General features: G+C 62.8%; 50 protein-coding genes, 1 other RNA gene and 1 pseudogene. 22 read left to right on the top strand and 30 right to left on the bottom strand.

The genetic code is table 11. The features are described 5' to 3' along the window. Positions 1-602 (top strand): cytochrome P450 (locus Q0Y42_RS05870; protein ID WP_297801166.1); only part of this gene is annotated, 602 nt, incomplete at its 5' end. Here Q0Y42_RS05870 and Q0Y42_RS05865 read toward each other — a convergent pair. The 7 genes from Q0Y42_RS05865 to Q0Y42_RS05835 form a co-directional block, all read right to left on the bottom strand. After that, positions 595-1431 carry a DUF5694 domain-containing protein gene (locus tag Q0Y42_RS05865; protein WP_297801164.1) on the bottom strand — a complete coding sequence of 279 codons (837 nt, stop codon included), beginning with the start codon at positions 1429-1431 and terminating at the stop codon, positions 595-597. The two genes, Q0Y42_RS05870 and Q0Y42_RS05865, sit on opposite strands and share 8 nt — an antisense overlap. Before the next feature lie 92 nt (positions 1432-1523). Next, positions 1524-2345 (bottom strand): TIGR00282 family metallophosphoesterase, encoded by an 822-nt coding sequence (locus tag Q0Y42_RS05860; RefSeq protein ID WP_297801162.1) that lies wholly within the window; start codon positions 2343-2345, stop codon positions 1524-1526. Continuing rightward, entirely contained in the window at positions 2342-2893 is a 552-nt protein-coding gene (locus tag Q0Y42_RS05855) for a 5-formyltetrahydrofolate cyclo-ligase (protein ID WP_297801160.1), read from the bottom strand. Before Q0Y42_RS05855 ends, Q0Y42_RS05860 begins: the two co-directional genes overlap by 4 nt. Positions 2894-2932: 39 nt before the next feature. After that, positions 2933-3088: non-coding RNA, 6S RNA (ssrS, locus tag Q0Y42_RS05850), on the bottom strand. Between the two features lie 51 nt (positions 3089-3139). Continuing rightward, positions 3140-3331 (bottom strand): hypothetical protein, encoded by a 192-nt coding sequence (locus tag Q0Y42_RS05845; protein WP_297801158.1) that lies wholly within the window; start codon positions 3329-3331, stop codon positions 3140-3142. Positions 3332-3382: 51 nt separating this feature from the next. After that, positions 3383-3703 carry a cell division protein ZapA gene (gene zapA / locus Q0Y42_RS05840; protein WP_297801156.1) on the bottom strand — a complete coding sequence of 107 codons (321 nt, stop codon included), beginning with the start codon at positions 3701-3703 and terminating at the stop codon, positions 3383-3385. After that, entirely contained in the window at positions 3703-3999 is a 297-nt protein-coding gene (locus Q0Y42_RS05835) for a hypothetical protein (RefSeq protein ID WP_297801155.1), read from the bottom strand. Before Q0Y42_RS05835 ends, zapA begins: the two co-directional genes overlap by 1 nt. 112 nt (positions 4000-4111) lie before the next feature. Here Q0Y42_RS05835 and tkt point away from each other — a divergent pair, with 112 nt between their 5' ends. The 12 genes from tkt (at position 4112) to rpoH (ending at position 23398) form a co-directional block, all read left to right on the top strand. Beyond that, entirely contained in the window at positions 4112-6088 is a 1977-nt protein-coding gene (gene tkt, locus Q0Y42_RS05830) for a transketolase (protein WP_297801171.1), read from the top strand. A gap of 145 nt (positions 6089-6233) precedes the next feature. Further along, the gene (locus Q0Y42_RS05825; protein WP_297801153.1) at positions 6234-7070 is read left to right on the top strand and encodes a hypothetical protein; all 837 of its coding nucleotides are present in this window, start codon (positions 6234-6236) and stop codon (positions 7068-7070) included. Positions 7071-7185: 115 nt separating this feature from the next. Then, a complete protein-coding gene (gene purT, locus Q0Y42_RS05820; RefSeq protein WP_297801151.1) occupies positions 7186-8397 on the top strand; it encodes a formate-dependent phosphoribosylglycinamide formyltransferase in 1212 nt (403 codons plus the stop codon). 118 nt (positions 8398-8515) lie between these two features. Further along, the gene (locus Q0Y42_RS05815; protein ID WP_297801149.1) at positions 8516-10591 is read left to right on the top strand and encodes a carbon starvation CstA family protein; all 2076 of its coding nucleotides are present in this window, start codon (positions 8516-8518) and stop codon (positions 10589-10591) included. Continuing rightward, positions 10584-10817, top strand: a complete 234-nt coding sequence (locus Q0Y42_RS05810) for a CstA-like transporter-associated (seleno)protein (protein ID WP_366108091.1) — start codon at positions 10584-10586, stop codon at positions 10815-10817. The genes Q0Y42_RS05815 and Q0Y42_RS05810 overlap by 8 nt, the downstream gene beginning before the upstream one ends. Before the next feature lie 179 nt (positions 10818-10996). Beyond that, positions 10997-12004: a type I glyceraldehyde-3-phosphate dehydrogenase gene (gene gap / locus Q0Y42_RS05805; protein ID WP_297801147.1), complete on the top strand. Its 1008-nt coding sequence runs from the start codon at positions 10997-10999 to the stop codon at positions 12002-12004. Between the two features lie 140 nt (positions 12005-12144). After that, positions 12145-13338, top strand: coding sequence for a phosphoglycerate kinase (locus tag Q0Y42_RS05800; protein ID WP_297801145.1), 1194 nt, complete (start codon positions 12145-12147; stop codon positions 13336-13338). Between the two features lie 122 nt (positions 13339-13460). Beyond that, positions 13461-14525 carry a class II fructose-bisphosphate aldolase gene (gene fba / locus Q0Y42_RS05795; protein WP_297801143.1) on the top strand — a complete coding sequence of 355 codons (1065 nt, stop codon included), beginning with the start codon at positions 13461-13463 and terminating at the stop codon, positions 14523-14525. A gap of 245 nt (positions 14526-14770) precedes the next feature. Then, entirely contained in the window at positions 14771-20602 is a 5832-nt protein-coding gene (locus tag Q0Y42_RS05790) for a YadA-like family protein (protein ID WP_366108089.1), read from the top strand. Positions 20603-20725: 123 nt separating this feature from the next. Further along, positions 20726-21184: a DUF4019 domain-containing protein gene (locus Q0Y42_RS05785; protein WP_297801139.1), complete on the top strand. Its 459-nt coding sequence runs from the start codon at positions 20726-20728 to the stop codon at positions 21182-21184. A 107-nt stretch (positions 21185-21291) separates the two neighbouring features. Continuing rightward, complete coding sequence (locus Q0Y42_RS05780; protein WP_297801137.1) at positions 21292-22305, top strand: RluA family pseudouridine synthase; 1014 nt, start codon at positions 21292-21294, stop codon at positions 22303-22305. 208 nt (positions 22306-22513) lie between these two features. Next, on the top strand, positions 22514-23398 hold the full coding sequence (gene rpoH / locus Q0Y42_RS05775) for an RNA polymerase sigma factor RpoH (RefSeq protein ID WP_297801135.1): 885 nt from the start codon (positions 22514-22516) through the stop codon (positions 23396-23398). Positions 23399-23460: 62 nt separating this feature from the next. On the opposite strand, the gene Q0Y42_RS05770 is transcribed toward rpoH, so the two are convergent. The 6 genes and pseudogenes from Q0Y42_RS05770 to Q0Y42_RS05745 all read right to left on the bottom strand — a co-directional run. After that, positions 23461-24264 (bottom strand): response regulator, encoded by an 804-nt coding sequence (locus tag Q0Y42_RS05770; RefSeq protein ID WP_297801133.1) that lies wholly within the window; start codon positions 24262-24264, stop codon positions 23461-23463. An 82-nt stretch (positions 24265-24346) separates the two neighbouring features. Then, positions 24347-25642, bottom strand: coding sequence for an adenylosuccinate synthase (locus tag Q0Y42_RS05765; protein WP_297801131.1), 1296 nt, complete (start codon positions 25640-25642; stop codon positions 24347-24349). 78 nt (positions 25643-25720) lie between these two features. Continuing rightward, positions 25721-26881, bottom strand: coding sequence for a phosphoserine transaminase (locus Q0Y42_RS05760; RefSeq protein WP_297801129.1), 1161 nt, complete (start codon positions 26879-26881; stop codon positions 25721-25723). A 72-nt stretch (positions 26882-26953) separates the two neighbouring features. Beyond that, positions 26954-27847 (bottom strand): DnaJ C-terminal domain-containing protein, encoded by an 894-nt coding sequence (locus Q0Y42_RS05755; protein WP_297801127.1) that lies wholly within the window; start codon positions 27845-27847, stop codon positions 26954-26956. Between the two features lie 79 nt (positions 27848-27926). Beyond that, entirely contained in the window at positions 27927-28406 is a 480-nt protein-coding gene (locus tag Q0Y42_RS05750; RefSeq protein ID WP_297801125.1) for a hypothetical protein, read from the bottom strand. A gap of 21 nt (positions 28407-28427) precedes the next feature. Then, positions 28428-28502, bottom strand: a pseudogene (locus tag Q0Y42_RS05745) (TIGR02217 family protein); the annotation flags it as partial. Positions 28503-28592: 90 nt separating this feature from the next. Here Q0Y42_RS05745 and Q0Y42_RS05740 point away from each other — a divergent pair. After that, positions 28593-29318, top strand: a complete 726-nt coding sequence (locus tag Q0Y42_RS05740; RefSeq protein WP_297801123.1) for a DUF805 domain-containing protein — start codon at positions 28593-28595, stop codon at positions 29316-29318. A gap of 54 nt (positions 29319-29372) precedes the next feature. Here the strand turns inward: Q0Y42_RS05740 and Q0Y42_RS05735 are convergent, their stop codons facing one another. From Q0Y42_RS05735 to Q0Y42_RS05700, 8 genes are all read right to left on the bottom strand, one after another. Next, a complete protein-coding gene (locus Q0Y42_RS05735; protein WP_297801121.1) occupies positions 29373-29888 on the bottom strand; it encodes a phage tail tape measure C-terminal domain-containing protein in 516 nt (171 codons plus the stop codon). After that, a complete protein-coding gene (locus tag Q0Y42_RS05730; RefSeq protein WP_297801119.1) occupies positions 29878-30060 on the bottom strand; it encodes a phage tail assembly chaperone in 183 nt (60 codons plus the stop codon). Before Q0Y42_RS05730 ends, Q0Y42_RS05735 begins: the two co-directional genes overlap by 11 nt. Continuing rightward, the gene (locus Q0Y42_RS05725) at positions 30057-30347 is read right to left on the bottom strand and encodes a GTA-gp10 family protein (protein WP_297801117.1); all 291 of its coding nucleotides are present in this window, start codon (positions 30345-30347) and stop codon (positions 30057-30059) included. The genes Q0Y42_RS05730 and Q0Y42_RS05725 overlap by 4 nt, the downstream gene beginning before the upstream one ends. Beyond that, a complete protein-coding gene (locus tag Q0Y42_RS05720; RefSeq protein ID WP_297801115.1) occupies positions 30344-30754 on the bottom strand; it encodes a phage major tail protein, TP901-1 family in 411 nt (136 codons plus the stop codon). The genes Q0Y42_RS05725 and Q0Y42_RS05720 overlap by 4 nt, the downstream gene beginning before the upstream one ends. Continuing rightward, positions 30755-31156: a DUF3168 domain-containing protein gene (locus Q0Y42_RS05715; protein WP_297801113.1), complete on the bottom strand. Its 402-nt coding sequence runs from the start codon at positions 31154-31156 to the stop codon at positions 30755-30757. Further along, positions 31153-31455: a phage head-tail adapter protein gene (locus tag Q0Y42_RS05710; protein WP_297801110.1), complete on the bottom strand. Its 303-nt coding sequence runs from the start codon at positions 31453-31455 to the stop codon at positions 31153-31155. Before Q0Y42_RS05710 ends, Q0Y42_RS05715 begins: the two co-directional genes overlap by 4 nt. Before the next feature lie 28 nt (positions 31456-31483). Further along, positions 31484-31750, bottom strand: coding sequence for a head-tail connector protein (locus Q0Y42_RS05705; protein ID WP_297801108.1), 267 nt, complete (start codon positions 31748-31750; stop codon positions 31484-31486). 196 nt (positions 31751-31946) lie between these two features. After that, positions 31947-33173 carry a phage major capsid protein gene (locus Q0Y42_RS05700; protein WP_297801106.1) on the bottom strand — a complete coding sequence of 409 codons (1227 nt, stop codon included), beginning with the start codon at positions 33171-33173 and terminating at the stop codon, positions 31947-31949. Positions 33174-33305: 132 nt separating this feature from the next. Between Q0Y42_RS05700 and Q0Y42_RS05695 the strand changes: the two genes are divergently transcribed. Both Q0Y42_RS05695 and Q0Y42_RS05690 read left to right on the top strand, forming a co-directional pair. Then, positions 33306-34694 (top strand): M20/M25/M40 family metallo-hydrolase, encoded by a 1389-nt coding sequence (locus tag Q0Y42_RS05695; RefSeq protein WP_297801104.1) that lies wholly within the window; start codon positions 33306-33308, stop codon positions 34692-34694. Positions 34695-34758: 64 nt separating this feature from the next. Further along, complete coding sequence (locus tag Q0Y42_RS05690) at positions 34759-35157, top strand: thioesterase family protein (RefSeq protein WP_297801102.1); 399 nt, start codon at positions 34759-34761, stop codon at positions 35155-35157. 12 nt (positions 35158-35169) lie between these two features. On the opposite strand, the gene Q0Y42_RS05685 is transcribed toward Q0Y42_RS05690, so the two are convergent. The 5 genes from Q0Y42_RS05685 to Q0Y42_RS05665 all read right to left on the bottom strand — a co-directional run bounded on the left by Q0Y42_RS05685 (position 35170) and on the right by Q0Y42_RS05665 (position 39333). Continuing rightward, on the bottom strand, positions 35170-35496 hold the full coding sequence (locus Q0Y42_RS05685; RefSeq protein WP_297801100.1) for an HK97 family phage prohead protease: 327 nt from the start codon (positions 35494-35496) through the stop codon (positions 35170-35172). 105 nt (positions 35497-35601) lie between these two features. Beyond that, complete coding sequence (locus Q0Y42_RS05680) at positions 35602-37899, bottom strand: hybrid sensor histidine kinase/response regulator (RefSeq protein WP_297801098.1); 2298 nt, start codon at positions 37897-37899, stop codon at positions 35602-35604. A gap of 60 nt (positions 37900-37959) precedes the next feature. Beyond that, on the bottom strand, positions 37960-38454 hold the full coding sequence (locus Q0Y42_RS05675) for a YcgN family cysteine cluster protein (RefSeq protein WP_297801096.1): 495 nt from the start codon (positions 38452-38454) through the stop codon (positions 37960-37962). A 55-nt stretch (positions 38455-38509) separates the two neighbouring features. Continuing rightward, positions 38510-38848, bottom strand: a complete 339-nt coding sequence (locus tag Q0Y42_RS05670; protein WP_297801094.1) for an SMR family transporter — start codon at positions 38846-38848, stop codon at positions 38510-38512. 26 nt (positions 38849-38874) lie between these two features. After that, positions 38875-39333 carry an Lrp/AsnC family transcriptional regulator gene (locus Q0Y42_RS05665; RefSeq protein WP_292052490.1) on the bottom strand — a complete coding sequence of 153 codons (459 nt, stop codon included), beginning with the start codon at positions 39331-39333 and terminating at the stop codon, positions 38875-38877. Positions 39334-39494: 161 nt separating this feature from the next. Here Q0Y42_RS05665 and Q0Y42_RS05660 point away from each other — a divergent pair, with 161 nt between their 5' ends. The 6 genes from Q0Y42_RS05660 to Q0Y42_RS05635 all read left to right on the top strand — a co-directional run bounded on the left by Q0Y42_RS05660 (position 39495) and on the right by Q0Y42_RS05635 (position 46106). Beyond that, entirely contained in the window at positions 39495-40100 is a 606-nt protein-coding gene (locus tag Q0Y42_RS05660) for a LysE family translocator (RefSeq protein ID WP_297801089.1), read from the top strand. Between the two features lie 44 nt (positions 40101-40144). Then, positions 40145-41947 carry an ABC-F family ATP-binding cassette domain-containing protein gene (locus Q0Y42_RS05655; protein WP_297801087.1) on the top strand — a complete coding sequence of 601 codons (1803 nt, stop codon included), beginning with the start codon at positions 40145-40147 and terminating at the stop codon, positions 41945-41947. 106 nt (positions 41948-42053) lie between these two features. Beyond that, a complete protein-coding gene (locus tag Q0Y42_RS05650) occupies positions 42054-43025 on the top strand; it encodes a hypothetical protein (RefSeq protein ID WP_297801085.1) in 972 nt (323 codons plus the stop codon). 470 nt (positions 43026-43495) lie between these two features. Next, on the top strand, positions 43496-44404 hold the full coding sequence (locus Q0Y42_RS05645; protein ID WP_297801083.1) for an ABC transporter substrate-binding protein: 909 nt from the start codon (positions 43496-43498) through the stop codon (positions 44402-44404). 164 nt (positions 44405-44568) lie between these two features. Next, on the top strand, positions 44569-44988 hold the full coding sequence (locus Q0Y42_RS05640) for a hypothetical protein (RefSeq protein ID WP_297801081.1): 420 nt from the start codon (positions 44569-44571) through the stop codon (positions 44986-44988). A gap of 2 nt (positions 44989-44990) precedes the next feature. After that, entirely contained in the window at positions 44991-46106 is a 1116-nt protein-coding gene (locus Q0Y42_RS05635) for a DUF2336 domain-containing protein (protein ID WP_297801079.1), read from the top strand. A 73-nt stretch (positions 46107-46179) separates the two neighbouring features. Here the strand turns inward: Q0Y42_RS05635 and Q0Y42_RS05630 are convergent, their stop codons facing one another. The 4 genes from Q0Y42_RS05630 to cysK form a co-directional block, all read right to left on the bottom strand. Continuing rightward, entirely contained in the window at positions 46180-46608 is a 429-nt protein-coding gene (locus Q0Y42_RS05630; RefSeq protein ID WP_297801077.1) for a MucR family transcriptional regulator, read from the bottom strand. Between the two features lie 371 nt (positions 46609-46979). Then, entirely contained in the window at positions 46980-47807 is an 828-nt protein-coding gene (locus Q0Y42_RS05625) for a DUF2336 domain-containing protein (RefSeq protein ID WP_366108080.1), read from the bottom strand. After that, entirely contained in the window at positions 47716-48201 is a 486-nt protein-coding gene (locus Q0Y42_RS14045) for a hypothetical protein (RefSeq protein ID WP_366108079.1), read from the bottom strand. Before Q0Y42_RS14045 ends, Q0Y42_RS05625 begins: the two co-directional genes overlap by 92 nt. Before the next feature lie 102 nt (positions 48202-48303). After that, a complete protein-coding gene (cysK, locus tag Q0Y42_RS05620; protein WP_297801075.1) occupies positions 48304-49284 on the bottom strand; it encodes a cysteine synthase A in 981 nt (326 codons plus the stop codon). Positions 49285-49451 lie beyond the last annotated feature (167 nt).

The raw sequence follows: 49451 nt of genomic DNA, 5'->3' as shown, positions 1-49451 counted from the left end.
AGGTCATGTCCAACATCCTGACCTTCATCCTTGCGGGACACGAGACGACGGCGCTGACGCTGGGGTGGACGTTGCACCTCATCACGCGCGATGCCGCCGTGGCCCAAAAGCTGAAGGAAGAGGCTGACGGCTGGGACCGCTCGTCGGAGGGTATCAAGGGGCTGATCTGGCACCGCGCCGTGATCGAGGAGGCGATGCGCTTGTTCCCCCCTGCCCCCGCCATGATCCGTCAGGCCGTGGCCGACGATGTGATCGAGGGCCATGAGGTGAAGGCGGGCGACAGCATCGTCATCGCCCCGTGGCTGATCCAGCGGCACGAAAAGCTGTGGGACGAGCCGGAGGTGTTCCGCCCCGAACGCTTCCTGCCGGAAAACCGCAAGAGCATTGACCGATACGCTTGGCTGCCGTTCAGCGGCGGGCCGCGCATCTGCATCGGTGCGGCCTTCGCCATGCAGGAGGCGGTCGTGGCACTGGCCGAGATCATGAAGGCCGCCGATGTCGAGGCCATCACGCCTATAGAGCCCGTGCCGGTCCACCAGATCACGCTGCGCAGCCGCGAGACGATGCGTCTGCGACTGCGCGCGCGAAAACGGATCAGCTGACCGGATCGGCCAGATAGGGCGAGGCTTCTTCAAGCTCGAACCCCGGCGTATTGGCGATCAGTTGCTGGAGCCAATAGTTGTGGCCTACGCCATAGACCACGACGATGCGGTCGCCCGGCTGGGCGACGCTCATCAGCTTGGCAACGATGCGGGCGTTGCGCTCGAACCATCCGGCAGCAAGGGCCGCGCCTGGTTGGGTCACTCCATCGCCGGCTGTCAGAACCGAGAAGTAAAAGCCCGCATTGGTTTGGGTGACCTGCGGCCTGTTTATATCGGCCAGAATGTCGCCGATGCTGTCGACGGATTGGCGGCGTTCGAGTTCCGCCATCCATGCTGCGATGGGCGCGTTGATCTTGGCAAAGGCATCGGTCTTGCCGTTGGCGTTCCACCATTCCATTACCGGCTCGAACGGGAAGTAGTCGCGCGTATCCGACAGCTCATCGATCGCATAGACGCGGCCATTGCCGATCTTTGCCGCCAAGCGATAACCGATCTGGAAACGCTCGTCCGAGTGGGTGTTCAGTTGTTCGATCTCGAACGAGGGATAGACGTGATCCAACAGGGTGGCTGGATCGCGCGCGATGCGCTCGACCGCGACCGCCGTCGGTGCAAAGGCCATCAGGCGGTTCGAGATCGCCTCAAGCTCGGCCTGTTTTTCCGGCGTGGTAACGGGCGCGCTACGCGCATTGTTCAAATCCATGCCCGGATTGTCGAAATGGTATGAACCAACGACCATGACCTTGATCGGTTCGGGCGACTGGGCTGTGGCGGCTGTGGATGTGAACAGCAGCGCGAGCGATGCCAAGGCGAAAGCGGTCAGTTTGTGCATGGGGTTACCCTTATGAATACTGAGGGCAAGATGCACAAAAGGGCGGCTACAGATGCAGCCGCCCTCATTAAATCTTGTTTAGATTTAAAGGCTTAGAGCGTCGGGATCGACTGTTTCAGGCGTCCGCCGACGCGGATGGGCTCGATGCGTTTGGCAAGGCCCGTGCGGTCGTCGGTTTCGACGAAGACGCCGCAGACGGTCGCCGGACCGTGGGCTGGGGCGTAGCGGCCACCCGACAGGCGGGTGGTGAAGCGGCGCAGCGGCTCTTCCTTGTCGTTGCCGATGACGGAGTCATAGTCGCAGCAGCCGCCCGCGTCGGTCTGATAGGCGGTGCCGCCCGGAAGGATCTGGGCGTCGGCGGTCGGGACGTGGGTGTGGGTACCCACCACCAGCGAGGCGCGGCCATCGCAGAAATGGCCCATGCCCATCTTCTCGGCGGTAACCTCGGCGTGCATGTCGACGATCACGGCATCGGCCACGACGCCGAGCGGTGCGGCCTCTAGCTCGCGCTCGACGGCGCTAAACGGGTCGTCCATCGGGTCCATGTGGACGCGGCCCAGAACATTGATGACCAGAACGCGCATGCCGTCCGGCGTGACGAACACGTCGGCACCACGGCCCGGCGCGTCCATCAGCTTGGGATAGTTGGCCGGACGGATCAGGCGCGGCTCGCGCACGATATAGGTCAGGGCCTCGCGCTGGTCCCACGAGTGATTGCCCAGCGTGATGACGTCCGCCCCCGCTGCATAGATTTCGTTGGCGGTGTGTTCGGTGATGCCGAAGCCACCGGCGGCGTTCTCGCCGTTCACGACCACGAAGTCGAGTTTAAGGTCGCGGCGAAGGCCGGGCAGATGGTCCGTCAGACCATCGCGGCCGCTTTTGCCGATTACGTCACCGAAGAAAGCCAGTCTCATACGAAGGCTCTATAGCCGTTCTCGGTCAAAACACCATGCAGACGTATGTCATGCGCTTCGACGGGTAGGGTTTCGACCTGCTGGCCCGCAAAGGCCAGACCGACACGGACGGCATCGGGCAAGGCGGCGAAGGTTCGGTCATAATAGCCCCCGCCCTGCCCCAGCCGGTATCCGGCGGCATCAAACGCCACCAGCGGTGTGATGACCAGATCGGGCATGACAGTGCTGGCCAGATCCAGCGGTGCGGGGCATCCGGCCAGATCATCCTCCAGCGGATCACCCGGCGACCAGTGGCGGAAGACCATCGCCTCCTCGCGCGAGGTCACGACCGGAAGACACAGGGTTCGCCCCTGCGCCAGAAGGGCCTCGGCCAGATCATCTGTCGGCACCTCGGCCCCGATGGATCGGTAGAGCGCCACCACCTCGCCCGATGGCAGATCGGCGGCATGGGCCACGATGGCCTCAACCGCGTCGGGGGTGTTCAGCAGTTTGCGCTGGGCGCGCATGCGGGCGCGGATGTCGGCCTTGTCCATGCGGCTATGAAACACAAAACCCCGCCCTGCGGAACAGGACGGGGTTTTGGGTTGGCGGCGCCACAAGAACCGTGGGGCGATGAATCCTCTCGAACCTGAAAGACAGGTGGGCACCATATACTCAGGCCCTCGGGCCCGTGCAGGGACAGCTCCCTTCGAGATGATTAAGGCCGGGAGGAATGTAGTCCCCGACGAGGGCCGCAGCTGACCCGCCAAGGCACTAAATAAGGCCGCAAGGGTTTCCACTCAAGGGGAAACGGCTCAGGCTGCGCGGGTGACCGATGCGATCAGGTCCACAAGGTCCAGTTGGTCCTCGTCCACATCGGTGCCCGCGACAAGGCGCGGACGCGATCGTGCGGGGGCTTTGGGCGCATAGCTGGGCTGGGCATCCAGCCAGTCCAGCAGGTCCAGTTGGCGGTCATCCCCCTTTGGCTTGCGCGCACGCGAACGCACCGTCTTGCGGCGGCGTTTGGGTGTCTGCGATGCGGAAAGGGGGCGTATCAGCTAAAAGTTTTGCGCCAGCTTCTCCAGACGCGAGGCGACGGCGTTCAGGGCCTCGGCCACGCCATCATTGTTCGGAGTTGCCTCTGCCGCTGCGGGCGGAGAAGCGACCGGACGACCACGGCGGGCTTCGGAAAGCTCGTCCGCCAGCATCAGCGCGCCCATCAGAAACAGTTTCAGGTCACCGACCTGACCGACCTGATCGGCGACTTGAGAGACGCGATTGTTAAACTCCTGCGCCAACTGGGTGACGCGAGCCTCCTGTCCATCGGCACAGCCGACCGGATAGGAACGGCCATTCACTTCGACAGTTACTGTCGCCATTAACGCGACTCCACTTCGGATACAGAGCTTACTTCACTAATGGATTCGTCGGCCGGCTGTTCCAGAATTACGCGAACAGCCTGTGCAGCCGCCGCCAGAGCTTCGGCGGCCTCCTGTCCGGCAGCCTCCAACTCGGCCAGACGCGCGGCATTGGCCGGATCGGAAGAATCGGGCGCGAACAGGTCATTATCCGGCAATGAAGCGGCGTCAGACTTGGCTTTCATTTCGAGGAGCTTGCGCTCCAGTTCGTTCATAGCCCGGTCGATGCGGGCCTTGGCAGCGGTCAAGGCGTCCATATGCGTCCTTTCTTCAGATTCGCTATAGAACCCGTAGGCGCGGCGGGGTAAAGCGGCGCTATCCCCATTTCTCTGTTCTGAAAAAGGCTTTGCCGTGACAGACGCCCTTTCGATGTTCTCGAAAACCTCTCCGCAAATGATGGCCAACGCCATCCGAGTGCTGGCTATGGACGGCGTGGAAAAGGCAAAGAGCGGGCACCCGGGCATGCCGATGGGCATGGCCGACGTCGCGACCGTGCTTTTCTCGAAATTCCTGAAGTTTGACGCGAGCCGCCCCGACTGGGCCGACCGCGACCGCTTCATCCTGTCGGCCGGTCACGGCTCGATGCTGATTTACGCCCTGCTGCACCTGACCGGTTACAAGCAGGCCACCCGCGAACAGCTGGAAAACTTCCGCCAGTGGGGCTCCAAGACGGCGGGCCACCCCGAGTACGGCCACCTCGAAGGCGTCGAGGTCACCACCGGCCCGCTGGGGCAGGGCATTGCCCACTCGGTCGGCTTCGCCATGGCCGAGCGCCATCTGGCCGCCCGCTTCGGTTCGGACCTTGTCGACCACCGCACCTGGGTGATCGCCGGTGACGGCTGCCTGATGGAAGGCATTTCGCAGGAAGCCATCGCACTGGCCGGTCGTCTGAAGCTGAACAAGCTGACCGTGCTGTGGGACGACAACGCCATCACCATCGACGGCTCGGTCGCCCTTTCGGACTCGACCGACCAACTGGCCCGCTTCAAGGCTTCGGGCTGGGCTGTGAAGGCCATTGACGGCCACGACCACGGCCAGATCAAGAAGGCTCTGGCTTGGGCCACCAAGCAGGACAAGCCGACCCTGATCGCCTGCAAGACCAAGATCGGCAAGGGCGCTGCCACCATGGAAGGCAGCCACAAGACCCACGGTGCCGCGCTGGGTGCGACCGAAATCGCCGCAACCCGCCAAGCCATGGGCTGGACCGCTGCGCCGTTCGAGATTCCGGCTGATCTGGACAAGGAATGGAAGAAGATCGGCAAGGCCGGTGCCAAGCACCGCAAGGCGTGGGAAGCCCGCCTGCTGAACCACCCGCAGCGTGACGACTTCACCCGCGCCATGGCCGGCGATCTGCCGAACAACGCCTTTGCCGCGCTGGAAGCCAAGATCAAGGAACTGGTCGCCGACAAGCCCGCCATGGCTACGCGCCAGTCCTCGGGCGAGGCTCTGGCCACCGTGTTTGACGCCATTCCGGAAATGGTCGGCGGCTCGGCTGACCTGACCGGCTCGAACAACACCTTCGTGGCCAACACCCAGATCTTCGACGCCCCGACCTATCAGGGCCGCTATGTGAACTATGGCATCCGCGAGTTCGGCATGGCCGCCGCAATGAACGGCATGGCCCTGCACGGCGGTGTCATTCCGTACGGCGGCACCTTCATGGTGTTCTCGGACTACAGCCGTCCGGCGATCCGTCTGGCCGCACTGATGGGCATCCGCGTGATGCACGTCCTGACCCACGACTCTATCGGTCTGGGCGAAGACGGCCCGACCCACCAGCCGGTCGAGCATCTGGCCGCCCTGCGCGCCATCCCGAACCTGCTGGTCTTCCGTCCGGCAGACACGGTCGAGGCGCTGGAATGCTGGCAGGTCGCGCTTCAGAACAAGACCACGCCGTCGGCCCTGTGCCTGTCGCGCCAGAAGACCCCGGCGGTGCGTACTACCGACGCAGGCGAGAACCTGTCGCGCAAGGGTGCCTATGAGCTGAAGGCCGCCAACGGTGCCGCCAAGGTCAGCCTGTTCGCCACCGGCACCGAGGTCGCCATCGCCCTCAAGGCTGCCGAACAGCTGGAAGCCGAAGGCATCGCCACCCGCGTGGTGTCGGTCCCCTCGTTCGAACTGTTCGCCCAACAGCCGAAGGCCTATCAGGACAGCGTCATCGCCCGCGGCACCGTCCGCATCGCGGTGGAGGCCGGTCTGGAACAGGGCTGGGCCAAGTTCATCGGTGAAGACGGCGGCTTTGTCGGCATGACCGGCTTTGGTGCCTCGGCTCCGGCGGAGGTCCTCTACAAGGAGTTCGGCATCACCGCCGAGGCCGTGGTCGAACAGGCCAAGGCGCGCCTGTAAGGCCTGCCTCTCTAGAGGTTCCAAGCAAAAGCCGGACTGGAAACAGTCCGGCTTTTTTATGGCTACCGTACCGCCGGTTTTACGGCCGATTATGATTTCCCCACCTAAGAGGGACCAAACAGGCACCAGCCTGCAGGGGGACATCATGCTTAGATCATTTTTGCGGGCCGCCGTCTGTGCGATCGCCCTATCGGCCTGTGCCGCCGGACCGACATTGGCCCAAGTCCAAACCTTCATTGACGAAGAGGGCGACGAGATGGTGCTGGATACAGAGCGGTATCGATCCAGCTATTATCTGTTGTTCGCGCCGGTCCCGTTAGGTGATGGCCCCATGTCTGCGCCGCGCCTTTTGGCCGATACGCCGCAGGCCCGCGCCATCAATGCCGAGCTTGTACGTTTGGGTCAGGTCCGCATTGCGGGCAAGGTGCAGGACATAAACGGCGATTGCGAGATCGATCGCTCTTATTTCACCACCCTGTATGGCCCCGACTACGTCGCCTTCGACATTTTCACGGGTGGTTATTGCGAGGACAGCGACGAGGAGGCTGAAGAGTGGCACCGCGTCACCTTCGACATGTCCACCGGACAACCGGTTGATCTGGCGGCTGCCCTGCCCGCGCTCCGGTTGCAGGCCTCGGACGGATCAACATCCCTTTACGATGGCCGCTACACCTCGCCCCTTCTCGACCGCCTCTATGTCGAGCGCATCACGCAAGAGGCCGATCCCGAGAATGAATGCGAGAGCGTCTGGACGGCCGAGGCAATGGCGGGTTCCACCTATGCGCTGATCCTCAGCGCCGAAGAGGGCGGCCTTAGCTTCATGCCAGAACTGCCACAGGTCATGGCGGCCTGCGGCGACCCGGTGACATTGAGCGCCGACGAACTGGCGGCCTACGGCGCATCCGACCGCTTGGTCCGAGCCCTGCGTATCGCCCATGAGGGCGGCCATTGGGCCCCGCAGTTCAAAGACGAGGAAGACTAGGCTCTTGTGAGGCGGCTCGATATTCGGGCCGCCTTTTTGCTGCGCAGACTTGCCTGCCCGAGAGAGTTTGATCATTCAGGCGCAGATCGACATCTTGCGCTGCAGAGAGTTCCCTATGAGCGAGCAACCCTTCCGTCTTGGCACCCCGCTTTCGGACAGCGCCGTGCGCGTCATGCTGTTGGGCTCGGGGGAACTGGGCAAGGAAGTGGCTATCGAACTGCAGCGCCTCGGGGCCGAGGTGATCGCCGTTGACCGCTATGCCAATGCGCCCGCCATGCAGGTGGCGCACCGCAGCCACGTCATCCCGATGACCGATCCGCAGGTGCTGAACGGTCTGATCATGGCCGAAGCGCCGCACATCATCGTGCCGGAAATCGAGGCCATCGCCACCGACGCCCTGGCCTTTATCGAACAGGCGGGTCTGGCCAAGGTGGTGCCGACCGCCCGCGCGACTCAGCTGACCATGAACCGCGAAGGCATCCGTCGTCTGGCCGCCGAGGAACTGGGCCTGCCGACCAGTGCCTATGAGTTTGCGTCGAGCGCCGAGGAGCTGGCTGCGGGGGCCGCAAAGGTCGGCTTCCCCTGCTTTGTGAAGCCGGTCATGTCGTCCTCGGGCAAGGGTCAGTCCTATGTCGAGAGCGCCGATCAGGTCGAAGCGGCATGGAACTATGCCGAAGAGTCCGGCCGTGTGGCGGGTGGCAAGGTCATCGTCGAAGGCCGCATCGACTTTGACTTTGAAATCACCCTTCTGACCGTCCGCTCGCGTGGAACGGACGGCGAGACCCGCACCGATTTCTGCGCCCCCATTGGCCATCGTCAGGTCAAGGGCGACTATGTGGAAAGCTGGCAGCCGCAAGCCATGAGCGAGGCCGCGCTGAAGTCCGCACAGGATATCGCCGCCAAGGTCACGGGCGCGCTGGGCGGCTGGGGCGTATTCGGGGTCGAGCTGTTCGTGAAGGGCGATCAGGTCTGGTTCTCGGAAGTCTCGCCTCGCCCGCACGATACGGGTCTGGTGACGCTGGGCAGCCAGGCCCAGAGCGAGTTCGCGCTTCATGCCCGTGCCATCCTCGGCCTTCCGGTCGATATCTCGCAGCGCGAGATCGCTGCCAGCGCGGTCATCTATGGTGGCATGGAAGCCGAGGGCATCGCCTTTGAGGGTGTGGCCGAGGCACTGGCCGTTCCGACGGCGGAACTGCGCCTGTTCGGCAAGCCGGAAAGCTTCGAGCGCCGCCGCATGGGCGTCGCTGTGGCCCGTGGGGCCACCACCGATGAAGCCCGCGCCCGCGCCACCGAGGCCGCGCAAAAGGTCAAGCCTGTCAAAGCTTAAGGCTTAACCTCTACGACCTTAGTCGCCCCTTCCGCGACCGACGGTTGCACAACGGCTTTTTTGAATAGCACTATCCTCCCGCAAGACCGCTTGTTCAGGCGGCGCGGGAGGAACTGTCTTGGGTAAGTTGAAAACCGGCCTCATTTTCGGGGCGATCGCCATTTTGGGGGCCGTATCGGTCGCCATTCTGGCCCTGCACAAGGGCGAGAGCATCAGTGCCGTCTGGATGGTGACGGCAGCGCTCTGTATCTATGTCATCGCCTATCGCTTCTATGCCAAATTCCTGGCGTGGAAGGTGATGAAGCTGAACGCCGCGCGCCCGACGCCTGCGGTCCGGCACAATGACGGGCTGGATTACGTTCCCACCCCGCGCAATGTCCTGTTCGGGCACCATTTCGCGGCTATCGCGGGCGCAGGGCCGCTGGTCGGTCCGGTGCTGGCGGCCCAGATGGGCTATCTGCCCGGCATGCTCTGGATTCTGATCGGCGTGGTTATCGCCGGTGCGGTTCAGGACATGATGGTGCTGTTCATGTCGACCCGCCGCGACGGCAAGTCGCTGGGTGACATGGTCCGCACGGAAATGGGCAACATCCCCGGCATTATCGCCCAGATCGGCGTCTTGATGATCATGATCATCATCCTTGCCGTGCTGGCGCTGGTGGTCGTCAAGGCGCTGGCGGAAAGCCCGTGGGGCACGTTCACTGTCGCCGCCACCATCCCCATCGCCATCTTCATGGGCCTTTATACGCGCTTCCTTCGTCCGGGCCGCGTGGGCGAGGTTTCGGTCATCGGCGTTGTCTTGCTGATCGGTTCGATCCTGCTGGGCGGACAGATCGCCTATCACCCCGTCTGGGGTCCGGCCTTTACCCTGTCGGGTACGACGCTGGCCATTGCCATGATGGCCTATGGCTTTGTGGCCTCGGTTCTGCCGGTTTGGCTGCTGCTGGCACCGCGTGACTATCTGTCGACCTTCCTGAAGATCGGCGCGATCCTCGCCTTGGCCATCGGCATTCTGATTGTGCGTCCGCACCTGCAGATGCCCGCCATCACCCAGTTCATCGATGGCTCGGGTCCGGTCTTCTCCGGCGCGCTCTTCCCCTTCCTGTTCATCACCATCGCCTGTGGTGCTGTGTCGGGTTTCCACGCCCTGATCTCGTCGGGCACCACGCCCAAGCTACTGGAGAACGAGAACCAGATCCCGCTCATCGGCTATGGTGCCATGCTGTGTGAGAGCTTCGTGGCGGTCATGGCCCTGATCGCCGCCTGTGTGCTGGATCCGGCGGTCTATTTCGTCATGAACAGTCCGGCTGCGGTCATCGGTACCGACGTCAACTCTGCGGCGGCAGCGGTGGCGCAGTGGGGCTTCCACATCTCGCCGACGGACCTTGAGCAACTGGCCAAGGATGTGGGCGAACACTCCATCCTGTCGCGCGCGGGCGGTGCCCCTACCCTCGCCGTCGGCATGGCTCACATTCTGTCCAGCGTGATCGGCGGTCAGGCCATGATGAGCTTCTGGTACCACTTCGCCATTCTGTTCGAGGCGCTGTTCATCCTGACCACTGTGGATGCGGGCACCCGCGTCTGCCGATTTATGATCCAAGACCTGCTGGGCGTCGCCATTCCCAAAATGCGCGAGACCCACAGTTGGGGAGCCAATGTGGTCGCAACGGCGCTGACGGTCGCCCTGTGGGGCTACTTCCTCTATGCGGGCGTGGTTGATCCGCTGGGCGGTATCAACAGCCTGTGGCCGCTGTTCGGCATCGCCAACCAGATGCTGGCGGCGATTGCCCTGATGCTGGGCACTGTGGTGCTGTTCAAGATGAAGCGTCAGCGGTTCGCGTGGGTTACCATCGTGCCTGCTTGCTGGCTGTTGATTTGTACCCTGACGGCAGGGATGCAGAAGCTGATCCATCCGGACGTGCGCGTTGGCTTCATCGCCCACGCCAAGAAATATCAGGCGGCTCTGGCCAATGGCGAAGTGCTGGCTCCGGCCAAGTCGGTCCCCGATATGAACCACATCATCTTCAATGATTATGTGAACTCGGCCCTGACGGCAGGCTTCCTGTTCGTGGTGGTCACTGTGCTGTTCTACAGCATCGCCGCCTGCATGAAGGCCGCGAAGTCTTCTGTACCGACGGCGGTGGAAATCCCGTCGGCCGAGGAGCTGGAACAGGAGGGTGTGGCCCGTGCTTAACGCCTCTCTGCCGGAGGTTCTTTGCAACTGTCGCGACACCCTGACGCGATGGGGCAAGGATGCCCGACGGACCGCCAACCTGATGATCGGACAGCCCGACTATGATGCCTATGTGGCCCATAGTCGGGCCACCCACCCCGATCAGCCTCCGCTGGATCGGACCGCCTTTTTCCGCCTGCACGAAGCGCGACGCTTTGGCGCAGGTGGCGGGTTCAAATGCTGCTGATTCCCGCCGATTGCGGTGCCCCGATCCGGCAAGGCTGGGTCGGGGTTGCCGTTTTTGGATAAAAAAGCCTTTTCTGTAACTGATGTTCGCCATCTGTGAGCGGCCAAGACTTGCATGTCGGCCCTCATCGTCCCATTGAGACGCCAAACTTTCGTCGTTCCTGACTTGGAGATCCAACCATGACCGTTCGCGTCGCCATTAACGGCTTTGGCCGTATCGGCCGTCTTGTTCTTCGCTCGATCGTCGAGCATGGCCGCAAGGACATCGAGGTCGTGGCGATCAACGACCTGGGTCCGGTTGAGACCAACGCCCACCTGCTGCGCTATGACTCGGTCCACGGCCGTTTCCCGGGCACCATCACCTCGGGTGAAGACTGGATCGACGTCGGCACCGGCAAGATCAAGGTCACTGCAGAGCGCGATCCGGCCAAGCTGCCGCACGCCGAACTGAAGGTGGACATCGCCCTCGAGTGCACCGGCATCTTCACCTCGAAGGAAAAGGCTTCGGCCCACCTGACCGCAGGTGCCAAACGCGTTCTGGTTTCGGCTCCGGCTGACAACGCCGACAAGACCATCGTCTTCGGCGTGAACCACGAGACCCTGACCGCCGACGACATCATCGTGTCGAACGCTTCGTGCACCACCAACTGCCTGGCACCGATTGCCAAGGTTCTGAACGAACTGGTCGGCATCGAGCGTGGCTACATGACCACCATCCACGCCTACACCGGCGACCAGCCGACGCTGGACACCATGCACAAGGACCTGTACCGCGCCCGCGCTGCAGCCCAGTCCATGATCCCGACCTCGACCGGGGCCGCTAAGGCTGTGGGTCTGGTTCTGCCGGAACTGAAGGGCAAGCTGGACGGCTCGTCGATCCGCGTCCCGACCCCGAACGTCTCGGTCGTTGACCTGAAGATCGTCGCTGGCCGCGCCACCACCGTGGAAGAAGTCAACGCCGCTCTGGAAGCTGCTGCCAATGGCCCGATGAAGGGTGTCCTGTTCACCACCAAGGACCCGCTGGTTTCGATCGACCTGAACCACGTCGCCGCCTCGTCGACCGCTGCCCTGCCGCAGACCCAAGTCATCGACGGCACTCTGGTCCGCGTGCTGAGCTGGTACGACAACGAGTGGGGCTTCGCCACCCGCATGTCGGACACCGCCCTGCAGATGGCCAAATTCCTCTGATCCGGTCGCGGGTCATGACGGCCCGCCCCTGAACAGATAGACCATCCATGAAGGGCTCCCGCCATGCTGACGGGAGCCCTTCTTTCAAATCCCACGGCCTTCAAGGCTCATCCCTCCGGCCAAAAGATCAGATCGATCCCATGACCTTCCGCACTCTCGACGACGCCAAAGACCTTTCCAGCAAGACCGCCCTCGTCCGCGTGGACTTCAACGTCCCGATGGAGAACGGTGCCGTTACCGACGACACCCGCCTGCGCGTGGCCCTGCCGACCATCAACAAGCTGCGTGAAGCCGGTGCCAAGGTGGCGCTGCTGGCCCACTTCGACCGTCCCAAGGGCGCGCGCGTGCCGAGCATGAGCCTGAAGCCGGTTGTCGAGCCGCTGGAGAACCTGCTGGGTGCGCCGGTCCGTTTTGCCGACGACTGCATTGGCGATGAAGCCAAGGCTGCCCTTGCCGACACCGACGCCGGCGGCGTGGTGCTGCTGGAGAATGTGCGCTTCCACAAGGGCGAGGAAAAGAACGACGCCGACTTCGCCAAGGCTCTGGCCGAACTGGGCGACATCTACGTCAACGACGCCTTCTCGGCGGCGCACCGCGCCCACGCCTCGACCGAAGGTCTTGCCCGCATCCTTCCGGCCTATGCCGGTGAGTCCATGCGCCGCGAACTGGAAGCGCTGGACAAGGCTCTGGGCACTCCGGTCAAGCCGGTGATCGGCATCGTCGGCGGTGCCAAGGTTTCGACCAAGCTGGACCTGCTGAAGAACCTCGTCGCCAAGCTGGACTACCTCGCCATCGGCGGCGGCATGGCCAACACCTTTCTGCACGCCCAGGGCGTCGATGTCGGCGGCTCGCTGTGCGAGAAAGACCTTGCCGACACCGCCCGCGAGATCATGGAAGAAGCCCGTCAAAAGGGTTGCGAGCTGCTGCTGCCGGTCGATGTGGTTGTGGCCAAGGGCGTCAAGCCGGGCATCGAGTCGGGCGTGCGCGCTCTGGACCGTATCGCCGCTGACGACCTGATCCTCGACGCTGGTCCTGAAACCGTCGCCCGCCTGACCCGCGCCATGGGCCTGTCCAAGACCCTAATCTGGAACGGCCCGCTGGGGGTGTTCGAGGTGCCGCCGTTCGACGCCGCGACCGTGGCCGCCGCCAAGGAAGCGGCCGAATTGGCCAAGGCTGGCAAGCTGACGGCTGTGGCTGGTGGCGGTGATACCGTGGCTGCCCTGAACCATGCCGGTGTCGTCGAGGACATGACCTTTGTCTCGACCGCTGGCGGTGCCTTCCTCGAATGGATGGAAGGCAAGGCACTGCCGGGCGTCGAAGCCCTGCGCGCCTGATTTTATCATGGGGACGGATGCCCGGTGTGTCCGTCCCTTTGCTTATAGCTCGTATAACGTGACTTCACGGCCAAGCCGCTGTAAGTCCCCGTCAACTAAACACCCGTTTCTGGAGACCTCTGATGGCACGCATCACCCTGCGTCAGCTGCTCGATCACGCCGCTGAGAACGACTACGGCCTGCCCGCCTACAACATCAATAATATGGAGCAGGGTCTGGCCATCATGGAGGCCGCCGACGCCGTCAACGCGCCGGTCATCATCCAGGCTTCGCGCGGTGCACGCAGCTATGCCAACGACGTGGTTCTGGCCCGTCTGATCGACGCTCTTGTTGAGCTTTACCCGCACATTCCGGTCTGTATGCACCAGGACCACGGCAACGGCCCGGCCACCTGCGCCACCGCCATCCAGTACGGCTTTACCTCGGTGATGATGGACGGCTCACTGGAAGAGGACGCCAAGACGCCTGCATCGTACGAATACAACGTCGACGTCACCCGTCGCGTTGTCGAAATGGCCCACTCGTGCGGCGTTTCGGTCGAAGGCGAACTGGGCGTTCTGGGCTCGCTGGAAACTGGCATGGGCGAAGCCGAAGACGGCCACGGCTTTGAAGGCAAGCTGGACCACTCGGCCCTGCTGACGGATCCGGACCAAGCCGTCGAGTTCGTGAAGGCCACCAAGGTTGATGCTCTGGCCATCGCCATGGGCACCTCGCACGGTGCCTACAAGTTCACCCGCCAGCCGGACGGTGAAGTGCTGGCCATGAACGTGATCGAGGAAATCCACCGCCGTCTGCCGAACACTCACCTGGTGATGCACGGGTCGTCGTCGGTACCGCAGGACCTGCAGGACATCATCAACGCCTATGGCGGCCAGATGCCGCAAACCTGGGGCGTGCCGGTGGAAGAGATCCAGCGCGGCATCAAGAACGGCGTGCGCAAGGTGAACATCGACACCGATAACCGCATGGCCATGACCGGTGCCATCCGCAAGCTCCTGACCGAAAAGCCGGGCGAGTTCGACCCGCGCTCGTATCTGAAGCCCGCCAAGGAAGCTATGCGCAAGCTTTGCCAGGAACGTTACCTGCAATTCGGTTGCGAAGGCATGGCCGATAAGATCAAGCCGCTTTCGACAGCTCAGATGGCAAAACGTTACGCTTCTGGCACGCTCGATCCGCAGATCGGATAATTTACTAAAGTATAAGTACTTAGCTCCTCGAGACGATCGTTTCGGGGAGCTTTTTTATGTCTTTTTCGAGGTGGAATTAAGCGTCTCTATTAAGGACGTTTGCTGCCCACATCACAACTTTGACCGTAAATTCAAACACTCACATCCGTAAACAAATCTAATTATTCCGGCTTAAACCGGAACCATTTTAGATAGCGCTGCTTTCCGGCCTGGAACTGTACGTCATTACCAGTCTGGAGTGAGTTATGAACGTCTCGCAGAAACAGGTGCTGTTATGCGCCGTGGCCTCATTAGCCTTGAGCGCGGCTATGCAAGCAAATGCTCAGAGTGTTGATCCCACTATTGGCCAACATGTTTTGACCGCTGATGGTGAAGTCTATGGTGCGCGCGCGCATTCGCTCGGCATCCGTGCAAAAGCAAATGGCGAAGACAGCACCGCTGTCGGTGCCGACACGACTGCGAGCGAAGGCGGCACTGCCCTAGGGACTGATGCTGAAGCAACCGGCGTCAATTCTACGGCTATCGGCCATGATGCGTCGGCAGTGGGCCGGAATTCGATTGCAATGGGTTTTGAAGCTTCCGCGGCCGATGAAGCCGGCATTGCAATCGGCCATGGTGCTATTGCGAGCGCAGCTCAAGGTATTGCTATCGGTACCGACGCAACTGCATCGGGCGCATCGAGCACTTCGATCGGCACTAGCGCTGGCTATGGCGCAACTGGCGATCGTGCGACGGCTATCGGCTTTAACGCTGGCCGCGGAACGACCGGATCGAACAACGTGGCCATGGGTTACGACGCTGGCCGTAACATTGAAGGCAGCCTCAACACCTCGATTGGCGGCGGAAACACCGGCAGCAACTCGCGTGGTGATGGTAACACCACCATCGGTTATATCGCTGGCTATAACGTCACCGGTGACTACAACACCGCCATGGGTGTGCAGGCCAACCAGCTGAGCAATGGTAGCTCGTCGCTGTCACTGGGCCACAACTCGGGCACCTATCGTACCGGTAACGGTACCATCAACTTGGGTGCATTTGCCGGTGCTGGCACTTCGGCCAACCGCGTCACCATGGACCAATCGATTTCGGTAGGTACCGGGGCTCGCGCTCTCGCGAACCACGCGACCGCGATCGGTTCTGGCACCCAGACAGCATCCCTTGGCTTGGCATCATTTGGTGCGCGTGCTTTGGGCGAAAGCTCCATCGCCATCGGCGGCAGCGCCACCCAAGCCGCACTCGCCAGCGGTCAACGTGCGATTGCGGTCGGCGAAGCTTCTACGGCTGCGGGTGATTCCTCGCTGGCCATCGGCCGCGGCGCCGAAGCAAACGGCACGAACGCGATTTCGATCGGTACCGGCAACGTCGTCAACGGCGACAACTCGGGCGCGATCGGTGACCCGAGCATCATTGACGGCGCAAACTCCTACAGTGTCGGTAACAACAACACGATCGGTGCAGGCGCTGACAACACCTTCGTTCTCGGCAACGACGTGAACATCGCTGCCGGCATTGCCAACGCCACGGCGCTGGGCAATGCCTCGCAGGTGAACGCTGCAGGCGGCGTGGCACTAGGTTCGGGCTCGATCTCGGATGCTGCGGTTGCCACGACTGGCACCACCATTGGCGCGACCAACTACACCTTTGCCGGTGTAGCTCCCGCCAGCTCGGTCAGCATCGGCTCGGCAGGCAACGAACGTACCCTGACCAACCTCGCCGCAGGTCGTCTGGCAGCGAACTCGACCGATGCCGTCAATGGCTCGCAGCTGTTTGCGACGAACCAGGCCATCAATGCTCTGGCTTCGACCGCAGGCAAGGTCCCGTACGTCAGCATCCGCCATACGGGCGCTGCTGTCGGTAACTTCAACTCGGACGGTGCGACCGGAAACGACGCTATCGCTATTGGTCCTAACGCAGGTGCTACCGGCAACAATACGGTAGCAATGGGCTATAATGCTCAGGCTAGCGCCAACGAAGGCGTCGCTATCGGTCTCAACTCTGTAGCGAGCGGCAACTCCGGCTCCGCTTTCGGCAATGCGGCGCAGGCTACCGAGCGCCTGAGCACTGCTCTGGGCAACAACACCCTCGCTTCGGGCATCCGCTCGACGGCAGTGGGCGAACGATCACAAGCCACCGCTGCCAACGCATTCGCCGCCGGCAGTGACGCTGTTGCCAGCGGCGTGCGCTCGGTTGCTATCGGTAACGGAACGCGGGCGATTGCCGACGACAGCACCGTAATCGGCCGCAATGCTGGTCAAAACTCCACAGCCGCATCGATCGATCAACTTGCGCTGGGGCAAAACTCGGGTCGAAATGTCGACGGTGCCGGCAACGTATCGGTCGGTAAGAACTCTGGTCAAACCGTCATCGGAAACCGTAACACCTCTATGGGTGACGGGGCAGGTGGCATTGTTACCGGTAGCCGAAATCTGGCGATCGGTGATAACTCCGGTAGAACCGTAACTGGCGGATACAACGCAGCATTTGGTGCCGAGGCAGGTCAGGAAGTTACGGGACTTCGAAACCTTGCCGTCGGCGCGCGAGCCGGTTCTGTCGTCGAGGGCGAGTACAACGCCGCCTTTGGTGAATCTGCGGGTCGCGACGTTGAGGGTAACGGCAACCTTGCCCTTGGCCGTGGCGCCGGCTCCAACATCTCTGGCTATGGTCTGTTCTCGAGTGGCGGGCACAACAACGTCGGTATCGGCCGCAACGCGGGTAGTGACGTAGCAGGATCGCGTAACGCAGCTCTCGGCTTCAATGCCGGCCTCGCTGCAAGTGGCAATAACAACACGTCGTTTGGATCGTACGCCGGCAATAACGTCAGCGGCAACTTCAACATCGCCCAAGGTTATTGGGCCGGCAGCAATGCCGCCGGTCAGCTAAACGTCGCAACGGGCTTCGGTGCCGGCGCTTATGTCACTGGCAACAGCAACATCGCCATCGGTAATGAAGCGGGTACACTCGCCCGAGCATCGGAAAGCGTCATCGATGGCAGCCTGAGCGTCAATACTACCACTCCGCTAGATGTCGACTTTGCAGTCGCGGTGGGCTCGAGAGCCGTCTCTCAAGTCGACTCCGGTGTGGCAATCGGCTCGCTCGCCAGCGTCACAGGAGCCCGAGGGTTGGCTATCGGTGCAGGCTCTGAATCGTCGCATGCCCGCAGCATTGCTCTGGGTGATGGCGCGACGACGACAGCTGCCGTTGGAACCTCCGGCGTGACCTTGGGTAGCACTAACTACACCTTTGCTGGTGTTGCCCCGATCGGCACCCTCAGCATCGGTTCGGCTGGTAACGAGCGCACCATCACCAACGTGGCCGCTGGTCGCCTTTCGCCGACCTCGACCGACGCGGTGAACGGTTCGCAACTGTTCGCCACCAACCAGGCACTGGGAACTCTGGCCGCTGCCTCGGGTACCGCTCGCTACGTCAGCATTAATGATGGTGGCACGCCGAAAGCCAACGTCAACTCTGACGGTGCCACAGGCGTAGATTCCGTTGCCATCGGTCCGAATGTTACAGCCATTGGTAACAACAGCACTTCGATCGGCTCGGATAACTCCGCTGACGGCTTCAGCAGCCTGTCGATCGGTACAGGAAACCAAGCCGATGGTATCCAGAGCCAGTCGATTGGTGACGACAACGAAGCTGTAGGCGAATATTCCAAAGCCTTCGGCACGAGCAACCTAGCCTACGGCGCACAGTCGATGGCTCTTGGTGGCGAGAACATCACTGAAGGCGACCGCTCCCTAGCTATCGGTATCAACAACTATACCTCGACAGAGTACTCGCAAGCGATCGGTGCCAATAACCAGGTGGATGGCGAACGTGCCCAGGCGATCGGTCTCGACAACCTCGCTGCCGGTGACTTCTCCCAGGCTTTCGGCATCAACAACGAAACCAGCGGTGAAAACTCGCAAGCACTTGGCAACAACAACTTGGCCACTGCCCAGTACAGCCAAGCAATCGGTGCGGACAACGAAGCTAGCGGCGAATACAGCCAAGCCTTCGGTGTAGGTAACGAGGCCAGCGGCCTTTACAGCCAATCGATCGGTGCCGACAACTGGACGACCGGCGACTATGGCCAGTCGATCGGTTTCGAGAACGAGAACACCGGAATCGGTGGTATCGCCATCGGTCGACGCAACGACACCGAGGGCCTGAACGCTCTTGGCCTAGGTGAAAACAACGATATCGAAGGCGACTACGGCATCGGTATCGGCACCAACAACTTTGCGGATGGTCAATACGCCCAAGCCATGGGCTTCAATAACCGTGCCGAAACCGACAACACCATTGCTTATGGCAGCAACAATACGGCGTCTGCCGCTTATGCCACAGTAATCGGCAGCAACTCGTCGGCAACTGCAGAACGCGCGATCGCACTGGGCACCAACGCCCAAGCCACCCATGCAGACAGCGTGGCTCTGGGCTCTAACTCGGTAACTTCGGCCGCAGTCGGCACCGCCTCCACCACCTTGCTGGGCACGACCTACAACTTCGCAGGTACGGCTCCGATCGGTACCGTCAGCATCGGTTCGGCCGGCAACGAGCGCACCCTCACCAACCTGGCCGCAGGTCGTCTGTCGGCGACCTCGACCGACGCGGTGAACGGCTCGCAACTGTTTGCCACCAACCAAGCCCTGAACACCCTGTCGACCACCTCGGCCGCAGGCTGGAACATCAGCGCTGATGGTGCCAATGCAACTGCGGTCGGCACCGGCAGCACCACGGGCAACGCCGTGGATCTGTCGAACACCGACGGCAACATCGTGGTCGGCAAGACCGCGACCTCGAACGATGTCACCTTCGATCTGGCTGACGATGTCACCATCGCCAACAGCCTGAGCGTCGGCGGCACCACCATTGACGCCAGCGGCATCACGACCAACGCCCTGAACGTGGGTCCGAACTTCAGCGTCAATGCTTCGGGTGCGACCTACAACGGTCCGATCACGGCCGGTAATCACATCGTCAACAAGGACTATGTGGACAACGCCGCCAGCCAGGCCGCTGACAACGTCAGCATCGGCTTCACGGGCAACGACGGTGCCGTCGTCAACCGCGGTAACGGCCAATCGCTGGCCATCCGTGGCGACGCCACCACCGCCGGCACCTACTCGTCGGGTAACCTGCGCACAGAAACCGATCCGGCCAGCGGCTCGGTGATCCTGCAAATGGCTGACGCCCCGCGCTTCGGTAATGTCGTCATCAACGACGGCGGCACCGGCCGCATCACCGGCGTGACCGCAGGCATCCTGTCCTCGACCAGCACCCACGCTGTGAACGGCAGCCAGCTGGTGGCCTTCGGTGACAGCATGGCAGCCGCCTTCGGTGGCAACTCCAGCTACGATCCGACCACCAACAGCTTCTCGGCCAGCATCACCATCGGCGATACCGTCTATAACAACCTGCAAGACGCATTTAATGCGGCGGCGCAGAGCGGCGGTAACGGCGGCGGCAGCTGGATCCTGAACTCGGGTGCTACCGGCACCGGCATCAACGGTGACTCGACCGGGCCGGCTACGGTCCGTCCGGGCGATACCGCGACCTTCATCGCCGGCGACAACATCATCAAGACCCAAAGCGGGACTTCGGTCGAGTTTGCGTTGAACGAACACCTGCGCGGTGTCGAAAGCCTCGAGATTGTTGGCGGCCCGACCATCAACGGTGACGGCATCAACATGAACAACCACCGCATCACCGGTCTGGCCGACGGCGTTGACCCGACCGATGCTGTGAACGTTCGTCAGCTGAATGCCGGTCTGAGCGAGACGCTGAACAAGGCCAACTACTACACCGACGTGGCCATCAACCGTCTGGGCAACCAGATGAATGAACTGCACCGCGACGCCAGCGGCGGTACCGCTGCCGCCATGGCTGTCGGCACCCTGCCGCAAGCCATCACTCCGGGCGGCAACGTTCTGGGTATGGGCGTCTCGACTTGGGGCGGCGAGCAAGCAGTGGCCGTTGGCTACTCGCGAGCCACCACCGACGGTCGCTACATCCTGCGCGCCTCGGGCACCTACAACACCCGCAATCAGGGTGGTGCCGCAGTGGGTGTCGGCATCCAGTTCTAAGACGCCAACAGACTGGAGGGCGGGATCTTCGGATCCCGCCCTTTTTCTTTGTGCAACGCCTTTTGCATCTAACCGTTACGCTTCCGACGCGACTGCCCGCGTCATTCCTTACGGATTCAGGACATGAGATCCATCTTTCGGGCTCCGGCTCACGCACTGGTACTGGCTTTGACGACCGCCACACTGGCTCCGGCCATGGCTGGCAGCGATGTCGCTCATGCTCAGGCCATGCCCAACACCTATGTTGAAGCGGGCATGATCGTCGTCTCCGCCATCGATCGCTACGAGATGGCTGGCGTCTGGGAAGCCGCCTCCCCCGTGATGAAGGGCTCGGTGCCCCAAGAACGGTTCATCGCCAACATTGCCCAAAAGCGCGCGCTCCTAGGGGCAATCCGCAGCCGCGAATGGCTTTCTGTGATGAAACTGCCTGTCACGGCCCAGAATGGCGGCCTGCCTCCGGGCCAGTACGTTTCCGTGCGCTTTGCAACCACAGGCGCGAACGGTCGCACCATGGAAGAAGTCATCTCCTTCCGCCTCGACGATGACGCCCAATGGCGTCTGGTCGGCTACAGCCTCAACTAATCTGCTGAGAGGTGAGTCACCCACCCTCACCTAGGTTCAAGGCGCTTACGCCCGCGTAAGCGCCTTTGCCTATACGCTCGCCCACCCAAGCCATGCTATTTCGGGGCATGGCCGATGAAATCTCCCCCCAAGACGAAGTACTGAACGAGGGTGCCGACATCCTGCAAGCCGAGCTGGCTTCAGGCGGCGCACGTCTGGATAAGGCGCTGGCCGAAGCCTTCCCCATGCTGTCGCGCGCCCGCATCCAGAACCTCCTCGCCGAAGGGGCCATCAGCCATAACGGCCAGACACTGACGTCCGGCAAGGGCAAGGCCACGCCCGGTCTTTATGAAATCGCCCTGCCGCCCGTCGCCCCCGCCGATCCCGAGCCCGAGAACATTCCGCTCAACGTCCTGTACGAAGACGCCCATCTGATCGTCATCGACAAGCCCGCCGGTATGGCCTCACACCCTGCTCCCGGTTGCGAGACAGGCACATTGGTCAACGCCCTGCTGCACCACTGCGGCGCGTCCCTGTCCGGCATCGGCGGCGTCGCCCGACCGGGCATCGTCCACCGTCTGGACAAGGACACCTCCGGCGTCATGGTCGCCGCAAAAACCGACGAAGCGCACCAAGGCCTGTCGGCCCTGTTTGCCACCCACGACATCGAGCGCACCTATATCGCGCTGGTCCGTGGCTGCCCCTCGCCGGATCGCGACCGCATCGAAACCCTGATCGGCCGCTCGCCCCACGACCGCAAGAAGATGGCCGTCCTCAAATCTTCAGGCCGAAACGCCATCACCGACTATGTGGTCCAACGCAAGTTCGGCGTGCCCGCAAAGGCTGGCGCTGCGCCCATGGCCTCGCGTGTCGCCTGCACCTTACACACAGGCCGCACCCATCAAATCCGTGTCCACATGGCCTCGCGCGGCAGTCCGCTTCTCGGCGATCCTGTCTACGGTTCCGGGGCTGCCGCCCTGCCGGTCCGTCAGGCCTTGGAAGAGCTGGATTTTCGCCGTCAGGCGCTGCACGCCGCCATTCTCGGCTTCGTCCATCCTGTCACGCGCGAACCCTTACGGTTCGAAACCGACCTGCCCCAAGACATGAAGACGCTTGAAGACCGCCTCACCATGCTTGATTAGAAACAATCGCTGTGCTAGTTACCAATCATTGATAGTGTTTGCGTGCAACGAACAAAAACAGGCATCAAAAAAGGCGATTTGGTCGCGGTTTTGCCTCTTTAAATTCATGCAACGGAATACCATCTCGAACCATTGAGAGGCGAGGACGTGGTGCACAATGGTGGCCACAGCCGCAGTGCCTGCTCTTCAAATCGGTCGGAGGGACCACATGGCCAACACTACTTTGACGGTGATGTCGCCTGAACAGGGGCTGTCGCGTTATCTGTCGGAAATCCGCAAGTTTCCGATGCTCACCAAGGACGAAGAGTTCATGCTGGCCAAGCGCTGGTCTGAACATCAGGACCCCGAAGCGGCCCACCGCTTGGTGACATCGCACCTTCGCCTCGTGGCCAAGATCGCCATGGGTTATCGCGGCTACGGCCTGCCGATCGGCGAAGTCATTTCCGAAGGCAACGTCGGCCTGATGCAGGCCGTCAAGAAGTTCGATCCGGACAAGGGCTTCCGTCTGGCCACCTATGCCATGTGGTGGATCCGCGCCTCGATCCAAGAATACATTCTGCGTTCGTGGTCGCTAGTCAAAATGGGTACCACTGCGGCCCAGAAGAAGCTGTTCTTCAATCTCCGCAAAGCCAAGAGCCAGATCTCGGCTTTTGAAGACGGCGACCTGCGCCCCGAGCATGTCGAACACATCGCGACCCAGCTTGGTGTGTCGGAACAGGACGTCATCGACATGAACCGCCGCCTTTCGGGCGACGCCTCCCTGAACGCGCCCATGCGTGCAGACGGCGAATCCGAATGGCAGGACTGGCTGGCCGATGACGAAGCTGTTTCGCAGGAAACCCGCCTCGCCGACGACGAAGAGCGCGACATCCGCATGTCCCTCCTTCAGGAAGCGATGGAAGAGCTGACCGACCGCGAGAAGCACATCCTCACCGAGCGCCGCCTCAAGGACGATCCGGTCACCCTCGAAGAACTGGCCTCGCAATACGGCGTTAGCCGCGAGCGTGTCCGCCAGATCGAGGTCCGCGCCTTCGAAAAGCTGCAAAAGGCCATGCAGGCTGCGGCTCTGGAACGCAATCTCGTCAACGCCTGACGACCACCTCCCCCTCCCCCGAAGCGAAAAGGGCGACTGGATCACTCCAGCCGCCCTTTTTGTTAGCTCGCTTCTGCTCTGGGTGTCGTCGGCACTGCCAGCGCCAGCACCCCTTTAACAGGGGCCATCAACTGACCCAGTGATGTCCTGCCCGCCTGCAGTTCCGTCTCCAGCGAAACCGTCGCCATGGCCAGCGCAGCATCGCCGGTCTTGACCGCAATCGCCTTCAGCGTCCGTGACTGCTCGGCAATGGCGCGAACCGCCTGTTGCGGGTCGCTGGAATACTGGGTCATGGCCGAGGCGAGAATACGCATCGCCTGATCCTTCATCGACGCCACGCTCGGCGCGCTGTCATTGTCTGCACGACGCTTGCGCGGCCCTGCATAGTCCGCGGAGTTAAAGCGCCTACGGTCCGGCCCCACATAACCCACTGCCTCGACCCAGTCGCGCGGCTTGGTCGCCAGATTTTCGATCCGGCGATACAGATCACCGCTAGTATAGGGCTTGCGCAGAAACTCGTGCACGCCCGCATCGCGCGCGCCCTTGATCGACGATGCCGTCGCATCCGCCGTCACCATGATGATCGGTGCGCGCCGCGTGCTCAGCGAGGATCGGCGGATACGGCGCGCCAGATGCTCTCCGTCCAGCTTCGGTCCCGAACGCTCGATGACAAACAGCCCCGGCTCCATCTCGCGTGCCAGATCGATGATCCGCGTCTCATCCGCTTCGATCACCACATCGCGCGTGCCAAACCCCTTCAGCAGGTCCGCCATCAGCTTGGCTGCCGCTGGATTGGGATCGACGATGATCACACGGCGAACCACCGGTGCGATCTTCTGCATGGATTTGGTGTCTAGAGCGAACAAAGGCTGACCTCCTGTCAGGAGATCAGCCTTAACTGTTACGGGTTAAACAGTGGTTGTTACAGCCACGCTTGTTCGCGTGACCTTAGCCGTGGAACGGGTCGCGCATCAGGATGGTGTCGTCACGTTCGGGGCTGGTCGACAGCAGTGCTACCGGCGCACCGATCAGTTCTTCGATCCGGCGCACATATTTGATGGCATTGGCGTTCAAATCCTTAAAGCTGCGAACGCTGCCCGTGCTCTCGGTCCAGCCTTCCAGTTCCTCGAACACCGGCTCCGCCGCCGCCTGATCCTTCAGGCTCGACGGCAGGTAGTCCAGAACCTCGCCATTGACCTTATAGCCAACGCAAATCTTCAGCGTCTTGAGGCCATCCAGCACGTCCAGCTTGGTCAGGGCGATACCGTCGATGCCATTGATCGCCACCGACTGACGCACCAACACCGCATCGAACCAGCCGCAACGGCGCGCACGGCCCGTGTTCACGCCGACCTCGCGGCCGACCGTAGCGAGATGCTGGCCAATCTCGTCATTCAGCTCACAGGCAAACGGGCCTTCACCGACGCGGGTCGTATAGGCCTTCACAATGCCCAGCACATAGCCCACGCCCTTCGGACCCAGGCCCGAACCGGCCGCGGCCTGACCGGCCACGGTGTTGGACGAGGTCACATAGGGATAGGTGCCGTGATCGACGTCGAGGAACGCGCCCTGCGCCCCCTCGAACAACACGCGCTTGCCTTCCTTCTTGGCCTGATCCAGCACACGCCACGCCGGCTTCACATACGGCAGGATTTTCGGCGCGATCTCCAGCAACTGCTGCAGAAGCGCTTCGGGATCAATCGGCTCCAGCCCCAGTCCCGCACGCAACGGATCGTGGTGCGAGCGCAGGCGGTCGATCTTGACCTTCAGGTCGTCCTCGTTCGCCAGATCGCACACGCGGATGGCGCGACGCCCCACCTTGTCCTCATAGGCTGGACCGATACCGCGACCGGTCGTGCCAATCTTGGCCCCCGGAGCCGATGCCGCCGCCTCGCGCGCCACGTCCAGCGCAGGGTGGATCGGCAGGATCAGACAGGCATTGTCCGCAATCGTCAGGATATCCGGACCGATATGGACGCCCTGCGCCTCGATCTTCTCGATTTCATTGACGAGGTGCCACGGATCCACGACCACGCCATTGCCGATGATGGACGGCTTGCCCTGCACCACGCCCGACGGCAGCAGCGCCAGCTTGTAGACCTTGCCATCGACAACGAGGGTGTGCCCCGCGTTATGGCCGCCCTGGAACCGCACCACCATATCGGCGCGATTGGACAGCCAGTCCACGATCTTGCCTTTGCCCTCGTCACCCCATTGGGCGCCGACTACCGCAACATTAGCCACTGCACTGATCTCCGCGAGTAAAACGCGGTAGCAGCCTATAACCCCTGAATCGGCCCCTGTCGCGTGAAGAAGCGGCCTTTATGCGATTTCGCTAACCGCGGTCTCGAACGCCCATTCCAGCCAAGAACCGGCGGCCAAAACATCAGCCGTCTCAACCGTGCAACCGCACCACAGACGAAGCCCCGGCGGCGCATTGCGGTGCGGCTCCATGTCATAGACCGCCCCCTCGCCTTCCAGAAGCGCCTTGAACCGCTTCACAAAGGCCTTCTGCCCCTTTTCGTCCAGCGCCGACACGCGGTCGTCCGTAAACTTCAAACACACCGAAGTGGTCGAGCGGATGTCTTCGCGCTCAGGCAGGAAATCGATCCACGGCGTCCGCTCCACCCATTCGGCCAGCGCGGCATAGTTGGCATCCGTCCGCGCGATCAGGGTCTTGAGCCCGCCGATCGACTTGGCCCACTCCAGCGCATCCACCCAATCCTCGATGGTCAGAACCGAAGCGGTGTTGATCACCACGCCATCGGCCAGTGCACGGTCAAACTTCCCGTCCTTGCCCGTCAAGCGCAGCACCTTGGGCACAGGCCAGCTCGGCACATTCTCGTCCAGACGCGCCACCGCCCGCGGCGACAGCACCATGACGCCAATACCGGCCTCGCCGCCCAGCGCCTTCTGGAAGCTGAAGGTCGTCACATCCAGCTTGTCCCACGGCAGCGGCTGGGCAAAGGCCGCCGACGTCGCGTCACAGATGCTCAAACCCTCGCGGTCTGCGGCAATCCACTCCCCGTCCGGCACCTTCACACCCGAGGTCGTCCCGTTCCATGGAAACACCACGTCCGTCGACCAATCCACGACCGACAGGTCCGGCAACTCACCCCACGAAGCCTTCACCACCGTCGGGTTCAGCTTCAGGTGGTCGCGGACATCCGCCGCCCACGTCAGGCCGAAATTCTCATAGGCCACCACCGTCACCGGACGCGGCCCCAGCATACCCCACAGCGCCGCCTCCACCGCGCCCGTATCCGAGCCTGGCGTATAGACCAGCACATAGTCCTCCGGCACTTCGAGGATGTCCTTGGTCAGCTTCAGCGCATAGGAAAACCGCTCCGCCACCTCCGGCGCGCGGATACCGCGGCCCTGCAGGTTCTCCGGCAGCTTCGCGGTCGAATAGCCCGGACGTTTCGCCGTCGGCCCCGCAGAAAACCACGGACGCGCAGGCTTCACTACAGGCTTGGCAGTCATGGGCGGCAATCCTCGCACACGGGTGGCACAGCAACAGACTCACCACCACAGAACAAAGATTGCCTTACGCCATCACTTCGTCGGCGTGTAGGGCCGATTTTTGCGCCAATCCTCGGCAAACCGGGCCAGCAGTTCATCCTGCTCTTCCGGCAGCGTCACCATCAGCTTGGCCAACAGGTCCCCGCGACGCCCGTCCGCATAGGCTCCGCGCCCTTTCAGACGCAGCACCTTGCCCGAGTTCGAACCCTTGGGGATGCTCATCATCACCTTGCCCTCGGGCGTCGGCACCGGAACCTTCCCACCTAGCACCGCATCGGGCACCGACACCGGAAGGTCCATGTGCAGATCGGCTCCGTCACGACGATACAGAGGATGTGGCAGGATCCTCAGCTCGATCAGGGCATCGCCCGACTGGGTCCGCCCCGGGGCACCCTGCCCTTTCAGGCGCACCACCTGACCGTCCGACGCGCCCTTGGGGATGGCCACATCCACCATCCGCCCGTCCGAGAACTGGATACGGCGCGTGGTTCCGGCAATCACTTCCTCAAGGCTCACTTCCAGCGTGGCGCGAATATCCTGCCCCTTGCCGCTGCCGAAACCGCGTCCCGCGCCACCGAAACCGGCAAACAGGTCGGCCAGATCGATATCCTCGAACCCGCCACGGTTCCCCGAGCCGCCAAAGCCCGAGAATCCACCGCTGGCCCCGCCACGCGCACCGCCGCCAAAGCCACGGAACTGCTCGCGGCCATCGGCATCGATCTCGCCACGGTCGTATTTTGCCCGCTTCTCGGCATCACCCAGCAGGTCAAAGGCCGCCGTCACACGCTTGAAGCGCTCCTCGGCCGCCTTGTCCCCGGGGTTCTTGTCCGGATGCAGTTCTTTCGCCAGCTTGCGAAAGGCTTTCTTGATCTCGTCGGCACTCGCGCCTTTTGAAACGCCAAGTTCCTTGTAGGGATCACCAGCCACGCTCGTTGCACTCCGGGGTTCTGAAAAACACTCCCCCGTCAGTTAGGGCATCCCAGCCCCTTCTGAAAGAGGCAGATGTTTACACGATCAAACGCGCCTCATCGCCCCATCCCCAACCCGCGCCCCACTGGGCCACGCCAAGGGCAGCCCCTACCGGCCAGCCTTGCGGAAAATCCGCCGCCTGCAAGGCATCGGCATAGAGGGCCTGTGTCCCCGCAACCTCCCACTCTCTAACCACCACTTCGCCCTGCATCACGCGGACACGAAAACGCAAAGCCTCCGCATCAACAGCCTCGGTATCCCAGCTGTCGCCACGCGCCACACACGGCACCCACGACAACCGCCATCCCTCAGCCACAGGCTCCAGCTTCAGATGAACCGGACGCCACGGCATCCGCGCCCGCGCCGTCCACACGCCTTGGCACTCGCTAAAGCGGCTCCCCGCCGGTGCCAGCCCCTTTGGCCCCGCCCGCCACAGGCGCAGCAGACCGCGCTCGCCCTCATCGACCTCCAGCCTCGGCATCCCGCGCGACAGGACGACAACACCCGCCCCCGCCACAGCACCCCGCTTTCAATGGCTAACCTCGGTCCTGCGCTCCACCCCGCCTGTCGATCCAAACGCAAGCCGCGCGGGCAAACGCAATTCATCAAACATTGAAATTACAATTCCTCTCAAGCTTGCAGTCGCTCACGGCCTGCGCCACTCTTCCGCCCTAATTTCGGCAGGAGCCGATATCTTCAGGAGATGACCTTGCGCGGCGAGATCACCAGCTACGACCAAGTTTCCAACACCGGCTCGATCAAGGGCGACGACGGCCAACCCTATCTGTTCGCCCGCCACGACATTCACACCGGCAGCGAGATCAAGGTTGGCCAGTCCGTAGACTTCGTCCCCAACGGCTCCACCGCCACCCAGATCGTCATTCTCGGCCTCGCCCCGTCGACTCCGGCTGACCCGGCCGCCGCCTTCGGTGCCGCCGCCGGCAGCGCCGCTACCGCGGCCACCAGCGCCGTCAACGGCTATGATTGGAAGACTGCCCTGCTGAAGTTCGACGGCCGCCTGCGCCGTCAGGATTTCTGGATCAGCTTCCTGATCATCTTCGGCATCAGCGTGGTTCTGGGCTGGATCCCGCTCCTCGGCACCTTAATCGGTCTGGCCCTTATCTGGCCGAACATCGCCATCACGGTGAAGCGCCTGCACGACATGGGCAAAACCGGCTGGCTGACCCTTGTCCCGTACGTTGGTGGCATCATCGGCGCGATTGTCATGGTTGTCGGCGGTGCCGGTGCCTTCATGGCCGCCGCCGCCACGGGCGACGCCAGCGCTGTCGCCGCCGCGGGCGGCCTCGGTGCCATCGGCCTCGGCTTCCTGATCATGCTGGTCACCGGCCTCGGCTTCCTGATCTGGATCGGCATCACCGACAGCCAACCCGGCACCAACCAATACGGCCCCAACCCCAAGGGCCTCTAATCAACCGATCCCGTCACTAAAAGGGCAGCCCACCGGCTGCCCTTTTTTATGGAATCAGCGCGCCCCTAAGGCTGCCGCCCGCGCCATCATCCGCGCCACCTGCGCCTCGGTCCTCAGCAGAGCCTGCGGACCACCATCCACCGTCACATTCACCACCACAGACGCCGCTCCGCCCACAGGCTGCACCGAACCTCCGACACCGGGCCTGAATACCTCCGGCCCGCGCTCGCCAACCAGATAGGCCCCGCCCGCCATCACAGGCCCGCCGTCGGCCCGCGCACCGGAAAACACTCCGCCAACCGCCGCCGACAGCGCCTCGCCCAGCCCGCCGTTCTTCACCAGCACGCCCGCGCCCGCATTGACCGCCGCGATCACCGCCCGCGCCAGTTCCGCCATCGAGACCTCACCGTCCTTCGCCGCCCGCATCAGCGATCGCGACAGCGAACTTCCCGCCTTGGAAAACGCCTCCTCGATAGCCCCCGCCGCCTTCTGCGCCGGTTCCTTCAGCCCCTCCAGCGCCGCCGCCGCCTCCGCCGTGGCCACGCCCAAACCTTCAAACTCATCCGCCATCGGGCCACCGCTCCATCATCTCGTCCAACACCCCGCGCGGCAGGCCTACCGCCCCGCCCGCACTCTCGGTCAGCATCCGCCATTCCCTCAGCGACAGCCGCCAGAACGCCTCGGGCAGTATCCCCATCGCCAGCGCCTGCCTCAGCATCGCGCCCCAGATGTCACCCGTCACACCGCCGCCCTGAACGCCGCCGCCACAGCTTCAGCCGCTGCTTTCGGCTCCACCGCCGCCCGCGCCAGACCGTCCGCCAACTCCCCCTCACCGCCGCCCCGCAGCAAGGCCGCCAGCACCACCATCAGGTCCCCCGCCGACATCGACCCCATCCGCTCGGCCAAGGCCCCCATGCCAACCACACCCAGACCCGCCTCCATCTCCGCCAGCGCCCCCAGCGTCAGACACAGCCTGCGCCTCGCCCCCGCCAGTTCGACCGAGACCTCACCCCTCACCGCATTGGTCACAGACTTGAAAACTCCACCGCCCCAGCACTGACCAGCGACAGGGCAAAACTCGCCTCACCCTCATGCTCGCCCGCATATTCCAGCGCACTCACCAGAAACGGCCCCTCCAGCACACCAAAGTCCGGCACCACCAACTGCCAACGCTTGGCCGACTGCTCAAAGAAGGCCTCACGGATCAGCGCATCCGACGCCGCATCGCGAAAAATCCCCTGCCCGCTCACCGCGGCAGACTTCACGCCCGCGCCCGCCAGCAGTTCGCGCCAGCGCCCCGAACTGTCGCCATCGGTCACATCCACCGTCTTGGCATTCAGCGAAATCGTCCGCGCCCTCAGGCCCGCCACCGTCACAAAAGCCCCGCCGCTGCCCGCAATCTTCAGCAGCATGTCACGCCCGCTCTGCACCGCCATCTATCCCTCCATCACCGCTCGAAGACGCAAAATCCCATAGGCCCCGCGCCCGTCACCACCCACAAAAACCTCGGCCCCGCGCAGCCGCACGTTCCCCGTCACGCCGCCCTCCGACACCGCCAGCCCGTCCAGCACATCACGCACCACCGCCACCACAGCCCGCGCCTCCTCCTGACCGGCAAAACCGCTCACCACACTCAGCGACAACGACACCTCCGCCCCGCCGCCCTCGGCCTTGAGCGGCACCTCAACGCCCCGCCCAATCAGCAGATAGGGCGCAACCCCACCCTTGGGCGGCGCATCGAACACCCTGACCGGATCGCCCAGTAGCGCCTTTAGCGCAGCATCCGCCGCCAGCGCCGCCACCACCGCCTTCACCAAAACGCCCGCGATATCGCTCATCGCACCCGCTCCAGTTCCAGCACCATCCGGCCCGCCTTCAGCGTCTGATCCACGACCAAGACCTTCCAGTCCGCCCCCGAAAACCTCAGGCGCAAACCCTCCTCCAGCCTCGGATCGGCCCGCGCCTCGGCCTTCATGGTTTCCACCACGACCACAGCACCCGCCTCGCCCTTCTCGGCCCGACGCCGCGCCCCGGCCTTCAGCCAGACCTGCCCCATCGCCTCATGGAAAACCGCCCGACCGCCCTGCGCCGTCACCGTCTCCACAGGCCGGAAAACACCCGCCAGCACCTTCATCATCTTTGCTTTCGTTCGTCGCTGACCCGCCTCACAAACGCACCACCCGATAAGGCGCGATCCACGCCTCGATCGGCGCTACATCCATCGCCGCCTCCCCGCGCTCATACGCCCGCAGCACCAGCATCAGCACCGCCAACCGGAGCGGAGCGGGCGAGGTCGAAGTCAGGCTCAACCCCACCTCCCCCTCCACCCGCGCCTTGGCCGCATCGATCAGAGTCTGGATCAACCCATCCTCCGCCCCATGCTCCACCCTCAAAAACACCCTGGCCTCCGCCAGAGAAACTGCAGCCGCCATATTTCCCCCAATCCCCCCACTCCTCCCCTGCATCGCGGGGGAGGTGGCACGGCCCCGCCGTGACGGAGGGGGCAAACCACACCCACAAACGCCAAAGGGCGGCCCCTTCGGACCGCCCTTTGGCTTGCTTAGTTATTTCCCGCCTCCGGCGGGCACCCTCAAGCAGCAAACGCCCGCGGCGCGAACGCTAGGGCACTTAAGAAGCCGCAAACTTCATCACCTTGATCGCATCAAAGTTCTGCACGCCCCCACCCACACGCTTGGTCGTATAGAACAGCACATAAGGTTTCGCCGTGAACGGATCACGCAGCACACGCACCCCCGCACGGTCCACAATCAGATATCCGCGCTGGAAGTCACCGAACGCAATCGACAGACTGTTCGCCGCGATATCCGGCATGGTCTCGATCTCGGTCACCGGATAGCCCATGACCGACGACACCTCGCCCAGACGCTGCGCCGGCTGCCAGACATAGTTGCCGTCCGCATCCTTCAACTTGCGCACAGCCGACAGCGTCTTGCGGTTCATCACAAAGCGGCCATTGGCGCGGTACTGGGCCTTGGGCGCATAGATCAGATCGATCAGCTTATCGACCGGATCGCTGCTGGCGAAACCGGCCGAGCCACCACTGGCCACATAGCCGACCTTGCCCCACACATGGGCGCTATCGGCCACCGTGTCATAGGCCAGAAAGCCCTTGGGCTTGTTGACACCGTTGCCCGTCACAAAGGCCGTGGTTTCCTGCGCGGCAAAGGCATCCTCGACCTCGCCCGCCAGCCATTCGTCCAGATCGACCATGGCGTCGTCCAGCAGTGCCTGCGTCGCCGCCGGATTGGCGTAAAGATCCGCCGCCGGAAACTCCAGCAGCGCCAGCGTCGCCGGATCGGTCTCCGGTCGCGCATCCGTCTCGGCCACCCAGCCCGCAGCCACACCCGCCGTCGAGACCGGCTTCTTGAACACACCACCGGCCACAGTACGCACCGAGGCAATCTCGCGCATCGGCGACACCGCCATCAGACGGCGCTCAATCGCACGTTCCGTCTCCGGCGGCACGACATAGCCACCCGACGATGCCCCCGACGACAGACCCGCCTTGACCTCAAGGCCCGCCACCGAACCCGTCTTCAGATAGCCATCAAACGCCGCCTTGGCCTCGGGAGCCGAAGCGACAAACTCACCGCCCTCACCCAGTGCGGGACGACGCGCTTCACCCGCCAGACGGTCCAGACGCGCCTGCGCCGCCGCCACAGCCTGATCGATACGCGCGACCTTCTCCTCCAGCAGCGCATCAGCCGCCGCCTTCTTCTCGATCTGCGCCACACGCTCATCATTGGCATCCTTAAACGCCTCAAACGCCACCATCATTTCGCGCACGACTTCGCGCGCCTCGGGCGAACCCGACACGGTCTTGATCTCTTTCATGCTCTCTCCTTGAAACCCCGCGCCGCGCGGGATGCCTACGTCCCGAAGGGACTAAAGGTCTGCCAACTTATTTCGCGACAAACCGAAACCACCGTTCCATAGTCCCCTTCACTCATACCTGAGGGGGTCACCATGTCGTTCCTGAAGTCCACCGCCTGCGCCGCCGCCCTGCTGCTGGCCGCACCGGCCGTCTCCCACGCCCAGTCTACCGATGCCGCGCTCGACATCCTGTCGCGCTCCATCGCCTTCCGGACGGTGAACGGCTCGGACATCGCCCCGAACCAGACGCCCGAATACGCCGCCTTCCTCAAAGACCGCCTCGTCGCAGGCGGCTTCGATCCCGCATCCATCGAGATCGAGGAAATGGCCGGCACCGCCGCCTTCACCGCCACATGGCAAGGCACCGATCCGGCGCTTAAGCCCATCATCATCCTCGCCCACATGGACGTGGTCGAAGCCGACCCCAAGGACTGGGAACGCGATCCCTTCACCCCGGTGATCGAGAACGGCTACATCTTCGGGCGCGGCTCCGCCGATAACAAAGCCGACCTCTCCATGGTGGTCGCCACCATCATCAAGCTCAAACAAGAGGGCTGGCAGCCCAAGCGCAGCATCGTCCTGGCCTTCTCCGGCGACGAGGAAACCGCCATGGCCACCACCGTCCATCTGGCCGAAAAGTTCAAACACGCCGAACTGGTCCTCAACGCCGACGGCGGCGGCGGTGAACTCGACGAGCACGACCAGCCGATCATCTACGGCCTGCAAGCGGCCGAAAAGACCTACTTCGACTACACCATCACTGCGACCGACGCAGGCGGCCACTCCTCGCGCCCCACGGCAGGAAACCCGATCTACCGCCTGTCCGCCGCGCTCCAGCGCCTGAACGCCTCGCCCTTCCCCGTTCGCCTCGACGAGATCACCCGCGGCTCCCTCAAGGTCAGCGCCGAACGCGCCTCCCCCGAGACCGCCGCCGCGATCAACGCGCTGCTCGCCGATGAAACCGATCAGGCCGCCATCGACTTCCTCAGCGCAGATCCGAACTACGTCGGCACCATCCGCACCACCTGCACGGCCACGATGATCAAGGGCGGCCACGCCCCCAACGCCCTGCCCCAACAGGCTCAGGCCACCATCAACTGCCGCATCCTTCCGGGCTTCTCGATGGAAGAAATCCGCGACCAGCTCACCGCCATCGTCGCCGATCCGACCCTGACCGTCGCCTATCAGGACTCCGGCACCCTCGCCGCACCGGCCTCGCCCCTGCGTGACGATGTCGTGGCCGCCGTCACCGCCGCCGTCCATAGCCGTTTCCCGAACCTCGACATCACCCCGGCCATGTCGGCAGGGGCCACCGACTCCATGCATTTCCGTGCCCGCGGCGTACCCAGCTATGGCGTCGGCTCCGTCTTCATGAAGGCCGAGGACGAGTTCTCCCACGGCCTGAACGAACGCCTCCCCATCGCCACCATCGCACCGGGCATCACCCACTGGGAAACCCTGCTCAAGGCCATCGCCAACTAGGCCTTGCAGCCCGCCAAACAACGGATAGTCTTGTTACTTTCATAACAGGACTTCCGTTGTCGCCATGAGCCAAGCCGCAAAGACGCCCTTCTCCACCCCGATCCGCGTCCGCTGGAGCGAGGCCGACCCTCAGGGCGTCGTGTTCAACGGCAACTACCTCGTCTATGCCGACGCCGCAGGCACGGAATATTTCCGTCACCTCGGCGTCCTCGGCTCCGACATCGAAGACTTCTACCAACTCTACGTCGTCGACGCTCACCTCAGCTTCAAAGCCCCCGCCCGCGCAGACGACCTCCTCACCTGCACAGTCCAGCCCACCCGCGTCGGCACCTCCAGCTTCACCCTGTCGGTCACCGTCCGCCGCGACACCACTGACCTGACCGAGATCACCCTCACCTACGTCCGCGCCATCAACGGCAAATCCACGCCCCTCAGCGAAACCTTTCTCGCCCTGCTGAAATAGGCGCAGCCGACACTAGTTCGGCTTTGCCACCCTCAGCCGCGCCCCCGGACAGGCCGGAAACGTCACCACCGACACCTCCCACAGCGCCACCCCGCTCAGCACCCGCAAGCGCCCCTGCTTGCGGGCCTTCGCCGTGCGAAAGCCGATAGACAAGCCGTCCACGGCCCCCGCCTTACACACCGCCTGTGCCATCCGCGCCTGACCGGACCAGTCCCCGATAACGCCCTCGACGAACAGTCCGCGATCATCCTCGACGATCCGCTCCCAACGCCCGATCACCTCGCGCCCGTCATGCTGCCACAGCATCCGCACGCCCTCCGCCCGGCCAGACTCTCCCAAACACCCGCGCCCCTTCGCCAATCCCTTAGTTTCCTTGGGTTTGCGCCCCCACCTTGCGCGCACAAAAAGAAAAAGGCCCGCATGATGCGAGCCCTTCTCCAAACCTTACGCCAACCAGCCCCGTATCGCCTCAGCCAGTTCCCCGACCTGAATGGGCTTGGGCAGATGCCCGTCCATCCCTGCCGCCAGACAGCGCCCGATCTGCTCATCCTGCACATTGGCCGTCAGGGCGATAATCGGCAGACGCCGCTCAACCTCGCCCTCGCCGCGACGGATTTCCCGCGTTGCGGCCAGACCGTCCATCTCCGGCATGTGCACATCCATCAGCACCAGATCAAAGCCACCCCGACGCACCGCCGTCACCGCCTCGACCCCGTTCGACGCTGTCTCCACCTCCAACCCCAGCGAGGTCAGAATGATGGTCACCAGCTCACGGTTCGCCGCCGCATCGTCCACCAGCAAAATCCGGCCCCGCGCCTCCAGCGCAGGCTCCGCATCCACTGCCACCGAAACCGGCAGGGCATAGTCAAAGTCCAGCGGCACCTCGTACCAGAAGGTCGCCCCCAACCCGGGCTCGCTGACATAGCCAATGGTCCCGCCCATCAACTCGATCAGACGGCGTGAAATCGCCAGTCCCAGTCCGGTCCCGCCATAGACCCGCGTCGTGGACGCATCGGCCTGATTGAACCGGCCAAAGATCAGCTCCGCCTTCTCCTCGCTCACCCCGATGCCGGTGTCGCGCACCTCTACCCTCAGGCGATAGGCCCCGTCCTCTGTCTCGGCCCCGAACGCCCGCAACGTCACCTGTCCCGCCGCCGTAAACTTCACCGCATTGGACAGGAAGTTCAGCGTCACCTGACGCAGCCGCGCCGCATCCCCCGACAGGATTTCCGGCAGAGCACCGTCAACCTCCAGCCGCAGGTCCAGCCCCTTTTCCTCGCACTGGCGCTGAACAATCCCGGCGGTGTCCGCCAGCATCTGGGTTGCGTCGAACGCCACCTTCTCGATCTCGACCGCATCGGCTTCCAGCTTCGAATAGTCGAGAATGTCGTTGATCACCTGCAACAGGGCATTCGACGACGTCTCGATCCGCTCGGCATACAACCGCTCTTGGTCCGACAGCTGTTTCGATGCCCGCAACAGGCCCGAATAGCCGATGACACTGGTCAGTGGGGTCCGCAGCTCATGGCTCATATTGGCCAGGAACTCGCCCTTGGCGATGGTGGCGTGCTCCGCCCGGTCCTTGGCCTGAAGCAGTTCGAGCTCCAGTTCCTTGCGCTGCGTAATGTCGCGGATCACGACCACGACCTCCACAGGCATGCCGTGCTCGTTGTGCAGTGCCTTGGCCGTACATTCGCACCAGACAATCGAACCATTGCGATGCAGTGCACGGTTCTCCAGCCGTGTCGGCTTACCCGACCTCAGCGCCTCCATCAGCGATTCAACGGCCTTCTGGCGGTCATCGGGATGAACATATTCGAGCGAATTGCCGCTCATCTCTTCCACCCGCCAACCCAGCAGCTGTTCGATGGCGGGCGAGATGTATTTGCTCGACCCGTCCATCTTCACACGGGTGATCACATCGCTGACATTCTCTGCCAGCAAGCGATAGCGGGCTTCATTGCGCCGAAGCTGCTCCAGCATGGATTCGTGGTCGGTGACATCGCGAAACACACCGAACAGTCCCTTGACCTCACCGGCATATCCCCGCTCCGGCGCAGAGCGCGTGTCCACGATACGCTTCGCCCCGTCTGCCCGCTTCAGCCGCAGACGCAGGTCATAGCCTTCGCCGCTGTTCAGAGCCTGATCAATCGCCTCGCTCAGGATCTTGCGATCTTCTTCCTCATAGAAGTCGATGCCCTTCGATACCGCCACCGGATCATCCGAACGGGGCAGACCGTGGATATCGAACACACTGCTGGACCAGGTCGTAACCGCGCCGTCCTTGTCGACACGCCACCAGCCCACGCCCGACATTTCCTCGATCATGGACAGCATCTGGCTCTGCTCGCCCAGCGCGCGGCTCGCCCGCTCGCCCGCCGCCAGATCGCCCGCAATCGCGGCAATCTGCTGAATGGTCTCTATTTCGGTCTGATCCGGAGCCGTCCGGCCGACATCCGCCAGAAAGATCAGCGCCCCGACCACCTGCCCCTCATCCACCAGAGGGGCGCTGGCCCAGTATTCGGGGTATTCGCTATGGGTTTCCCCCCGCCTCAGCACGCTGCCCGGCACCTGCTCCAGCGTCTCCAGCGCAGCGGCACACAGCCCAGCCCCGGGCAGCAATGGCTCCATAAAGACATAGAGCTGCGCGTTCAGAAGGCTTTGCGCCATCGAAACCAGATTGGAGAAGCGCCCCGCTTCTTCCACAAACCGCGTCTGCATCCGGCCTGCCAGAACCGTCATCTACCCGTCCCCGTCGGGATTCCACTATTCCCCTGAAGCCAACGCACCCCTGCGTCGGGATCAGCCCTCGTCGATCAGCCCCACCACCTCGTCAGGGCCTTGCGTTCCGCGTTCCTGGTTCCATTCCGGTGCCTCAAAGTCGAGCGCATCCTCGGCCTCGGCCAACACCGTTTCGCTCACAGTCTGGCGTCGTACGGACACTCCGGCTTCGTGCACCGTCTCGGCACGTCCCGAAACCAACGGGTGCCACCAAGCCAGATCACGCCCCTCATGGATACGACGATAGCCACAGGACTTCGGCATCCACTCCAACGCCTCGATATTGCTCGGCGTCAGCTTGATACAGTCTGGCACGTGTTCCTTGCGGTTTTGATAATCGGTGCAGCTACAGCGCACCGGATCAAACAGCTTGCAGTGAACGCGCGTCGGGATCACCTCGCCCGTGTCCTCGTCCTCAAACCGGACAAGGCAGCACAGGCCGCACCCGTCACACAGGCTTTCCCACTCTTGCGGGGACATTTCGGACAGGGACTTGGTTTTCCAGAAAGGCAACATGGCGCGGCCTATAGGCCCAAAAGCCCGCCCTGTCGCCCCCGACGTCGGCCCGAAATCAGTGCACGGATGATTTCGAGAACAGGTTGATCACAATCACCCCGCTCACAATCATCACCAAACCAAGGACGGCAGGCAGATCCAGCCGCTGCTTGAAAACCACCAGCCCGATCACCGAGATCAGCACCACCCCCAGCCCGCTCCAGATCGCATAGGCCAGCCCTACCGGAATGGTCTTCAACGCATGGCTCAACAGGTAAAAGGCCAACCCGTAACAGATGGCCATGCCAATCGTCGGCAGGGGTTTGCTGAACTGGTTCGACGCCTGCAACAGGCTGGTCCCCACCACCTCGCACAGAATGGCACCGCCCAACGCCGCCCACGTCACAGGATTCATCGCACCACTCCTTTTCCGCCCGCCGCCTAGATCGGCAGGGCAAACGACTGTTTGACCACCTGACTGGGAACGTCCGTCTTCACATTCTGGATGCCATTCTGCCGCGTCAGATTTGTTCTCTGGAAACGGCGGTAATCCTCGATGTCCTCACAGACCACCTTCAGCAGGGCATCACTCTCGCCCAGCATGATGTAGCACTCCACCACCTCGGGCAGGCGTTTCATCGCACTGATAAAGACCTCGATGGTCTCGGTGTCCTGCGCCAACAGCCACACCCGCACGAACATGGACATGCTCAGGCCCATCTTGGCCTGATCCAGCACGGCGACATAGCGGTCGATCAGACCCCGCTCTTCCAGCAGTTTCACCCGCCGCAAACAGGGCGACGGCGACAGGCCGACCTTCTGCGCCAGCTCATTGTTCTGGATGCGACCGTCCCTCTGCAATTCACGAAGAATTCGTCGATCAATGTCGTCCAAATCCATTGGCATTTCCTGCTAATCGAGTCTGCAAATATTGCCATTAATGCCAATATTCTCGCCCCAACTAGCATATTCGACAGCCAATTGCGCGGGCCGCGCTATAGGTTCCGCGCCTTCTCCCCCACGGGCCATCCGGCCCACGCCTTCTCCCCCGAGGCTGCTTCATGACTATCGCCTGGCTCATCGCCGTTATCGGCTTTGCCTTTGCCATGGGTATCACCCCCGGCCCGAACAATACGCTGGTGGCCTCGTCGGGTGCCACCTACGGTTTTCGGGCCAGCCTGCCCTATAATGCGGGCATCGGCATCGGCACCGCCAGCATCATGTTCATCGTCGCAGCCTTCGGGGCCTCGGTCGTCAACAACCCGACCGTCGAAGCCATCCTGAAATGGGTTGGCATTGCCTATCTGCTCTGGCTCGCCTTTAAGATCGCCACCGCCAAGCCCAAGATGGCCGGACAGGACGCAAACACCCGCCCCCTGTCCTTCCTCCAGGGCCTGCTGTTCCAGTTCATCAACCCCAAGATCTGGATCATGATCACCGGCGCGGTCGTCACCTATGGCACCAGTGTTCGCGGCCTGTCGCCGATGGAACTGGCCATCCTCTTCTCGGCCCTGTTCGGCATCATCACCGTCGGCTGCACCCTGACGTGGACCGGCCTCGGCGTCAGCTTGCGCCGCCTCCTGTCCAGCCCCCGCGCCATCCGCATATTCAACGGCGCTATGGCCACCCTTCTGGTCGCCTCCCTCATCCCGATGGTGATCGGCTAAGCGCCCCATAGCCGCCACGCCAGCCATCGGCTATACGCCCGCACATGGCTGCCAGACCTCCCCTCGTTGCACTTAAAGACATCCACCTTCAGGACGGACCGCGTCCCCTGTTTTCGGGCGTCGATCTTGCCGTAGAGCCTCGCTCGCGCGCCGCGCTCGTGGGCCGCAACGGCGCGGGTAAATCCACCCTGATGAAGGTGGTCATGGGCTTCATCGAGCCGGACAGCGGAGACCGCTCGGTCCAAGCCGGTGCCCGCTTCGCCTATGTGCCGCAAGAGCCGGAAATCACCGGCGAGACGCTGGCCGACTATGCCGCATCCGGGGGTGCGGAGCGCTGGACCGCCGAGAGCTGGCTCTCCACCTTCGGCCTCAACCCCGAAAAATCCACCGAAGGCCTGTCGGGCGGTGAAATCCGCCGCGCCGCCTTGGCCAAGGCCTTTGCCGAGGAACCGGACGTCCTCCTGCTGGACGAGCCGACCAACCACCTCGACATCCTCGCTATCGAACTGCTCGAAGAAGAGCTGATCTCCGCCCGCTTTGCCGTTCTGGTCGTCAGCCACGACCGCGCCTTCCTGAACCGCGTCACCAACACGGTCCACTGGCTGGAAGGCCGCAAGGTCCGCACCCTGAACAAGGGCTTTGCCGAGTTCGACGACTGGGCCGCCAAGGTGCTGGAAGAAGAAGCCATCGCCCTTGAAAAGCTGACCAAGACGATCGAGCGCGAAACCGAAACCTTCTACCGCTCCATCACGGCCCGCCGCACCCGCAACGAAGGCCGCGCGCGCAACCTCGCCGCCCTTCGTGCCGAGCGCGCCGAAAAGATGAAGGACGTCCCGCGCGAGCTTTACATGGGCGTGGATTCCGGCGGCATATCGGGCAAGCTGGTCGCCGACCTCAAGGGCGTGTCCAAGTCCTTCGGCGACCGCACCATCTTCAAGAACCTGACCACCCGCATCATTCGCGGCGACCGTCTGGCCATCGTCGGCCCCAACGGTGCGGGCAAGACCACCCTGGTCAAGGTGTTGCTGGGCGAACTGGCGCCTGACGAAGGCACCGTCCGTATGGGTGCCAACCTCGAGCCGCTTTACCTCGACCAGTCCCGCGAGGGCCTGAAGTCCGACATGACCCTGTGGGACGCCCTGACGCCGGGCGGCGGTGACAGCATCCTCGTGCGCGGCCACCCCAAACACGTCGCCGCCTACGCCAAAGACTTCCTGTTCAAGGAAGCCCAGCTTCGCCAGCCGATCTCCACCCTGTCGGGCGGTGAACGCAACCGCCTGCTGCTGGCCCGCGCCCTGGCCAAGTCCGCCAACCTTCTGGTGCTCGACGAGCCGACCAACGACCTCGACATCGACACGCTGGACAAGCTTCAGGAGCTGCTCGACGGCTATGACGGCACCCTGATCCTCGTCTCGCACGATCGCGATTTCGTGGATCGCCTCGCCACCTCGACCATCGCCATGAACGGCCGCGGCGACATCGTTGAAACCCCCGGCGGCTGGCAGGACTTCGTGCGCCAGAACCCGGGCTTCATCCAGCCACCCAAACCCCACAGCTCGGCTCCGGCTCCCAAGGCCGCAGCCCCCGCTCCCGCCGCCGCCCCCAAGAAAGCGACCAAGCTTTCTTACAAGGACGCTAGGCGCCTCGAGGAAATCGAAAAGCTGCTGGAAACCCTGCCCGCCGAGATCGAAAAGCAGGACGCTATCCTCGCCGACCCCGAGCTCTACAGCAAAAATCCCGCCGCCTTCGACAAGGCCATGAAGGCCGCCGAAAAGGCCCGCGCCGACCTCGAAGCCATTGAACTTGAATGGCTTGAGCTAGAGGAAAAAAGGGCCTCCCTCGCCTAGGATGGCGATCCAAGCTTGGCCATTCAGGTTTTGCCAACACTTTTTCGACACATTTTAGAGGCCGGCGATTCTCTTCTCGCCGGCTTTTCTATGTCGGAGACAGCCCTTGAGTCTGAAATCGTGGTTCAAAGCCGAACGCCTTGAGCGCGTTGAAATTGCTTACCTGCACGCTCTACGCGTTGGCGGTTTGCTGATCGCCACACTTTGCCTCATCGCCGCACTATTCTTTGCAGGCAATGCGGCTTGGCGTCTGTTCATCAACACCGAAGTTGCGCCAGATGCCACCAGCGTCGACACCGCCCAACTGGCTCAACTGGTTGCCTCCCCACCCGCGTCCGGAAGCGACAGCAGCGCGTCTTCAACCGACCCGATCAAGGCGGCCCACGACAAGTTCAAGAAAGACTTCTGGCCCAAATACTACGCCATCTACGAACGCGCCTATCAACAGAACCGCAACACCGCCGACAGCAAGGTTTCGTCCGACGATATGCTGGCTGTGCTTGGCTACGACTTTGATACCTACAAGGCGTCTCAAGCCAGCGACAGCTACGGCGCGTTGGTCGTGGACCGTATGGTCGAAGACGCGAACTATCAGGCAACAGCCCTCAAGCACGTCGGCGAGATCATGGCCGCTGCCCCCGTTCAAGCCCGCCTGAACAGCTATAAGGTTGCGACTAAGTCCGAACAGCGCTGCACGACCACTCCGCGCACCCAACGCGTCAACCAGGTCTGTGGCTACTATTACGTCTATGACTGTAGCTACACGCGCACGGTCCAAGACCGCCGCTGCGAGGCTGTGTTCCCGGAATCCGTCATGACCCCGGCAGCAGCATTCGAGCGCGCAGACGCGACCTTCGCCGACGCGTGGCTGGCCGACGAAGGGGCCAAGGCCGCAACGGCCGCCGACGAAACCAGCCGCCGCCAAGCGCAGCGCGCCCAGATCGGTCCGAACCTGCAACTGGCGCTGATCATCATCGGTGGCTTCTTTACCGTGATGTTCTTCTTCCTGTTGGTCGCCATCGAGCGGCATCTGCGGGCCCGCAAAGCGGCTGCTGTCGTCGCACCGGCCGAAAGCTGAAGGCTCCCGAGCTTGGGGCAGGTTTCTCATGGCCTGCTCCAAAGCCAGTGAGCCTCAATGGCTTAAGCTTGTCACACGATAGGCCGCCTCGCTCGGGGCGGCCTATTTACTTTTGGTAGTATCCACTTCGTGATCACAACCCAAAAGTTAAAGCTTGATTAAGCTTCGCTATAAACATAACGTTGTTATGCCAGTTGGGTGTCACCCCCCGGAATCACCGGACCCCGCCTACCGGTATTCTGACGCCCGTTTGGCGCTCTTTTCACGGTTGCGCCTCTCTTTCGATTGAGACTTTGTGGCCCAAAGCCCCTGCCAACACTTCCAAATCTGCGTAGCCATGCTTATTGCAAGCAGTAATGACGTTGCCACGCCTCTCCAGACGAGCACTGCTCCAAAGCTTCGCCGCGACCGGTGCCAGTGTTGCACTCTCGGCGTGCGGGCAAAACGCGCCTGTCGATGAACAGGGCCGCGTGCGTCTTCGTCTGGCAGTCCCCGGCCCTGCCCGCGCCGATCACGCCGGCTTCTATCAGGCCATCGCCAGCGGGGCATATGCCCGCCGCGGCCTGAACGTCCAGATCTTCCACGGCAACACCGCCAACGATGTTTCTGCCCGTCTGGCCTCCGGCAATGCCGAGCTGGGGCTGGCCAAGGACAGTTTCGCCGTCCTGCGCATGGTGACCGAGCGCGCACCGGTCAAGGCCGTCGCCGCCTATTTCCAGAAGGACCCGCGCGTCCTGATCGCCCACGCCGCCGACGCACCGCGCGACCTCGGCAATCTGGGCGACCGACCGCTCTTTATCGAAGATGCCGACTGGTCCGACATCTGGTCGTGGCTGCAAACCCGCTACAACCTGTCGAACGAACAGCTGCAACGCCCCGACGAAGGTGCCCTGCAACCCTTCCTCGACCAAAACAATAGCCTGCTGATCGGCTCTCTCACCCGCGACCCTGCCGCCATCTCCGTGGCGGCTCCCGATCTTCGCCTGCGCCGCTATCTGCCCGCCGATGACGGCTATGCCTCCTATTCGTCGATCGTTCTGGCACCCAACGCCTTTGCCCGCGACAATACCGAAGCCCTGCGCAACTTCATCGCCGCCTCGGTCGAGGGCTGGCACACCTATCTGTCGGATGATCCGGAACCCGCCCACGCCCTGATCCGCCGCGCCAACCCCGCCACGCCGCAAGGCTCGCTGGAAATGGCCCGCGATCTTCTGATTTCGGAAGACGTGGTCACGGGCGGCGACACGGCACTTTACGGTCTGGGCGCAATGACCGCCGAGCGTTGGCAGGCCTTTGCCGAGCAGAGCCGCGCCGTCTTCTCTTCCGAAGTCGATTGGCGCGCCGCCTATACGACCGACTATCTTCCCACGCGAAAATAGCCCCCCGTTAGCGACGGGTTAAGCCAGATCGGCCACAAAGGCTGTATTGCTTAGCTTGCCGGGCCCAAATCCACGTGCGCCATTTTGCGATTGCAACGCTAGTTCTCTTGGGCACAGGAAGCGCGCTTCCTGCGGTCGCCCTTGCGTCGACCCAAGGGGCAGCGTTGATCCCGCATGGTGGCTGGTCCTATCCCCGCGTATCGGCTCGGGCCTCCACGGCCTCCGAAGCCATTCAGGCGACACCCGTCGATCCGATGGCCCCACGCCCCGATGCGCCGGTCTTCCGCCTCGGCCGCTCCACTGAATATCAGCCTACGCACGACGTCGTCTCCGAACAGGCGGCAACCACCGCCCCGGCCCCTGCTACGCCCAACGGGGCCCGCTACTATTCGGTTCACAGACAGGCCGGTCGCCAACCCGACGCCCCTGTCCTGCCTGAACCCGTCTATCTCGACGCCCTTCCTGTCGATCTCTCGACACCCGTCACCAGCGAAGACCTCGCTGCTCCACCCTCAGTGCCAGTAATGACGCGCGACTCCCGTGGTCGCCTGCGTCCAACGGCTGACATCGAAGATCCAGCCTGACCATGTCCCAGACCGCTTTTTCCGACGCGCCGATCCAGTCCCGCCTGCCCGAACTGATCAAGCTCGCCCAGCATTCGGACAGCAACGCACGCCGTCTGCTGTTGCGAGAACTGACCGACAGCTTCTTCGGCACGCCCGAGCGCACGCCGGTTGAACAAGGCCTCTATGGTGCCGTCCTCAGCGACCTGTCCCGCGCCATGGAGATCGAGGTCCGCGCCCAGCTGGCCGAGCGTTTCGCCAGTGTCGAGGACGCACCGCACCAACTGATCCGCCAGCTGGCCAATGACGAGGCCGCCGTCGCCGTTCCCGTGCTCAGCCACTCGCCAGTCCTGACCGACGATGACCTGATCCACGTCATCCGCACCCGTGGCTCACAGGACCACATGCGCGCCGTCTCGCGCCGTGAGACGGTCAACGAAGCGGTCTCGGACGCCATCGTGGAACACGGCGACGACGAGACGCTGCACGCCCTGCTGTCCAACGACGGTGCCCGCCTGTCGCGCTCCGCCAGCGAAACCGCCGTCGACCGCGCCAAGAACAATCCCGACCTCCACGCCGTCACCGTGTCGCGTCAGGGCCTGCCGATCGACCTGCTCAACGAAATGTATTTCGAGGTGGCCGAGAACCTTCGCGCCAAGATTCTGGAAGAAAACGCCAAACTCGATCCGGCAGAGCTCGAAGCCGCCCTGTCCGCAGGCCGCACCCGCATTGCGACCGAAGACGGCTCCCTGCCGCCCGATTACGCCGAAAGCCTCACCTATGTCGAAGAGCTGCGCGCGGCCGGACAACTCACGCCCCAGACGCTCGCCCGCTTCCTGCGCTCGGGCAGCCGCTCCTGCTTCCTGATCGCCCTGTCGCAACTGGCCGACATCGACTTCCATACCGCGCGCAACATCATCGAGCGGCGCGAACTGGATGCCCTGGCGGTCGTCTGCCGTGCCGCCGATCTGGATAAGGCCCTGTTCCTGACCTATGCCGTGGTCCTGCTGAACAACGACGGCAATGCCATGGGCAAGGCCCGTTCCTACGCCAGCATGTACACGGCGCTGGATGCCGACACTGCCCGCCGCACCTTGCGCTTCTGGCGCACGCGCCGCGCCGCCCTTCAGGCCGCCTGACTTTAATAACCGGACAATAAAAAAGGCCCGCCTCCCCCCGGAAGCGGGCCTCTTTATTAAGGTCGCTAAGACCTTACTTCTTGGCGCGGGTGGCGCGGGCCGGCTTACGACCGCCTTGGCCCAGACCCATCTGCTTGGCCAGGTCCGAACGTGCCTTGGCATAGTTCGGGGCGACCATCGGATAGTCCTTAGGCAGGTTCCACTTGGCGCGGTATTCTTCCGGGCTCATGTTGTACTTGGTACGCAGGTGGCGCTTCAGCGACTTGAACTTGCGACCGTCTTCCAGGCAGATCAGGAAATCCGGGGTGATCGACTTGCGGACCGGAACGGCCGGTTCGCGCGGTTCCGGCTCTTCTTCAACCGGCTCGACCGTAATACCGGTCAGTGCAGCATGAACCTGAGCAATCAGGCCCGGCACGGCTTCCGCCGGCACCATGTTATTGCTGACGTAAGCAGACACGATGTCCGCAGTCATCTCGAGAAGTTCTGGTTTTTCTTCCATATGGGTCCCGCCAAAGAATGTAGACGCTCAATTCACGAGCATAATCTAGTGTACAACAGTAGCGAGGCCGCATGGTCACGTTGCGCCCCTATTTGTCAAGTCCTCGACAATAGATTCAACATGTCAGCAGCGGATGATCTAGGCGAAGAATAGACAGATCGTCGCTCTTAAATGGTGTCGCTTAAGCAAAGATACGCACAACTTGATGTTGTCACATTTCAAATCTCAAAGATTCACATCACGCTGTAACTTTGAGAGTTTTCGCCGAACAGGCGAAATCATACGCACCTACACACGCGCAAATTACCGCCCCGCGCAAAGTAGCCGCGAAACAGACGCGATAGCCTGAACCGTCGTTAAGCGCGTGAAATCTAGGATTTAAAATCCGCAGACAGTGCCAGCATGGCCGCGCGCTCGGCCGCTGAAAACTCGTCGATCAGATGATCATCGCCTTCACGAATGGCGCGGATAAGTTGTGGCGTCAGAGCAGACGTCAGAGCCCAGTTCCAGTAACGGATAACCGTCTGTGCACGGTCTACTGCCAGCATTTCATAGACCATCTGCACGCGTTCCCAGCGTGGATCCGCAGATTGCAGGTCCGCATCCAGAGGACGGCGCATCGCAACCCACAACAGGGCCAGATATTTCTTAGTCAGCCCGGTCGCCTTGCAGAGGACGGCGATTGATTCGCCCCCCTCGTCGCTCAGGATTTTCGCCGCCGTCAGCGGCTTCAAACCGGCGAGGCGTCCAATCTCCGCCACCAGATCGGGCGTCAGACCCGTTTCTGCTGCCGAGGCGATAATACCTTCCAGCCCGTCATATTGTGACTGGGTCGCCGCCTCGCGGTCCCGCTGACGGCGTTCGATAAACTGCAAACCCTTGCGGACCAGCGGATCGTCCCATCCGTCACGCGCCGCCGTCTGGAACAGGTCACCGACCGAGGTTTGAAGCACCTCGCGTGATACTGCAAAGCGACGAAGAATAGTGCTGCGCTCTTCATGCGAGCACCACCAGAACATCACATAGGCGCTGGACGGGCGAAGTTCGGGACGACGCAGAATAGAACTGCACAGTTCCGGATACTGGCGGCTCATGGCCACAGCGGTTTCAATGGCCGTGGTCGGAATGGACGCCTGCTGGTTCTGCATCACCAGCTCGACCACCACCGGATCGTTGCGCTCGATCAGCGCATTGGTCACCGCCTGCGTCAAGCCGCGACGGCGGGCAATCAGGCCACCGATGACGGCTTGCACCACATAGAGTACAGGTCAGCAGGTCGTGGTCCGACAGCGACACGCACTCTTCCAACAGAGGAGCCGCAACATCGATCTCGTCGCGCAGCAAAAGCCGCAGCACGTTATTGGGAATTTCCGTCAGCGGGACCAACCGCTGGGACACCCTGCGCCGCTCCTCGACCGTGGCCTGACGGATCATATCGACCAGCAGGTCACCCACGACCGAGCGTTCAAAGGCGTTGATACGGCTGGCCGGCAGGCTGACCACATCGACCAGACGGCGCATCAGCATCAGGCGCGCGCGAGCATTCGCTGCGGCGTCGTTACGGGTCTCAGTCGTGGCGGCTGCCGTTTCCATAGGGCCATCTTGCCCGATGGCGGTTAACTACAAGTGCAAAAGGCGGAAACAATTCGCATTGTTTCCGCCTTCAAACAGTTCAGCGACAAGTTGTCGAAGGTCTTACAGGCCCTCGAACAGAGCCGTCGACAGATAGCGCTCTGCAAAGCTCGGGATGATGACCACAATGGTCTTGCCCGCATATTCATCCTGCTCGGCCAGACGGAAGGCCGCCTTAAGCGCCGCACCGGACGAGATACCGACCGGAATGCCTTCCGAACGGGCCACCTTGCGGGCCATGTCGAAGGCGTCCTCGTTCTCGACCTGCTCGATGCGGTCGATCACGCCCGTATCGATCACTGGCGGCACAAAGCCTGCGCCAATGCCCTGAATCTTGTGCGGGCCCGGTTGGCCACCGGACAGCACCGGCGAGGCCGTCGGCTCGACAGCCACGATCTGCAGACCCGGTTTGCGCTTCTTCAGGGCGTGGCCGATGCCGGTTACGGTACCGCCCGTACCCACGCCAGCCACGACGACATCAACCGAACCCGCGGTATCGTTCCAGATTTCCTCGGCCGTGGTGACTTCGTGGATAGCCGGATTGGCTTCGTTTTCGAACTGGGCCGGAGAGATCGAGCCGGGGATTTCCTTCAGCAGCTCTTCAGCGCGGGCGATTGCACCCTTCATACCCTTCTCGGCAGGCGTCAGCTCCAGCTTGGCACCCAGCAGCGCCAGCATCTTGCGGCGCTCGATCGACATGCTTTCCGGCATGCACAGGATCAGCTTGTAGCCCTTGGCCGCAGCCACAAAGGCCAGAGCAATACCGGTATTGCCGCTGGTCGGCTCGATCAGGGTCGCACCGGGCTGGATCTTGCCAGCCTGTTCCAGCGCCTCGACCATGGCCACGCCGATGCGGTCCTTGACCGAGGCGATGGGGTTGAAGAACTCCAGCTTGGCCAGCACGCGGGCCTTTGGCTGATATTCCTTGGTCAGGTTCGGCAGCGCCACCAGGGGGGTATCGCCGATGGTATCGACGATGCTGTTAAACACCTTGCCGCGCCCGGCCTTCTTGTGGCGGCTGGCATCATAGGGGGTGTTGGACATGGTTGGCTCCTAACAGATGAATTCCACAAGATGACATAAGCCATATGGTTCGTCGGGCAAGCCCGAGCCCGCGAGGATTTCTCAAGCTATTTTTAGAATAGCTAACACTCGCCCATCCTCGCGCCCTGCCCTGCCCACAAAAAATGCCCGTCTCTGTGGGGGGCAGA

The organism is uncultured Brevundimonas sp., from assembly GCF_947305955.1.
GTDB lineage: Bacteria > Pseudomonadota > Alphaproteobacteria > Caulobacterales > Caulobacteraceae > Brevundimonas.
Note: the sequence above shows the minus strand (reverse complement) of the source record. Positions and strands in the feature narration are given on the sequence as shown.

Coding starts and splice junctions, on each gene's coding strand:
- Q0Y42_RS05710 (WP_297801110.1), bottom strand. CDS start 31,455: ATGATGAAGGTGCTGGCGGGTGTTTTCCGGCCTGTGGAGACGGTGACG.
- Q0Y42_RS05715 (WP_297801113.1), bottom strand. CDS start 31,156: ATGAGCGATATCGCGGGCGTTTTGGTGAAGGCGGTGGTGGCGGCGCTG.
- Q0Y42_RS05835 (WP_297801155.1), bottom strand. CDS start 3,999: ATGGACGCCTTGACCGCTGCCAAGGCCCGCATCGACCGGGCTATGAAC.
- Q0Y42_RS05760 (WP_297801129.1), bottom strand. CDS start 26,881: ATGACTGCCAAGCCTGTAGTGAAGCCTGCGCGTCCGTGGTTTTCTGCG.
- Q0Y42_RS05785 (WP_297801139.1), top strand. CDS start 20,726: ATGAGATCCATCTTTCGGGCTCCGGCTCACGCACTGGTACTGGCTTTG.
- Q0Y42_RS05740 (WP_297801123.1), top strand. CDS start 28,593: ATGACCTTGCGCGGCGAGATCACCAGCTACGACCAAGTTTCCAACACC.
- rpoH (WP_297801135.1), top strand. CDS start 22,514: ATGGCCAACACTACTTTGACGGTGATGTCGCCTGAACAGGGGCTGTCG.
- Q0Y42_RS05630 (WP_297801077.1), bottom strand. CDS start 46,608: ATGGAAGAAAAACCAGAACTTCTCGAGATGACTGCGGACATCGTGTCT.
- Q0Y42_RS05860 (WP_297801162.1), bottom strand. CDS start 2,345: ATGAGACTGGCTTTCTTCGGTGACGTAATCGGCAAAAGCGGCCGCGAT.
- Q0Y42_RS05675 (WP_297801096.1), bottom strand. CDS start 38,454: ATGTTGCCTTTCTGGAAAACCAAGTCCCTGTCCGAAATGTCCCCGCAA.
- purT (WP_297801151.1), top strand. CDS start 7,186: ATGAGCGAGCAACCCTTCCGTCTTGGCACCCCGCTTTCGGACAGCGCC.
- tkt (WP_297801171.1), top strand. CDS start 4,112: ATGTTCTCGAAAACCTCTCCGCAAATGATGGCCAACGCCATCCGAGTG.
- fba (WP_297801143.1), top strand. CDS start 13,461: ATGGCACGCATCACCCTGCGTCAGCTGCTCGATCACGCCGCTGAGAAC.
- Q0Y42_RS05695 (WP_297801104.1), top strand. CDS start 33,306: ATGTCGTTCCTGAAGTCCACCGCCTGCGCCGCCGCCCTGCTGCTGGCC.
- Q0Y42_RS05800 (WP_297801145.1), top strand. CDS start 12,145: ATGACCTTCCGCACTCTCGACGACGCCAAAGACCTTTCCAGCAAGACC.
- Q0Y42_RS05720 (WP_297801115.1), bottom strand. CDS start 30,754: ATGGCGGTGCAGAGCGGGCGTGACATGCTGCTGAAGATTGCGGGCAGC.
- zapA (WP_297801156.1), bottom strand. CDS start 3,703: ATGGCGACAGTAACTGTCGAAGTGAATGGCCGTTCCTATCCGGTCGGC.
- Q0Y42_RS05790 (WP_366108089.1), top strand. CDS start 14,771: ATGAACGTCTCGCAGAAACAGGTGCTGTTATGCGCCGTGGCCTCATTA.
- Q0Y42_RS05705 (WP_297801108.1), bottom strand. CDS start 31,750: ATGGCGGCTGCAGTTTCTCTGGCGGAGGCCAGGGTGTTTTTGAGGGTG.
- Q0Y42_RS05780 (WP_297801137.1), top strand. CDS start 21,292: ATGGCCGATGAAATCTCCCCCCAAGACGAAGTACTGAACGAGGGTGCC.
- cysK (WP_297801075.1), bottom strand. CDS start 49,284: ATGTCCAACACCCCCTATGATGCCAGCCGCCACAAGAAGGCCGGGCGC.
- Q0Y42_RS05690 (WP_297801102.1), top strand. CDS start 34,759: ATGAGCCAAGCCGCAAAGACGCCCTTCTCCACCCCGATCCGCGTCCGC.
- Q0Y42_RS05670 (WP_297801094.1), bottom strand. CDS start 38,848: ATGAATCCTGTGACGTGGGCGGCGTTGGGCGGTGCCATTCTGTGCGAG.
- gap (WP_297801147.1), top strand. CDS start 10,997: ATGACCGTTCGCGTCGCCATTAACGGCTTTGGCCGTATCGGCCGTCTT.
- Q0Y42_RS05665 (WP_292052490.1), bottom strand. CDS start 39,333: ATGGATTTGGACGACATTGATCGACGAATTCTTCGTGAATTGCAGAGG.
- Q0Y42_RS05680 (WP_297801098.1), bottom strand. CDS start 37,899: ATGACGGTTCTGGCAGGCCGGATGCAGACGCGGTTTGTGGAAGAAGCG.
- Q0Y42_RS05700 (WP_297801106.1), bottom strand. CDS start 33,173: ATGAAAGAGATCAAGACCGTGTCGGGTTCGCCCGAGGCGCGCGAAGTC.
- Q0Y42_RS05660 (WP_297801089.1), top strand. CDS start 39,495: ATGACTATCGCCTGGCTCATCGCCGTTATCGGCTTTGCCTTTGCCATG.
- Q0Y42_RS14045 (WP_366108079.1), bottom strand. CDS start 48,201: ATGGAAACGGCAGCCGCCACGACTGAGACCCGTAACGACGCCGCAGCG.
- Q0Y42_RS05825 (WP_297801153.1), top strand. CDS start 6,234: ATGCTTAGATCATTTTTGCGGGCCGCCGTCTGTGCGATCGCCCTATCG.
- Q0Y42_RS05635 (WP_297801079.1), top strand. CDS start 44,991: ATGTCCCAGACCGCTTTTTCCGACGCGCCGATCCAGTCCCGCCTGCCC.
- Q0Y42_RS05655 (WP_297801087.1), top strand. CDS start 40,145: ATGGCTGCCAGACCTCCCCTCGTTGCACTTAAAGACATCCACCTTCAG.
- Q0Y42_RS05865 (WP_297801164.1), bottom strand. CDS start 1,431: ATGCACAAACTGACCGCTTTCGCCTTGGCATCGCTCGCGCTGCTGTTC.
- Q0Y42_RS05735 (WP_297801121.1), bottom strand. CDS start 29,888: ATGGCGGATGAGTTTGAAGGTTTGGGCGTGGCCACGGCGGAGGCGGCG.